The sequence below is a fragment of the Pseudomonas oplopanacis genome, from assembly GCF_057128725.1.
The window spans coordinates 681,256-736,294 of the sequence record NZ_JBSKHV010000002.1 but is presented as its reverse complement, the minus strand read 5'-3'; the positions used below and the strand labels follow the sequence as shown (position 1 = coordinate 736,294).

Genomic DNA, 55,039 nt, shown 5'->3' with positions numbered 1-55,039 from the left:
AGCGACCTCTCTGTTCGCCTCGGGCAAGGGTGCCTCTGTAGGGGTATAGACCATCACGTCGAGAACGTCGGAATGAAACTCCCGGCGATACAACACCAGCACTACGCCGGCACTCATCAGCATGAACAGCCATGGGCTGACGAACCAGGCCAGCATGGTCATGCCGAAATAATAGGACCGCAGGCCGAAGTTGAACTGGTTGGCCGCCATCGAGATGACCCGAGCCGCACGAGCGGCAAAGGCTTTGCGTTCCTGTTCGGAGACGTGGCGCTCACCCACCATCGGCGCCGAGCCCACCAGAATCGCCGCGAAGTTGTACTGGCGCATGCACCAGCTGAACGTGAAGAACGCGTAGACAAACACCAGCGCCAGGCACAGCAACTTGATCTCGGACATGCCCTGGGACGCCTGTTGCACCATCGGAATATCCGCCAGCAACGACACCGCCCTTTCGGACGCACCGAGCACAGTGAGAATGCCGGCCAGGATAATCAAGGTGCTGGAGGCGAAGAACGAGGCGTTGCGCTCCAGGTTGCCGATCACGCTGGCGTCGGCGATGCGGTTGTCGCGCAGTAGCATGCGGCGCATCCAGTCTTCGCGGTACAGATGCAACACACTGGCCAGGCACGCGGTGTCGCGGCCCTTCCACGAGGCGTACCGGGTGTAACCGCCCCAGCAGATGACAAACCAGAGCGCGGCGAGGATGTGGATCAGGTTGGCGTGGATGAACGACATGCAGGTCCTTGTGATGTGTTTAAGAAGCACCGAGACCTGTGGGAGCGAGCCTGCTCGCGAAAGCAATTTATCAATCAACATTGTGTTGTTTGACACTCCGCTTTCGCGAGCAGGCTCGCTCCCACATAAGGTCTTGGCAGTGCTTCGACGTTAGCTCAAGGAAAAAGACACTGCACTGACTCCAAAAAAAATGCCCCGTATCGATTGATACGGGGCATTTCTGTTTCTGCTTGATGGCCCGCTTGTGGCGGGCCGTTCAGCGACTCAAGCCAGCGCTTCTTCGCGCTTGCCAAGCAGACGATCGCAAACCACTGCGACCACCAGGGTCATGACGGACGGCACCAGCCACGCCAGGCCTTGCTCGCTCAGCGGCAGGTGCGACAACTGAGTCGGCATCCAGTCCGCCAGACCTGCGCCCTTGAGCGCGTCGATCAGGCCGAAGATGAACGACACCAGCATCACCGGACCAACGATGCGGCCCTGCTCATGCCAGAAGTCCTTGCAGAAGCTCAGCGCTACCAAGGCGATGCACGGCGGGTAAATCGCGGTCAGTACCGGGATCGAGAACGCAATCAGCTTGGTCAGGCCCAGGTTGGACACAAACAAGGAGAACACCGCCAGGATGATCACCAAGGTCTTGTAGGACAGTGGCAGCACACGGCTGAAGTACTCGGCGCAGGCACAGGTCAGACCTACCGCAGTCACCAGGCAAGCCAGCGAGATCAGCACCGCAAGGAAACCGCTGCCCAAAGAACCGAAGGTGTGTTGAACGTAGGCGTGCAAGACCGCAGCGCCGTTGGTTGCACCGGCGGCCACTTCATGGCTGCCCGAACCGAGGCGGAACAGGCTGATGTAAACCAGTGCCAGACCGACGCCGGCAATCAGCCCGGCAATGATCGCGTAACGAGTGATCAACACCGGCGATTCGACGCCTCGGGAGCGGATCGCGTTGACGATGACGATGCCGAACACCAAGGCGCCCAAGGTATCCATGGTCAGGTAACCATTGATGAAGCCTTGGGAGAATGGTGCCGCTACATATTCAGGCGTGGCCTGGCCAATATCACCGGCCGGCAACGCGAACGCGGCAATGCCGAGTGCTGCCAGGGCGATGATCTTCATCGGTGCGAGGAAACGTCCTACGGTATCCAGCAAACGGCCGGGATACAGCGAGATGAAGAATACCAGCAGGAAGTACACCGAACTGTAGAGGAACAGTGCCAGCGGGCTCTCGCCGGTCAGCGGCGCCAGGCCTACTTCGAACGACACGGTCGCGGTGCGCGGTGTGGCGAACAGCGGGCCGACGGCGAGGTAGCACGCGGCAGCCAGCAAACCACCGGCGATTTTGCCGATCGGGCTGCTCAGGGCATCCATCGCACCACCGACTTTCGCCAGCGCGACAACCGTTATCACCGGCAAACCGACTGCGGTGATCAAAAAGCCCAGCGCCGCCATCCAGACATTAGGCCCGGACTGCAAACCGACGATAGGCGGGAAGATGATGTTGCCAGCCCCGACAAACAGGGCAAACGTCATAAAACCAAGTGCCAGGATGTCCTGGCCTTTCAACACTTTCATTAAGGAAATACCACACTACTGAATCGGAATTTAGAGAGGGATTTCCCTGTGGGGTGAGGGAAATGCTGTCGGTCCGTATAGGACCAACCCTTTAGCGCGTAGCAACCTTGTGGGTCGCGGACGCAAAAATGGCGGCTAGCCTAACGAATTTGGCCTGGAAACGCACTGTTAGAGGGCGAACAATCCGATACGCGACGTTTCTGTGTCGCGTTTTTGCATGTTAATGGTTGTCGCCTGTAAGTCCGCCTTCGCGAGCAGGCTCGCTCCCACAGGAGATCTTCAATGGACACACCATTTGTGAACACCCGAGATCAAATGTGGGAGCGAGCCTGCTCGTGAAGGGGCCGGCGCTAACAACACACATGCCAGAAACGACAAAGGCCACCCGAAGGTGGCCTTTGTTTGGTGAAGCGTGAATTAAGCGCGAGGCTTACTTCATCGCCCAACCGGTCAGCTCGGACAAAGCCTTGCCGATGTCTGCCAGCGAACGCACGGTTTTAACGCCTGCGTCTTCCAGGGCAGCAAACTTCTCGTCTGCAGTGCCCTTGCCGCCAGAGATGATTGCGCCAGCATGGCCCATGCGCTTGCCCGCAGGGGCAGTCACACCAGCGATGTAGGAAACAACCGGCTTGGTCACGTGTGCCTTGATGTAGGCAGCCGCTTCTTCTTCAGCCGAACCGCCGATCTCACCGATCATGACGATCGCTTCGGTCTTCGGGTCTTCCTGGAACAGCTTCAGGATGTCGATGAAGTTCGAACCCGGGATCGGGTCACCGCCGATGCCGACGCAAGTCGACTGACCGAAACCGGCGTCAGTAGTCTGCTTCACAGCTTCGTAGGTCAGGGTGCCGGAACGGGAAACGATACCGACCTTGCCTGGCAAGTGAATGTGACCTGGCATGATGCCGATCTTGCATTCGCCTGGAGTGATCACGCCTGGGCAGTTAGGGCCGATCAGGACTACGCCCAGCTCGTCGCACTTAACTTTAGCGTCCAGCATGTCCAGGGTAGGAATGCCTTCGGTGATGCAAACGATCAGCTTGATGCCGCCGAATGCTGCTTCCAGGATGGAGTCCTTGCAGAAAGGAGCTGGAACGTAGATCACGCTGGCGGTGGCGCCAGTGGCAGCTACAGCGTCTTTCACGGTGTTGAACACTGGCAGACCCAGGTGCTCGGTGCCGCCTTTGCCCGGAGTTACGCCGCCAACCATCTTGGTGCCGTATTCCAGAGCTTGCTGGGTGTGGAAACTACCTTGCGAACCGGTAATACCCTGGCAGATAACTTTGGTGTCTTTATTGATCAGGACGCTCATTATTTGCCCTCCGCAGCTTTAACGACTTGTTGAGCAGCGTCGGTCAGGCTGGTAGCAGCGATGATGTTCAAACCGCTTTCTGCCAGTACTTTAGCGCCCAGCTCAGCGTTGTTGCCTTCAAGGCGAACAACAACCGGGATTTTCACGCCGACTTCTTTCACTGCGCCGATGATGCCTTCGGCAATCATGTCGCAACGAACGATGCCGCCGAAGATGTTGACCAATACTGCAGCGACGTTAGTGTCGGACAGAATGATCTTGAACGCTTCGGTAACGCGTTCTTTGGTAGCACCGCCGCCCACGTCGAGGAAGTTGGCTGGTTTGCCGCCATGCAGGTTGACGATGTCCATGGTACCCATGGCCAGGCCAGCACCGTTGACCATGCAACCGATGTTGCCTTCCAGTGCTACGTAGTTCAGTTCGAACTTGGCAGCGTGCGCTTCGCGCGGATCGTCTTGCGACGGATCGTGGAAAGTCTTCAGCTTAGGCTGACGGTACATGGCGTTGGCGTCGATGTTGATCTTGGCGTCGAGGCAATGCAGATCGCCGTCAGCCTTGATCACCAGCGGGTTCACTTCCAGCAGAGCCAGGTCGTGATCCTTGAACAGCTTGGCCAGACCTACGAAGATCTTGGCGAACTGAGCAACTTGCTTGCCTTCCAGACCCAACTGGAATGCCAGCTCGCGACCCTGGAATGGCTGAGCGCCAACCAGTGGATCGATAGTGGCTTTCAGAATTTTTTCTGGAGTGTCGTGAGCGATTTTCTCGATGTCCACGCCACCTTCGGTGGAAGCCATGAACACGATACGACGGCTCGAACGGTCAACGACAGCGCCCAGGTACAGCTCTTTAGCGATATCAGTGCACGATTCAACCAGGATCTTGGTGACTGGCTGACCATTGGCGTCAGTCTGGTAAGTCACCAGACGCTTGCCCAGCCACTGCTGTGCGAATGCCTTAGCGTCTTCTTTGCTGCGAACCAGCTTGACGCCGCCCGCTTTACCGCGACCACCAGCGTGGACCTGGGCTTTGACAACCCACTCGGTGCCGCCGATTTTGTCGCAAGCTTCTGCTGCTGCTTCCGGGGTGTCTACTGCGTAACCGGTGGAAACTGGCAGGCCGTATTCAGCGAACAGCTGCTTACCCTGATACTCGTGAAGATTCATGCTTATTACCGTCTTCGTTAGGTACTGCGCATTCGGTGCTGCACTTGTTCAAGTGCCGCACCACCTGTGACTGCTGCTTGCGTAGCCTTTCCGGACAACCGGTGCAACTACGCAAGACTGCGTCCAGCGGATATTCCGCGGTGAGTCTTGCATGCAAGGCTCACGACGGGCCATACCGCCGTGGTTTCTTATTGTCTCTTAACGCTTCTTGCGGTTGGCGATGTGAATGGCGCCGCCATTCACTGCCAGAGCAGCTTCGTGCAAGGCTTCAGACAGGGTCGGATGGGAGAAAACCATCATGCCCAGGTCTTCAGCGCTGGTGCCGAATTCCATGCCGATCGCGCCCTGCTGAACCAGTTCTGCAGCGCTCGGGCCAATCACGTGGACGCCCAATACGCGGTCAGTCTTGGCATCGGCGATGACTTTGACGAAACCGCCGGTGTCGTTGGCTGCCATGGCACGGCCACTGGCTGCGAACGGGAAGGTGCCAACGTTAACTTCAACGCCTTCAGCCTTCAAGGCCTGCTCGGTTTTACCCACCCACGCGATTTCCGGGTGAGTATAAATAACCGAAGGGATCAAATCATAGTTCATCTGGGCTTTGTGGCCCTTGATGCGCTCGACGACCATGATGCCCTCTTCCGAGGCCTTGTGTGCCAGCATCATGCCGCGAACCACGTCACCAATGGCGTAGACGCCCGGTACGGTGGTGGCGCAGTGATCATCAACGTGCACGAAACCGCGCTCGTCCAGGGTCACGCCGCAATCAGCGGACAGCAGATCAGTGGTCACCGGACGGCGACCAACGGCTACGATCAGCTTGTCGAAAGTGATGGTCTGTTCGCCGTTGGCATCGGTGTAGTTCACGACAACTTCGTCGCCGTTCACTTTGGAACCGGTCACACGAGCGCCCAGCTTGATGTCCAGACCCTGTTTGGTCAGGGTTTTCAGCGCTTCCTTGGAAACGGCAGCGTCAGCGGCCATCAGGAAGGTGTCCAGCGCTTCGAGAACGGTCACTTCTGCGCCCAGGCGGGACCAGACCGAACCCAGTTCCAGACCGATAACGCCAGCGCCGATCACGCCCAGACGCTTAGGCACGGACTGGAATTCCAGCGCGCCAGTCGAATCGACGATCACATTCTGGTCAACCGGAGCTGGCGGAATGTCGATCGGACGCGAGCCTGGAGCCAGGATCACGTTCTCGGCTTCAATGATTTCTACCGAACCGTCAGGCTTGGTAACTTCGACTTTCTTGCCGGCCAGCAGCTTGCCGTGACCCTCGATGGAGGTCACACCGTTGGCTTTGAACAGGGTGGCAACACCCGAGGTCAGGCCTTTGACGATGTTGGCTTTACGGCCAACCATGGCCGCCACGTCCATGGTCACGCCAGCGTGATTGATACCGTGGATCGCGAAGCCTTCTTTGGCTTCCTTGTATTTCCAGGAGCTGTCCAGCAGCGCCTTGGATGGAATGCAGCCGACGTTCAGGCAAGTACCGCCGAGGGCCAGTTTGCCCTCTTTGTCGGTGTACTTCTCGATGCAGGCGGTGGTGAGACCCAGCTGAGCTGCCTTGATGGCAGCTACGTAGCCGCCAGGGCCCGCGCCGATCACTACTACGTCAAATTTCTGCGACATTCAAAAAATCCTCTTTTTTGCAAGCTTGAAGCCGCAAGCCTCAAGCCAGACTGCCCTTTCGTGCAGACTGGAGCTTGAAACCTGCGGCCGCTTCTATCAGATATCCAGCAACAAACGAGCCGGATCTTCCAGCAGGTTCTTGATGGTAACCAGGAAGGTCACAGCTTCTTTGCCATCGATCAGACGGTGATCGTAGGACAGAGCCAGGTACATCATCGGACGGATAACGACCTGACCGTTGATCGCCATCGGGCGCTGCAGAATGTTGTGCATGCCCAGGATAGCCGCTTGCGGCGGGTTGACGATCGGGGTCGACATCATCGAACCGAAGGTACCACCGTTGGTGATGGTGAACGTGCCGCCGGTCATTTCGTCCATCGACAGTTTGCCGTCACGGGCTTTTTTGCCGAAGGTGGCGATGCCGCCTTCGATTTCAGCCAGGCTCATCAGTTCGGCGTTACGCAGAACCGGTACCACCAGGCCACGGTCGCTGGAAACAGCAACACCAACGTCGGCGTAGCCGTGGTAAACGATGTCAGCACCGTCGATCGAGGCGTTGACAGCCGGGAAGCGTTTCAGCGCTTCGGTGGCCGCTTTCACGAAGAACGACATGAAGCCCAGGCGTACGCCGTTGTGGGACTTCTCGAACAGGTCCTTGTACTTCGAACGCAGGGCCATGACTTCGGTCATGTCGACTTCGTTGAAAGTGGTCAGCATCGCCATGTTCGACTGAGCTTCTACCAGACGCTTGGCCACGGTAGCGCGAACGCGGGTCATCGGAACGCGCTTCTCGATGCGGTCGCCAGCGGCGAACACAGGAGCGGCAGCAGCAGGTGCAGCAGCCTTGGCAGGCGCGGCAGCCGGAGCGGCTTTCTTGGCAGCAACCGCTGCAACCACGTCTTCCTTGGTCACACGACCGCCTTTGCCGGTACCGGCAACGGAAGCGATGTTGATGCCGTTTTCTTCAGCCAGCTTGCGAGCAGCCGGTGCAGCAACAGGATCGTCTTCGCCTTCAGCGGCTGGAGCAGCAGCTTGTGCAGCGGCCGGAGCAGCAGCGGCAGCCGGGGCAGCAGCAGCGCCGCCCGCTTCGATGGAGCCCAGGACTTCGTCGGACAGAACGGTGTCGCCTTCGTTCTTGACGATAGCGCCCAGTACGCCGTCAGCAGTCGCCAACACTTCCAGCACAACCTTGTCGGTTTCGATGTCGACGATCAGGTCGTCACGCTTTACAGCGTCGCCCGGTTGCTTGTGCCAAGTGGCAACGGTGCCATCGGCAACCGATTCCGGGAAGGTGGGGGCTTTGATTTCGATAGCCATTATCTGTGGGTCCTTAAATTCGGTTTCAGGTGCGCGAAGGCGTTAAACAGTAAAGGCGTCTTGCAGCAGTTTTTCCTGCTGCTCAGCGTGCATCGACGCATAACCACAAGCAGGTGCAGCAGAAGCCTCACGACCCGCGTACTCGAGTACGAGAGACTTGTTGAGATTGCTGATGCTACGACGCAAGTGGTGTTGGCTGCAGTACCAGGCACCCTGGTTCATCGGCTCTTCCTGACACCAGACGGCATGTTTGGCGTTGGTGTAAGGAGCCAGGACTTCTTTCAAGTCGTCCTCAGGGAATGGGTACAGCTGCTCGATACGCACGACGGCGATGTCGTCACGACCTTCGGCACGGCGTTTTTCCAGCAGGTCGTAGTAGACCTTGCCGCTACACAGAACAATGCGCTCGACCTTGGACGGGTCTTGGGCATCGATTTCCGGGATCACGGTCTGGAACGAACCTTCGGCCAGATCTTCCAGGGTCGAAATAGCCAGTTTGTGACGCAGCAGCGACTTCGGAGTCAGAACGATCAATGGCTTGCGCAGCGGGCGAATCACCTGACGACGCAGCAAGTGGTAGATCTGAGCCGGCGTGGTCGGTACGGCTACCTGAATGTTGTGCTCGGCGCACAGTTGCAGGTAACGCTCCAGACGCGCCGACGAGTGCTCCGGACCCTGACCTTCATAACCGTGCGGCAGTAGCATGGTCAGACCGCAGAGACGGCCCCACTTGTGCTCGCCACTGGTGATGAACTGGTCGATAACCACCTGGGCACCGTTGGCGAAGTCGCCGAACTGGGCTTCCCAGATCACCAGCGCCTCAGGCGTGGTGGTCGAGTAACCGTATTCGAACGCCAGCACGGCTTCTTCGGACAGGAACGAATCGTAAAGGTCGAAACGTGGCTGGCCCTTGTACAGGTTTTGCAGCGGGACGTAGGTGCCCGCGTCTTTCTGGTTGTGCAAGACAGCGTGACGGTGCGAGAACGTACCGCGACCGATGTCCTGACCCGTCATGCGAATCGGGTGACCTTCGAACGCCAGGGTCGCGTACGCCATGGTTTCGGCGTAACCCCAGTTGATCGGCAGGCCGCCGGCTTGCATTTTCTGACGGTCTTCGTAGATTTTCGCGACCTGGCGCTGAACCACGAAGCCTTCCGGAATTTCCAGCAGCTTGGCGGACAGTTCCTGCAAGGTTTTCAGATCGAAGCGAGTGTCGTGACGTGCGGTCCAGGCGTGGCCCAGATACGGACGCCAGTCCACGAACAACTCTTTGTTCGGCTCTTTGACCAGGCTTTTTACAACATGCAGACCGTTGTCCAGCGCATTGCGGTATTCATCGACTTTCGCCTGAACACGCTCTGCGTCCAGCACGCCGCCCTGAGTCAGACGATCGGCATACAGCTCACGGGTGGTGCGCTGCTTGGTGATCTGCTGATACATGATCGGCTGGGTGCCGCTTGGCTCGTCGGCCTCGTTGTGGCCACGACGACGGTAGCAGACCAGGTCGATCACCACGTCACGCTTGAACTGCATGCGGTAGTCGATGGCCAGCTGGGTCACGAACAATACGGCTTCCGGATCATCACCATTCACATGGAGGATCGGCGCCTGGATCATTTTCGCAACGTCGGTCGCGTACTCGGTGGAGCGCGAGTCCAGCGGGTTGCTGATGGTGAAACCGACCTGGTTGTTGATCACGATGTGAACAGTACCGCCGGTCTTGAAACCGCGGGTCTGCGACATCTGGAAGGTTTCCATGACCACGCCCTGACCTGCGAATGCAGCGTCACCGTGGATGGAGATCGGCAGAACCTTCTCACCGGTAGGGTCGTTACGACGATCCTGACGGGCGCGAACCGAACCTTCGACCACCGGGGAAACGATTTCCAGGTGGGACGGGTTGAACGCCATGGCCAGGTGAACTTCACCGCCGGCGGTCATCACGTTGGACGAGAAGCCCTGGTGATATTTAACGTCACCGGAACCCAGCTCGACCTTCTTCTTGCCTTCGAACTCGTCGAACAGCTCGCGCGGGTTCTTGCCGAAGGTGTTGACCAATACGTTCAGACGACCACGGTGGGCCATGCCGATGACGATTTCCTTGGTGCCGTAGGAACCGGAACGCTGGATGAGCTCGTCGAGCATCGGAATCAGGCTCTCGCCGCCTTCCAGACCGAAACGCTTGGTACCCGGGTATTTGGTGCCCAGGTATTTTTCCAGACCTTCGCCGGCGGTGACGCGCTCGAGCAGGTGGCTCTTGATGTCGGCGGAGTAAGTCGGACGGCCGCGTACGCTTTCCAGACGCTGCTGGAACCACTGGCGCTGCTCGGAATCGGTGATATGCGTAAATTCAGCGCCGATGGTGCGGCAATATGTCTGCTGCAACGCTTCGTGAATTTCGCGTAGGCTCGCCTCCTCTTTGCCGATGAACAGGTCGCCGGCACGGTAGGTCGTATCAAGATCGGCATTGGTCAAGCCGTAATGATTGATTGACAGGTCTGCAGGTGCAGGACGCTGCCACAGCCCCAGCGGATCAAGCTGGGCTGCCTGGTGGCCACGCATACGGTAGGCCTGGATCAATCGCAGCACTTCAACTTGCTTCTTCTCGTGCTCACTGCTCACGCTGCCGGCGGAAACCGGTTGTGCGCGGCGCTGGTTCTTTGCCAGCAAGACGAAATGATCGCGAATTGTGGAGTGCGAAACATCGGTGGCAGTGTTGCCGTCAGCCGGCAACTTCTGAAAGTAGGTGCGCCACTCTTCTGGCACAGCGTTAGGGTCGTGCAGGTAGAGCTCGTAGAGCTCTTCCACATAGGCAGCGTTACTACCGGATAGGTAGGCGCTGTTCCACATGCGCTGCATCACGCTTTCTTGCATGCTTGGTCACCCTCGGTTAGGGGAACACCACCGGCGTCGACACCGAGCAAACTTGCAGAAGTCCGAATGCAGCGACCAAAACAAGCCACTTAGGATCACGCTGATAGTCCGGGTACCAGCCCGGATGCCCCTGCTTGTCTCATTTCTTCAAAATAAGAGCCGCAGCTTTATGGGCTGCTGCTCAGGTTAAGACTACGGCGCCGGTTGAAGCCTGCGCCGTAGCATCTTCGGTACAACGGTCTTGCAGTTACAGCAGCTGAATCACACGCCGCTTTGCAGCAGCATGTTACGTACGTGACCGATGGCCTTAGTCGGGTTCAGGCCTTTCGGACAGACGTTGACGCAGTTCATGATCCCGCGGCAGCGGAATACGCTGAACGGGTCATCCAGCGAAGCCAGACGCTCGGCAGTCTTGGTGTCGCGGCTGTCTGCCAGGAAGCGATACGCTTGCAGCAGAGCAGCTGGACCCAGGAACTTGTCCGGGTTCCACCAGAAGGACGGGCAAGAAGTCGAGCAGCAAGCGCACAGGATGCACTCGTACAGACCGTCAAGCTTTTCACGCTCTTCAGGGGTCTGCAGACGTTCGATGGCCGGAGCCGGCGTGTCGTTCTGCAGGTATGGCTTAACCTTCTCGTATTGCTTGTAGAAGATGCTCATATCGACGACCAGGTCACGGATAACCGGCAAACCTGGCAGCGGACGAACGATCAGCTTGTTACCTTTTACGACAGAAGACAGCGGCGTGACGCAGGCCAGACCGTTTTTGCCGTTGATGTTCATGCCGTCGGAACCGCAAACACCTTCACGGCAAGAGCGACGATAGGAGAAACCTTCGTCCTGCTCTTTGATCAGGGCCAGCACGTCCAGCACCATCAGGTCTTTACCACCGGTATCGACCTGGAATTCCTGCATGAACGGCGCGGCGTCCTGATCAGGGTTGTAGCGATAAACACTGACTTGCAACATGGCGGCCACCCTTAATAAGTCCGAATCTTAGGTTCAAAAGTCGGAACAGTCTTCGGCGAGAAGTTCACAGCACGCTTGGTTACGCGCTTGTCACCCGGGAAGTACAGGGTGTGGCACAGCCAGTTTTCGTCGTCGCGGTCTTCGTAGTCTTCACGGGCGTGAGCGCCGCGGGACTCTTTGCGGATCTCTGCAGCGATGGCAGTGGCTTCGGCCACTTCCAGCAGGTTCTGCAGTTCCAGCGCTTCGATACGAGCGGTGTTGAACGCCTGGCTCTTGTCGTTGATCTTGACGTTGGCGATACGGCCACGCAGGTCAGCGAGCTGGGCGATACCCTTTTGCATGTATTCGCCGGTACGGAACACACCGAAGTAGTTCTGCATGCAGCTTTGCAGTTCTTTACGCAGGGTAGCGACGTCTTCACCTTCGGTACGCGAGTTCAGACCATCGAGACGAGCCAGGGCTGCGTCGATGTCGGACTGGCGAGGGCGAGCGTAGTCGACGCCTTCTTTCAGGGTCTGTTCCAGGAACAGGCCGGCGGCGCGACCGAATACCACCAGGTCGAGCAGCGAGTTGCCGCCCAGACGGTTGGCACCGTGAACCGATACGCACGCCACTTCGCCTACAGCGAACAGGCCAGGAATGATCTGGTCTACGCCTTCGGCGTCCTGGGTGATTGCCTGGCCATGAATGTTGGTGGCAACGCCGCCCATCATATAGTGGCAGGTTGGAACGACCGGAATCGGCGCCACGGCTGGATCGACGTGAGCGAAGGTCTTGGACAGTTCCATGATGCCTGGCAGACGGCTGTGCAGAACTTCTTCACCGAGGTGATCGAGTTTCAGCATTACGTGGTCGCCATCCGGACCGCAACCGTTGCCGGCGATGATTTCCTTAACCATCGAACGGGCAACTACGTCACGACCAGCAAGGTCTTTGGCGTTCGGAGCATAACGCTCCATGAAACGCTCGCCGTGCTTGTTGATCAGGTAACCGCCTTCACCGCGGCAGCCTTCAGTAACCAGTACACCGGCGCCGGCGATGCCGGTTGGGTGGAACTGCCACATTTCGATGTCTTGTACCGGCACGCCAGCACGCAGAGCCATGCCGACGCCGTCACCGGTGTTGATCAGGGCATTGGTGGTGGACGAGTAGATACGACCTGCACCGCCAGTCGCCAGAACGGTGGCGTTAGCGCGGACGTAGGAGGTTTCGCCGGTTTCGATGCAGATGACGATCATGCCGACAAAGGCGCCGTCTTCGTTCTTCACCAGGTCGACGCCGTAGTATTCGTTGAGGAATACGGTGCCGGCCTTCAGGTTGGCCTGGTACAGGGTGTGCAGCAGCGCGTGACCGGTACGGTCGGCAGCAGCGCACGTACGGGCAGCCTGGCCACCTTTACCGAAGTCTTTCGACTGACCGCCGAACGGACGCTGGTAGATGCGGCCCTGTTCGGTACGGGAGAACGGCAAGCCCATGTGCTCGAGCTCGAAGACCGCTTCCGGGCCTACGGAACACATGTATTCGATAGCGTCCTGGTCACCGATGTAGTCGGAACCCTTGACGGTATCGTACATGTGCCAGCGCCAGTCATCGTTCGGATCTGCCGAGGCGATGGCGCAGGTGATGCCACCCTGGGCGGATACAGTGTGCGAACGAGTCGGGAAAACCTTGGTAACTACGGCAGTCTTGTGACCACCTTGTGCCAGCTGCAGCGCAGCGCGCATGCCAGCACCGCCGCCGCCAATGATGATGGCGTCGAACGAAAGCGTATTAACTGTAGTAGACATGAATCAGATACCCCAAAGAATCTGCACACCCCAGACGAAGTACGCGAACATCGCGACGCCGCATACTGCCTGGAAGAGGAAACGTATTGCAGTCGCGGACTTGCCGAACGCCATTGGCGTCAGGTAGTCGGTCGCGATGGTCCACATGCCGACCCAGGCGTGAGCGCCGAGGGCAACGAGAGCCAGGAGACTGAAAATACGCATCCAGTTGCTTGCGAACAGTTCATGCCATTGGGCGTAGCCGATGCCAGGATGGGCAACGACGTATCCGATCAGGAAAATGAAATAAGCCGCGAGAACGACCGCAGACACACGTTGTGCCATCCAGTCATAGAGGCCCGAACGCGACAGGTTCGTGACGTTAGTTACCATATCCAAACTCCTGCCAGAACGATTACCACCACGGAAACGGCGATAACGATTTTCGAGCCCAGTTTGCCGCCTTCAAGCGACTCGCCGATGCCCATGTCCATGATCAAATGGCGCACACCGGCTACCAGGTGATACAGCAAGGCGGACAGGATTCCCCAAATCACTAGCTTGGCTAGCGGACTGGTCAGACACGCTTTCACCTGACCGAAGCCTTCCTCGGAGCTCAGCGACTTGTCCAATGCATAAAGCATGATGGCCAGGCTGACAAAGAGGATGACACCGGAGATTCGGTGAAGAATGGACGTGTAAGCAGTGACTGGGAGTTTGATGGTCCTTAGGTCTAGGTTTACAGGTCGTTGGCTATTCACGGCTTTTTTTCACACTGAAGAGCCCCTAACAATCAGGGCAAAGTTGTTGGGGAGTGCACTGGTCAGGTACCCACCACCCAGGGAGTGCGACCCCCAATAAAGCAGGCCCAAAAGCCCCTGGCGGTCGGAGGCCGAGTATAGACAGTTAGGCTACTAATGACAACGCGTTCACCTTCCCCTAATAGCTGATTGCACAAGTTGGATAAAAGGCGTAAATGGCAGTCAATTTCGAGGAAAAAGTCCGGTTAAAGCCTTCTGGAGCAAGACTTTAGGCAAATTGACATTCGAATTTATCTCACTATAGTGGTGCGGGCCCTGCGTGGGGGGTCTGTCTGATGATTTCAAGCATAAATAGGAGGCCACATGGCTGACAAAAAAGCGCAGTTGATCATCGAGGGCGCAGCCCCCGTCGAGCTGCCCATTTTAACCGGCACCGTTGGTCCCGATGTTATCGATGTTCGGGGCCTGACGGCCACGGGCCGTTTCACCTTTGACCCTGGTTTCATGTCGACAGCTTCCTGCGAGTCGAAGATCACCTATATCGACGGCGACAACGGCATTCTGTTGCACCGCGGCTACCCGATCGAACAGCTGGCTGAAAAGTCGGACTACCTGGAAACCTGCTATCTGCTGCTCAACGGCGAATTGCCGACCGCAGAACAGAAGGCCCAGTTCGTCAGCACCGTGAAGAACCACACCATGGTTCACGAGCAGCTGAAGACCTTCTTCAACGGCTTCCGTCGCGACGCCCACCCGATGGCCGTCATGTGCGGTGTAGTCGGCGCCCTCTCGGCCTTCTACCACGACTCCCTCGACATCAATAACCCGCAGCATCGCGAAATCTCCGCGATCCGCCTGGTTGCCAAGATGCCGACCCTGGCAGCGATGGTTTACAAGTACTCCATGGGCCAACCCATGATGTACCCGCGCAACGACCTGACGTACGCGGAAAACTTCCTGCACATGATGTTCAACACCCCGTGCGAGATCAAACCGATCAGCCCGGTGCTCGCCAAGGCCATGGACCGGATCTTCATCCTCCATGCCGACCACGAGCAGAACGCATCGACGTCTACCGTTCGTCTGGCCGGCTCTTCGGGTGCCAACCCGTTCGCCTGTATCGCCGCCGGTATCGCTGCACTGTGGGGCCCTGCCCACGGCGGTGCGAACGAAGCCGTTCTGACCATGCTCGATGAAATTGGCGATGTCTCGAACATCGACAAGTACATCGCCAAGGCCAAGGACAAGAACGATCCGTTCAAACTAATGGGCTTCGGTCACAGGGTTTACAAAAACCGCGACCCACGCGCTACCGTCATGAAGCAGACCTGCGACGAAGTACTGAAAGAACTGGGCATCAACAACGATCCGCAACTCGAACTGGCCATGCGCCTGGAAGAGATCGCCCTGACCGACCCGTACTTCATCGAGCGCTCGCTGTACCCGAACGTCGACTTCTACTCGGGGATCATCCTCAAGGCGATCGGCATTCCAACCAGCATGTTCACCGTGATCTTCGCCCTGGCGCGGACTGTCGGCTGGATCTCCCACTGGAAAGAAATGCTCTCCAGCCCGTACAAGATTGGCCGCCCGCGCCAGCTGTACACCGGCTACGAGTCGCGTGACATCACCAAGCTGGAAGACCGCAAATAAGACCTGTCTTGCGATAACGTCTTAGCTGCACCGGAAACGGCCTCTATTTATATAGAGGCCGTTTTTGTTTGTGCCTGCACTATCGTCATCGCGAGCAGGCTCACTCCTACAGGGGCCAGGCGTCGCACACATAACCCCTGTAGGAGCGAGCCTGCTCGCGAAGGCGTCAGCCCCGGCAACACATACCTAACCAGCAGACAAACAAAAATGCCCCGATCTCTCGACCGGGGCATTTCTGTTTAACGCAACTTACACAACCAAACCTGAAGCCTTAGTGGGAAACCGCCCCACTCGACCCCAACCCTGTCTGCGAACGCACAAACTGAGGGAAGAACAGTGCGCGCTCGTTATCTGCCGCAGTCGACTTGTCAGTGATCGAGAAGAACCAGATACCGACAAAGGCAATCGCCATCGAGAACAACGCCGGGTATTCATACGGGAAGATCGCCTTCTCGTGATGCAGGATCTGCACCCAGATGGTTGGCCCAAGGATCATCAAGCCAACAGCACTGATCAGCCCCAACCAGCCGCCAATCATCGCACCGCGCGTGGTCAGCTTCTTCCAGTACATGGAAAGCAGCAGCACCGGGAAGTTACAGCTCGCCGCGATGGAGAACGCCAGGCCCACCATGAATGCGATGTTCTGGCTTTCGAACAGAATGCCCAGGCCGATCGCCAACACGCCCAGGGCGATGGTGGTGATCTTCGAGACGCGGATTTCATCCTTGTCGTTGGCCTTGCCCTTCTTGACCACGCTGGCGTACAGGTCGTGAGACACCGCCGTAGCACCCGCCAGCGTCAGCCCAGCCACTACCGCCAGGATGGTTGCAAATGCGACCGCCGAGATGAAGCCCAGGAAAATACTGCCACCCACCGCGTTGGCCAGGTGCACCGCCGCCATGTTGTTACCGCCCAACAGCGCGCCAGCCGCATCTTTGAAGTCTGGGTTGGTGCTGACCAGCAGAATCGCGCCGAAGCCGATGATGAAGGTCAGGATGTAGAAGTAACCAATGAAGCCGGTTGCATACAGCACGCTCTTGCGCGCTTCTTTTGCGTCACTCACGGTGAAGAAGCGCATCAGAATGTGCGGCAGGCCAGCGGTACCGAACATCAGTGCCAGGCCTAAGGAGAACGCCGAGATCGGGTCTTTCACCAGACCGCCGGGGCTCATGATCGCTTCACCTTTAGGGTGAACCTTGATCGCCTCGGAGAACAGCATGTTGAAGTCGAAGTTAACGTGCTTCATCACCATCAGCGCCATGAACGAGGCACCGGACAGCAACAGCACAGCCTTGATGATCTGCACCCAAGTGGTCGCCAGCATGCCGCCGAACAACACATACATGCACATCAGGATACCGACCAGGATCACCGCAACGTAGTAGTCGAGACCGAACAGCAGCTGGATCAGCTTGCCGGCACCGACCATTTGCGCGATCAGGTAGAACGCCACCACCACCAGCGAACCACAAGCGGACAGCGTGCGGATCTGGGTTTGCCCGAGGCGGTAGGACGCCACGTCGGCAAAAGTGTATTTGCCCAGGTTACGCAGGCGCTCGGCGATCAGGAACAGAATGATCGGCCAGCCCACCAGGAAGCCGATCGAGTAGATCAGGCCATCGTAGCCAGAGGTGAACACCAGAGCGGAAATACCCAGGAAGGACGCCGCGGACATATAGTCACCGGCAATCGCCAGACCGTTCTGGAAACCGGTGATCTTGCCGCCCGCCGCATAGTAGTCAGCGGCCGAGTTGTTGCGTTTGGAAGCCCAGTAAGTGATGCACAGGGTCAAACCGACAAACGCCACGAACATCAGGATCGCGGAAACGTTGAGCGGTTGTTTATGCACTTCACCCGTCAGGGCTTCAGCCGCCCACGCACCCGGCGCAAAAGCCGCAATGCTCAATAGAGCCATCAGACGCCGGATCATTGCTGAGCCTCCTTGAGAATCGCATTGTTCAGGTCGTCGAATTCGCCATTGGCGCGTCGTACGTAGATTGCAGTCAGGATAAAGGCCGAGAGAATCAGCCCGACACCAATCGGTATCCCCCAGGTAATCGAAGACTCAGGGCCGATTTTCGCCCCCAGTACATGCGGCCCGTAAGCAATCAAAAGGATGAATCCGGAGTAAAGCCCAAGCATGATCGCCGAAAGAATCCAGGCGAACTTTTCTCGCTTGCTAACCAGCTCCTTGAAGCGCGGGCTGTTTTGAATCGAGAGGTAAATGCTGTCGTTCATTGTTTTTATCCTCGCAGCACAGATTAAAGTTGGAACGTTATCCACTCTATGCGGCTGCGGAACAGGTTCCAGACGACCTTAGTATTAGAACGACATGACAGAATCGCCATTTTCCAGCAGTCACTTCCATCAGGAAACGCAAAAGGCCGCTTGGCGGTTATGCCAAGCGGCCTTCAGAGGTGCTGACCAGACGCGTCAGCTTAAATTATTTGGTCCACTCGGCCACACGCTCCGGATGTTTGGCCACCCAATCTTTCGCTGCAGCTTCCGGCTTGGCGCCGTCCTGGATCGCCAACATGACTTCGCCGATTTCGTCTTTCGACGCCCACTGGAAGTTCTTCAGGAACTTGGCCACTTCCGGTGCCTTGGTGGCGAGTTCTTTACTGCCGATGCTGTTTACAGTTTCAGCAGCGCCATAAACGCCTTTTGGATCGTCCAGGAAACGCAGTTTCCACTTCGCGAACATCCAGTGCGGTACCCAACCGGTCACGGCAATGGATTCGTTTTTCTTCTCGGCACGGGTCAGCTCGGCAATCATGCCGGCGCCGGAACTGGCCTTGAGTTGATACCCGGTCAGATCGTAGTCCTTGATTGCCTGTTCGGTCTTGAGCATCACGCCTGAACCGGCGTCGATGCCGACGATGCGGTTTTTGAAGCTGTCATCGGTTTTCAGATCGCCGACGGTTTTGGCCTTGACGTACTCCGGCACGATCAAACCGATTTTTGCATCTTTGAAGTTCGGACCGTAATCGACGACCTGGTCCTTGTTCTTGGCCCAGTAATCACCGTGCGTCACTGGCAGCCAGGCCGACAGCATGGCGTCGAGTTTGCCGGTGGCCACGCCTTGCCACATGATCCCGGTGGCGACGGCTTGCAGCTTCACGTCATAACCGAGTTTCTGTTTGATCACTTCGGCCGCTACGTGCGTGGTCGCGACGCTGTCGGACCAACCGTCAACGTAACCGATGCTCAGGGTCTTGCTCTCGGCGCTGGCCATTGTGGAGCCAATCGCAAGCACCAGAGCGGCACCTGCACCTAAAAGTCGTCGCATCTTCATCGTTACTTCCCCGAAAGTGCTGCGCTCGACGGATGCCGAGTCGCGTCAACGTATTGTTATGGTGCACAGCGCCCCCATCACGCCCACCGCAAACTCGTTCGACCATCAGCGTGATTTATCTATGGGTGCACTGATGCGTCGATAATCAACCTGACGACAACCGCGACCTGCTCTGTCAGCGACCTCAAGGCATCGAGAAACGACATCAGAACGCCATTAATCTCGAGCGGCGCAAACGCCCCCACCAGTCCGCCCGAACTTTGCATATCAAAATTATGCAGGCCTCCTGACCCGGGGCAAATGCAGGTAACATGCGCGGCTTTGCTCCCAGACGGCCTGACCATGCCCGCGACATCACGCTTTCCTTTTTTTGCTTATCTATTCGCCTGTCTTCTCGGGCTGTTTGCCTTCGGCGGCTTCTGGTACGGCCTCGGCAAACCGGTGATCCTGCCGGACGTGGCCAGCGCGACGCACAAGCTGCAATGCGCCTCCTACACCCCGTTCGACAAGGACCAATCGCCGTTCGATCAACCGTTCAAATTGCGCCCGGAGCGCATGGACGCCGACCTCGCGTTGCTGGCCAAAAGTTTCGAATGCATCCGTACCTACTCCATGACCGGCCTTGAGGCACTGCCGGATCTGGCGCGCAAGCATGGCCTGAAGTTGATGATCGGTGCCTGGGTCAACAGCAACCCGGTCGATACCGAGAAAGAGGTCGACCTGCTGATCGCCTCGGCGAATGCCAACGCCGACGTGGTGACCTCGGTCATCGTCGGTAACGAGACCCTGCTGCGTAAAGAGGTCACGGGCGCGCAACTGGCCAAGCTTATTAACAAGGTCAAAAGCCAGGTCAAACAGCCTGTCACTTACGCCGACGTCTGGGAGTTCTGGCTCAAGCACCCGGAAATCGCCCCGGCAGTGGATTTCCTGACCATCCATTTGTTGCCGTACTGGGAAGATGATCCCTCGAACATCGACGCGGCCCTGCAACATGTGGCGGAAGTGCGTCAGGTGTTCGGCAACAAATTCGCGCCCAAGGACGTAATGATTGGCGAAACCGGCTGGCCGAGCGAAGGCCGTCAACGTGAAACCGCCCTGCCGAGCCGGGTCAATGAAGCCAAGTTTATTCGTTCTTTTGTGATCATGGCCGAGCAACAAGGCTGGCACTACAACCTGATCGAAGCGTTCGACCAACCGTGGAAGCGTGCCAGCGAAGGTGCTGTCGGCGGGTACTGGGGGCTGTTTGACGCGGATCGTCAGGACAAAGGCGTGCTGGCAGGACCGGTGTCGAACGTACCTTACTGGTCGCAATGGCTGGCCGTGGGCGGCGTGATCTTTCTTGCGACGCTGATGCTCGGCGGCCGCGTTCGCAGCACTCGCGCGGCGCTGGTGCTGCCACTGCTCGGCGCATTGGCGGCGTGCTCGATTGGTGCTTGGGGTGATCTGGCTCGCGTCACCACGCGGTTTGCCAGCGAATGGTTGTGGGTGGCGCTGCTGACGGCGTTGAACCTGTTGGTGCTGGCCCACGCCGCGCTGACGTTGAGCGCTCGCACCGGTTGGCGTGAACGGGCATTCAATGTGCTGGAACGTCGGGCGGGCTGGTTGCTCGCGACGGCGGGGTTTGCCGCGGCGGTGATGATGCTGGAACTGGTGTTCGATCCGCGTTATCGCAGCTTCCCGAGCATGGCATTCATCCTGCCGGCACTGGTTTACCTGTGCCGTCCGGTGAGCGTGCCGCGTCGGGAGATTGCGTTGCTGACCTTCATCATTGGTGCAGGCATTGCGCCGCAGCTGTTCCGTGAAGGTTTGCAGAACCAGCAGGCCTGGGGCTGGGCGCTGGTGAGTGTGCTGATGGTTGCTGCGTTGTGGCGCAGTTTGCGGGTTCGCAAGGGCTGATCTTTAGCGAACCTGCCGGCCTCTTCGCGAGCAGGCTCGCTCCCACTTTGAATCTTTGTATTACACAGACTTTGTGTTCACTGAAGATCTACTGTGGGAGCGAGCCTGCTCGCGAAGGCGATTTATCAGGCGCTACGAGACGCCCGGACCAACCGAAGCCCCGCAATCACCACCGCAAACACCGCCAAAGTCGTGTTGTACAACGCCAACGCCGGAAACCCGAACACCAGCGCCAGCACCGCCAGCCACCACCCTGCCCGGCCCGGCAGGACAAAGCCGATCACCGCTGCTGCGATCGCCGCCCAACCCAACACGGCAAAGTGAATCATCAGGCCCAGGTTCGAGCGCACCCCACATTCCCAACGGCTCGCCTCGTCCACGCAGAGGCCGACCCACTGCGCATCCTCCATGAAGCCATAACGCGCGCCGTAACTGGCGGCCAACCATAAAGGCAGCAAAACGAGCAGTAAAATCACGGGCAGACGGCGGGACATGAAACACTCCAATAGGCGAAAACGGCGGCCAGCTTAATCCCCTGCCAGCGGGATGCAAACGCGGGTAACAGAAAACTGGTCAGGAAATCGCTGCAAAGTGTATCGTCCAGCTACTATTACCCGGAAATAAGCCTCTTTGGTGCCGATGCGTGGCACTTTGGCGCAACACCGATGGTCATAGCCTGCGAACTTCATTCGGCACCTTCTTCTAAGGGATCTAGTCATGCTCCGTTCCTTGCGCTTCGCCGCCCTCTTTGGCGGCCTTATATTGAGTGCGTCCGCACTGGCGGTCGATATCGACGCCGCCAGTTATGGCTACCCCTTGACCAACCCGTTCGAGGCGACCATCGCCACGACTCCTCCGGACCTGCGTCCGAAGTTGCCGCTGGACGAGGACATCAATCAGGACGACCGCAGCATCACGCTGCGCCCGGAACGTGCATTCGAATTGCCAGACAACTTCTGGCCCGTGAAGAAGCTCACCTACCGCATCGCCACCCAAGACAAAGCCGCCCCGCTGATTTTCCTGATTGCCGGTACCGGCGCGCGCTATGACAGCAGCCTCAACGAGTACCTGAAAAAGCTCTACTACCAGGCCGGCTACCACGTGGTGCAACTGTCGTCGCCGACCAGCTTCGACTTCATCAGCGCCGCGTCACGCTTCGCCACACCGGGCATCACCAAGGAAGACGCCGAAGACATGTACCGGGTGATGCAGGCCGTGCGGGCACAAAACCCGAAAGTGCCGGTCACCGACTACTACCTGACCGGCTACAGCCTTGGCGCACTGGACGCAGCCTTCGTCGCGCACCTGGACGAGACCCGCCGCAGCTTCAACTTCAAGAAAGTCCTGCTGCTCAACCCGCCGGTCAACCTGTACACCTCGATCACCAACCTGGACAAGCTGGTCCAGACCGAGGTCAAGGGCATCACCAGCAGCACCACGTTCTATGAGCTGGTGTTGAACAAACTGACCCGCTACTTCCAGCAGAAAGGCTACATCGACCTCAACGATGCCCTGCTTTATGACTTCCAGCAGTCCAAGCAACACCTGACCAACGAACAGATGGCCATGCTGATCGGCACCTCGTTCCGCTTCTCGGCGGCCGACATTGCCTTCACCTCGGACCTGATCAACCGTCGCGGCCTGATAACCCCACCGAAATTCCCGATCACCGAAGGCACCAGCCTTACGCCGTTCCTCAAGCGTGCGCTGCAGTGCGACTTCGACTGCTACATCACCGAACAGGTCATCCCGATGTGGCGCGCCCGCACCGACGGTGGCAGCCTGCTGCAACTGATCGACCAGGTCAGTCTTTATGCACTCAAGGACTACCTGCACGACAGCCCGAAAATCGCTGTGATGCACAACGCCGACGACGTGATCCTGGGCCCTGGCGACCTCGGTTTCCTGCGCAAGACCTTCGGCGATCGCTTGACCGTTTATCCACTCGGCGGCCATTGCGGCAACCTTAACTACCGCGTCAACAGCGACGCCATGCTGGAGTTCTTCCGTGGCTAAATATCTCCTGCTTATCGCTGCGTTACTCTGTGCAGGCGTCGCCAATGCCGACAACAGCAAGGCCAACGCCCCTGTCGTAATCGACAATGACGGCTTCAAGGAGCCGCTGAGCAAACTCAAGTTCAACCCGGGGCTGGACCAGCGCGAGTTCGAACGCTCGACGCTCAACGCGCTGGCCGTCTATGACCCGCTGGAAGAGTGGAACCGCCGGGTCTATCACTTCAACTACCGCTTCGACCAGTGGGTGTTCCTGCCCGTAGTCGACGGCTATCGCTACGTCACGCCAAGCTTCCTGCGCACCGGCGTGAGCAACTTCTTCAACAACCTCGGCGACGTGCCGAACCTGGTGAACAGCCTGCTGCAGCTCAAGGGCAAGCGTTCGATGGAAACCTCTGCGCGCCTGCTGCTCAACACCACCATCGGCATCGCCGGCCTGTGGGACCCCGCCACCGCCATGGGCCTGCCGCGCCAGAGCGAAGACTTCGGTCAAACCCTGGGCTTCTACGGCGTACCCGGCGGCGCCTACTTCGTCCTGCCGATCCTCGGCCCGTCGAACATCCGCGACACCGGCGGCCTGGCGGTCGATTTCACCGTCGAGTCGGCAATCAACTACCTGAACGTCGCTGAAGTCAGCTCCAACCATCCGGAAGTCTGGATCCTGCGCGGCATCGACAAACGCAACCAGACCAACTTCCGTTATGGCCAGCTGAACTCGCCATTCGAGTACGAGAAAGTGCGGTTCGTGTACACCGAAGCACGCAAGTTGCAGATCGCCGAGTAAATCCGGCGGCAACAAAAAAAGGCCATTCGATGCGAGTCGAATGGCCTTTTTCATGAGTGTCGAAGTTCAAATGTGGGAGCGGGCTTGCTCGCGAAGAGGCCATTACATTCAACATTGATGTCGACTGTTTCACCGCCTTCGCGAGCAAGCCCGCTCCCACATTTGGACAGCGTTTGGCTTTAGCCTTTCAGCGCTTTCCAGATCTTGCTGGCAACCATCACACCCGCCAACACCACCGCACCCGCGACAATCCCCGCCACCGCGTTCAGCAATGTCGGCACGATAAACCCGGCACCGCCCGCGCCGGCGCTGACGCTTTCGATCCAGTGATGAACCACCGGCACGCCGTGAGTGAGAATCCCGCCACCGACCAGGAACATCGCTGCCGTACCGATCACCGACAGGCTTTTCATCATGTAAGGCGCGGCTCGCAAAATGCCGCCACCGATGCTTTTCGCCATCTGCCCAGGCTTTTGGGTCAGCCACAAGCCGAGGTCGTCGAGTTTGACGATGCCCGCCACCAGGCCATACACACCGATGGTCATGACGATGGCAATGCCCGAGAGCACGATCACTTGCTGGGTCAGCGAGGCATCTGCCACGGTGCCGAGGGTGATGGCGATGATTTCTGCCGACAGGATGAAGTCGGTGCGGACCGCGCCCTTGATCTTGTCCTGTTCGAAAGCCACCAGGTCGACCGCTGGATCGGCAACAGCCTCGACCAGTTCCGCGTGTTCGGCCTGGTCTTCAGCCTTGCTGTGCAGGAATTTGTGCGCGAGTTTCTCGAAACCTTCGAAACACAGGTAAGCACCGCCGATCATCAACAACGGCGTCACCAGCCACGGAATGAACGCGCTGATGGCCAGGGCCGACGGCACCAGGATCAGTTTGTTGCGAAACGAGCCCTTGGCCACGGCCCAGACCACCGGGATTTCCCGCTCGGCCCGCACACCGCTGACCTGCTGGGCATTGAGCGCCAGATCGTCGCCGAGCACGCCGGCGGTCTTCTTGGCGGCCATTTTGGTCATCAATGCCACATCGTCGAGCACAGCGGCGATGTCATCGATCAGCACCAGCAAACTGCTTCCTGCCATGAATCAGGTTTCCTTCTTGAATGAATGCTGCGCAGCATAGCGCGGCCGAGTGCCACACGGGGCATTCTTGAGCGTCGCGCGAGCCCGGTGATACCATGCGCAACCGCCAGAACAGGCAAGGAACCCCCTGGTTTATGAGCACTATCCGCGAGCGCAACAAAGAACTGATCCTGCGTGCCGCCAGTGAAGAATTTGCCGACAAGGGCTTCGCTGCGACCAAAACCAGTGACATCGCAGCCAAGGCGGGATTGCCCAAGCCCAACGTCTACTACTATTTCAAATCCAAGGAAAACCTCTACCGCGAGGTCCTGGAAAGTATCATCGAGCCGATTCTGCAGGCCTCGACCCCGTTCAACCCTGAAGGTGAACCCAGCGAAGTGCTGAGCGGCTACATCCGCTCGAAAATCCGCATCTCCCGCGACCTGCCGTTCGCTTCCAAGGTGTTCGCCAGTGAAATCATGCACGGCGCTCCGCACCTGAGCGCCGACCTGGTCGAACAACTCAACAGCCAGGCCAAGCACAACATCGACTGCATCCAGACCTGGATCGACCGCGGCCAGATCGCCGCCATCGACCCCAACCACCTGATGTTCAGCATCTGGGCCGCGACCCAGACCTATGCCGACTTTGACTGGCAGATCACGGCGATTACTGGCAAAGCCAAGCTGGATGAGGCCGATTATGAAGCGGCGGCGCAGACGATTATCCGGTTGGTGCTTAAAGGGTGTGAGCCGGATCGGTAGACCGTGGTGCGCCCTTCGCGAGCAGGCTCGCTCCCACAGTGGATCTTCAGCGATCACTAAATCTGCGTTTAACGCGAACCCCTGTGGGAGCGAGCCTGCTCGCGAAAGGGGCAACCTGATTTCAGATCAAACCCAGATCGCATCCCACAGCGGATAGTCGCCAAGCCGCTCTACCAACCCGGCCCGCAATGGGTTGGCCACGATGTACCGAGCTAACTTCACCAAATCCTCCTCACGGCGCAGCGCTCGATCATGAAAGCCTTGCTGCCAAAGGCTGACCTTACGACCAGTGCAAAGGTTTACCGATTTAGTACTTAATGATTTAGTCCGCTGCATCAGCCCACTCAGCGACCCGCGCTGCAACTCGATCAACCAATGAAAATGGTCTGGCATGACGACCCAGGCCAATGAGTTGGCACAACCTTGATCTTGAGCGGCGCGAAACTGCGCTACGACCAATCTGCCCAAGGCGACATCGTTGAAGACAGGTTTTCTTCCAAGTGTGTTGGTGGTCAGCAGATAAATTCGGTTGGGCTCGTCAAAACGACCAAGGCGTAAGCGATGTGAAGCGGATAGATCAGGCATTCCTTTGCCTCTCTCAAGCTGATGGCATCAGAAGGCTAGACCTTTAAATGCCAGAGGGAGTGGCAGACTTTTAGCTGGATGTGTCGGATAGATTGGCTTCGCGAGCAGGCTCGCTCCCACAGTGGATCTGCGTCGTACACCAATCCACTGTGGGAGCGAGCCTGCTCGCGAAAGCGGTCTGTTAATCACCCATCAATCAAGCCGTTACCCCAGCATCCGCGGTCAACCCCAGCGCCTCGATCGCAGTGATCGCACACTGCTCATCCACATCCGACAGATCCCCGCTGATGCCCACCGCTCCCAGCACATTGCCGGCCTGATCCCGAATCAGCACACCACCCGGTGCCGGCACCACACTGCCCTGCCCGAGGCTATTAAGGGCGGCGATAAACGCCGGGCGCTGTTGCGCGTCCAGCGCCAGCAGGCGTGAGCCTTTGCCCAGGGCGATTGCGCCCCAGGCTTTGCCGATGGCGACCTGCGGGCGTAGCAGGCTGGCGCCGTCTTCGCGTTGCAGGGTGATCAGGTGACCGCCGGCATCCAGTACCGCAACGGTCAATGGAGCCGCGGAGATTGCACGCCCTGCGGAAATGGCCTGGTTGATCAGGTTGACTGCAACTTTCAAGGTTAAAGCGCTCATGGTGCCGTCCTCATTTTGTTTTTCGGAAAGGCGTTGGGCTGCGCCGTTGTGCCGCAGTCCGATGCAACAAATAGAACACAATGACTTATTTTTTTGTATACAATAATTCTCGAAAAGCGCCACATGCGACGAAAAGCCACACTAGATAAGGCTTTCGACGAATGAAACGGTCGCTTGAGAAAATGGATTGACCTGCGCCGTCCGCCGTGAATACACTCTGCGCAAAGCCACTTGTATACAATTACAAAACGTAAGAGGCACAAAACAATGAGCAAAATGAGAGCAATCGAAGCCGCCGTTCTGGTGATGCGCCGTGAAGGGGTTGATACCGCTTTTGGCATCCCGGGCGCCGCGATCAACCCGCTGTACTCCGCCTTGCAGAAGGTCGGTGGCATCGATCACGTCCTCGCTCGCCACGTTGAAGGCGCCTCGCACATGGCCGAGGGTTATACCCGCACCAAGGCCGGCAACATCGGCGTGTGCATCGGTACTTCCGGCCCTGCCGGTACGGACATGGTCACCGGGCTCTACAGCGCCTCGGCCGACTCGATCCCGATCCTGTGCATTACCGGCCAGGCCCCCCGCGCCCGTATGCACAAGGAAGACTTCCAGGCGGTCGACATCACCGCCATCGTCAAGCCAGTGACCAAGTGGGCTACCACCGTCATGGAACCGGGCCAGGTGCCTTACGCGTTCCAGAAAGCCTTCTACGAAATGCGCTCCGGCCGTCCAGGCCCAGTGCTGATCGACCTGCCGTTCGACGTGCAGATGGCGGAAATCGAATTCGACATCGACGCTTACCAACCGCTGCCGCTGGCCAAGCCCACCGCTAACCGCGTGCAAATCGAGAAGGCCCTGGCCATGCTCGATCAGGCTGAACGTCCTTTGCTGGTGGCCGGTGGCGGCATCATCAATGCCGACGCCAGCGACTTGCTGGTCGAGTTCGCCGAGCTGACCGGCATCCCCGTCATCCCGACCCTGATGGGCTGGGGCACCATTCCGGACGATCACCCGTTGATGGTCGGCATGGTTGGCCTGCAGACCTCGCACCGCTACGGCAACGCGACAATGCTCAAATCCGATGTGGTGTTGGGCGTGGGTAACCGTTGGGCCAACCGCCACACCGGCTCGATCGACGTCTACACCGAAGGCCGCAAGTTCATTCACGTCGACATCGAACCGACCCAGATCGGCCGCGTGTTCAACCCGGACCTGGGCATCGTTTCCGACGCCGCTGCCGCACTGACCGTGTTCATCGAAGTCGCCCGTGAATGGCAAGCCGCCGGCAAGCTGAAAAACCGCAGCGCCTGGCTGCAAGACTGCCAGCAGCGCAAAGCCAGCCTGCAGCGCAAGACGCACTTCGACAACGTGCCGGTCAAGCCGCAACGCGTTTACGAAGAAATGAACCAGGTGTTCGGCAAAGACACCTGCTACGTCAGCACCATCGGTCTGTCGCAGATTGCCGGCGCGCAGTTCCTGCACGTCTACAAGCCGCGTCACTGGATCAACTGCGGCCAGGCCGGCCCGTTGGGCTGGACCATTCCGGCGGCACTGGGTGTGGTCAAGGCTGATCCGACCCGCAAGGTCGTGGCGCTGTCGGGCGACTATGATTTCCAGTTCATGATCGAAGAGTTGGCGGTAGGCGCGCAGTTCAAGCTGCCGTACATCCACGTTGTGGTAAACAATTCGTACCTGGGGCTGATCCGTCAGGCTCAGCGCGGTTTCGACATGGACTACTGCGTGCAGCTGTCCTTCGATAACCTGAACGCTCCGGAACTCAACGGTTACGGTGTCGATCACGTCGCGGTCGCCGAAGGCCTCGGCTGCAAGGCACTGCGTGTGTTTGAACCGGGTCAGATCCAGCCTGCCCTGCGCAAGGCTCAGGAGCTGATCGAAGAGTTCAAGGTGCCGGTGATCGTCGAGATTATCCTGGAGCGCGTGACCAACATTTCCATGGGCACCGAGATCAACGCCGTCAACGAATTCGAAGACCTGGCGCTGGTCGGCAACGACGCACCAACGGCGATTTCGTTGCTTGATTAACGATTGATTGCGCCCCAGTAGGAGCCGGCTTGCTGGCTCCTACTGGGGGGCCTGCACATATTTACGGGAGACCACCATGCCGCGTTTCGCAGCCAACCTGTCCATGCTGTTCACTGAGCAGGATTTTCTTGCCCGTTTTGAAGCGGCCGCCAAGGCCGGTTTCAGTGGTGTCGAGTACCTGTTCCCTTACGACTTCAGCTCCGCCGAAATCAAGGCCAAGCTCGATGCCAACGGTCTGACCCAAGTGCTGTTCAACCTGCCGGCCGGTGACTGGGCCAAGGGCGAACGCGGCATCGCGTGCCTGCCGGACCGCGTCGAAGAATTCCGCGCTGGTGTGACCCTGGCCATCGCCTACGCACAAGTGCTGGGCAACACCCAGGTCAACTGCCTGGCCGGTATCCGTCCACAAGGCGTCGACGATGACACCGTGGAAAAAACCTTCGTCGCCAACCTCAAGTACGCGGCCGACAAGCTGCAAGCGGCGGGCATCAAGCTGGTGATGGAAGCGATCAACACCCGCGACATCCCGGGCTTCTACCTGAACAACACGGCGCAGGCCCTGTCGATCCGCGAACAAGTGGGCAGCGCCAACCTGTTCCTGCAATACGACATCTACCACATGCAAATCATGGAGGGCGACCTGGCCCGCACGATGCAATCGCACCTGGGCGAGATCAACCACATCCAGTTGGCCGACAACCCAGGGCGCAACGAACCGGGCACCGGTGAAATCAACTACCGCTTCCTGTTCGAACACCTGGACCGGATTGGTTATCAGGGTTGGGTTGGCTGCGAATACAAGCCGCTGACCACCACCGAAGCGGGCCTGGGCTGGTTGAAAACCCATAACGCGATCTGAGATAGAACCAGTTCTTGTGGCGAGGGAGCTTGCTCCCGCTCGGCTGCGAAGCAGTCGTAAAACCTGCAGACCGGATTTACCTGATGTACCGCGCTGGCTGATTTGGGGCCGCTTCGCGCCCCAGCGGGAGCAAGCTCCCTCGCCACAGGTGTATCGCGCACATTATTGAGCAACACAAAAACAAGAGGATTTTCTCATGGCTAAAATCGGATTTATCGGCACCGGCATCATGGGCCACCCAATGGCGTTGAACCTGCAGAAAGCCGGTCACAGCCTGTTCCTGTCGGCGCACCACGACGCCGCGCCTGCTGACCTGATTGCCGCCGGCGCCATCGCCCTGGCCAACCCGAAAGAAGTTGCGCAAGAAGCCGAATTCATCATCGTCATGGTGCCGGATACCCCACAGGTAGACGACGTGCTGTTCCGCGCTGACGGTATCGCGGCCGGTGTCGGTAAAGGCAAAATCGTCATCGACATGAGCTCGATCTCGCCGACCGCCACCAAAGCATTCGCGGCCAAAATCAATGAAAAAGGCGCCCAGTACCTCGACGCGCCAGTGTCTGGCGGTGAAGTCGGCGCCAAGGCAGCGAGCCTGAGCATCATGGTCGGCGGCGACGCCGATGCCTTCGAACGCGCCCTGCCGCTGTTCCAGGCCATGGGCAAGAACATCACCCTGGTCGGTGGTAACGGCGACGGTCAAACCGCGAAAGTGGCGAACCAGATCATCGTTGCACTGAACATCCAGGCGGTCGCCGAAGCCCTGCTGTTCGCCTCGAAAAACGGCGCCGATCCAGCCAAGGTTCGTGAAGCACTGATGGGCGGTTTCGCTTCGTCGAAGATCCTCGAAGTACACGGCGAGCGCATGATCAAAGGCACTTTCGATCCAGGCTTCCGCATCAGCCTGCACCAGAAAGACCTGAACCTGGCCCTGCAAGGTGCCAAGGAACTTGGCATCAACCTGCCGAACACCGCCAACACCCAGCAAGTGTTCAGCACCTGCGCGGCCATCGGTGGCAGCAACTGGGACCACTCGGCGCTGATCAAGGGCCTGGAACACATGGCGAATTTCTCGATTCGCGATAAGTAAGCTCTGCACAAAACCCTGTGGGAGTGGGCCTGTGGCGAGGGGGCTTGTCGGAACGCCGCATCGCCCCGTTTGAGTGCGAAGCACTCACAAGATCGTTGTCGCATCACAGATTTTGGGGCTGCTTCGCAGCCCAACGGGGGCAAGCCCCCTCGCCACAGGTCGCTCCCACAGGTAACCGAGCCGCCCCTCCAATAACAAGAATTCCGGGAGCCCGCCATGTCGGTCGATCCGCAACAATTCCTGCGCGAGCTGTTCGCCACAGCCATCGACGCCGCCCATCCGCAGCAAGTCCTCGAAGCCCATTTGCCCAAAGATCGCAGCGGTCGGGTGATCGTCATCGGCGCCGGCAAAGCCGCGGCCGCCATGGCGCAAGTGGTCGAGCGTTGCTGGCAGGGTGAAGTCTGCGGGCTGGTGGTGACGCGTTACGGCCACGGCGCCCCGTGCGAAAAAATCGAAGTGGTCGAAGCGGCGCATCCGGTGCCGGACGCTGCCGGTCAGGCCGTCGCCAAGCGGGTCTTTGAACTGGTCAGCAACCTGACCGAAGACGACCGCGTGATCTTCCTCCTTTCTGGCGGCGGCTCTGCCCTGCTCGCATTGCCCGCAGCCGGTATCACCCTCGCCGACAAGCAATCGATCAACAAAGCCCTGCTCAAATCCGGCGCGACCATCGGCGAGATGAACTGCGTGCGCAAACACCTCTCGGCGATCAAGGGCGGCCGTCTCGGCAAAGCCTGTTGGCCGGCCACTGTGTATACCTACGCGATTTCCGATGTGCCGGGCGACCTCGCCACGGTCATCGCCTCCGGCCCGACCGTGGCCGACCCAAGCACCTCCGCCGAAGCACTGGCGATCCTCAAGCGCTACGGCATCGACGCTCCGGCCTCGGTGCGTAACTGGCTGCAAAGCGCGGAATCGGAGACGGTCAAACCCGGCGATCCGAGCCTCGCGCGCAGTCATTTCCAGTTGATCGCCCGTCCACAGCAGTCGCTGGAAGCGGCCGCCGTGAAAGCGCGGCAGGCCGGTTTCAGCCCGCTGATCCTCGGCGATCTGGAAGGCGAATCCCGCGAAGTGGCCAAGGTCCACGCCGGCATCGCCCGGCAGGTCGTGCTGCACGGTCAGCCATTGGCGACGCCCTGCGTGATTCTCTCGGGCGGTGAAACCACCGTGACCGTGCGCGGCAATGGTCGTGGCGGGCGCAACGCCGAATTTCTGCTGAGCCTGACCGACAGCCTCAAAGGCCTGCCGGGCGTCTACGCCCTGGCCGGTGACACCGATGGCATTGACGGCTCTGAAGACAACGCCGGCGCGATCATGACCCCGGACAGCTACGCCCGTGCCGCCGCCCTCGGTTTGAGCGCCAGCGACGAACTCGACAACAACAATGGCTACGGCTATTTCGAGGCGCTGGACGCACTGATCGTCACCGAGCCGACCCGCACCAACGTCAACGACTTCCGCGCCATTTTGATTCTCGAGAGCCCTAAACATGACGCCTGACAAGAAGGTTAAGATCCTCGCCACCCTCGGCCCTGCCATCGACGGGATCGACGACATCCGCGAACTGGTGCAGGCCGGGGTCAACATTTTCCGCCTGAACTTCAGCCACGGTGACCACGCCGACCACGCTCAGCGCTACCAGTGGATTCGTGAAGTCGAGCGCCAGCTGAATTACCCGCTGGGCATTCTGATGGACCTGCAAGGCCCGAAACTGCGGGTCGGCAAGTTCGCCGAAGGCAAGGTGCAACTGCATCGCGGTCAGGCCTTGCGCCTGGATCTGGACCCGACGCCGGGTGACGAGCGCCGCGTCAACCTGCCTCACCCGGAAATCATCGCCGCGCTCGAGCCGGGCATGGACCTGCTGCTGGACGACGGCAAGCTGCGCCTTCGTGTGGTGACCAAGTACTCCGACGCCATCGACACCACCGTGCTCAATGGCGGCGAACTGTCAGACCGCAAAGGCGTGAACGTGCCGCAAGCGGTGCTGGAACTGAGCCCGCTGACCGCCAAGGATCGCCGTGATTTGAGCTTCGGCCTGGAGTTGGGTGTGGACTGGGTCGCGCTGTCGTTTGTGCAGCGTCCGGAAGACATCCGCGAAGCTCGCGAGTTGATCGGCGACAAAGCGTTCTTGATGGCCAAGATCGAGAAACCATCGGCGGTGACTCAGCTGCGGGAAATCGCTGAATTGAGCGACGCGATCATGGTCGCTCGCGGCGATCTGGGCGTGGAAGTGCCGGCAGAAAGCGTGCCGCAGATTCAGAAAAACATCATCACCCTCTGCCGTGAGCTCGGCAAACCGGTGGTGGTGGCGACGCAGATGCTCGAGTCGATGCGCTTCTCCCCGGCCCCGACCCGCGCCGAGGTCACCGACGTGGCCAACGCCGTGGCTGAAGGTGCGGATGCGGTGATGCTGTCGGCGGAAACCGCCTCCGGCGAATACCCGCTGGAAGCCGTGCAGATGATGAGCAAGATCATCCGCCAAGTGGAAAACGGTCCGGACTATCAGGCGCAACTGGACGTGAGCAGGCCGAAAGCCGAGGCGACGGTGTCTGACGCGATCAGCTGTGCGATTCGTCGGATCAGCAATGTGCTGCCGGTGGCGGTGCTGGTGAACTACAGCGAGTCCGGCACCTCGAGTTTGCGCGCGGCGCGGGAACGGCCGACGGTGCCGATCCTCAACCTGACGCCGAACCTGCAGACCGCTCGCCGCCTGACCGTGGCGTGGGGCGTGCACTCGGTGGTCAATGATCGGCTGCGGCAGGTGGATGAAGTGTGTTCGACGGCGCTGGAAATTGCCCAGGCCCAGGGCATGGCTCAGCGCGGCGACACGTTATTGATCACTGCGGGTGTGCCGTTTGGGCAGCCGGGGTCGACTAACTCATTGCGCATCGAAACCCTGATCTAGAGCGCACATACCGGCCACTTCGCGAGCAGGCTCGCTCCCACATTGGTTTTGTGTCGTTTACAGAGCCAAGACTGAACAAAGATTCAGTGTGGGAGCGAGCCTGCTCGCGAAGCAGGCAACTCGGTCCCACTGACACACTGAACTAAAATGCCTGCCAATCACTTCAACACCCACTGCCCCGACTGGGCGACTGCCCTGCTCAACGGTTTCAGTCAGATCTTCCTCCAGCGAAATCCGCTGTGCGGCCTGCTGTGCCTGTTGGCGATTCTGTTTACCGCGCCCACCCTGCTCGGCGGTGCGCTGCTGGGCGGTGTCGCCGGGTTGCTTACCGCGCAACGTCGCAACTACGCCAAGGAAGATCGTCAGGCCGGATTGTTCAGCTACAACGGTGTCTTGCTCGGCGTGCTGCTGAGCCTTTATTTCCCATGGTCGGCCATGCTGCCGCTGATGATCATTGCCTGCGGTGGCCTGAGCGCGATGCTGACTCAACAGTGGCTCAAACGCTCCCGGGTCAGCCAATACCTGCCCGCCTACACCGCGCCCTTCGTCGGATTGGGCTGGTTACTGCTGTGCTTCGCCACGCCATCGACCCAGGCGCACTTGATCGAAATCAACACCCTGAACATGCTCACCGCCCCCCTCAAAAGCCTCGGGCAGGTGATGTTCCTCGGTCATCCGCTGGCCGGCGCTTTGATTGCCGCTGGATTACTGATCGCTGACCGTCGCGCTTTCTGCTGGGCGATGTTGGCGTCTGTCGCGGGCATGGGCTGGAGCCTGCTGAATCACGACTTCTACACCGCCCTGCTCGGCCTCGGTGGTTATAACGCCGTGCTCGCCGCCCTCGCCTTCAGCTCGCAACGCCAACAACCGTGGCTGCCACCGCTCGCTATTGCACTCGCGCTGCTGCTGACACCCGTGTTTGCCGCTATCGGCCTGCCCACGCTGACCGCGCCGTTCATCCTCGGTTGCTGGCTGATCCGTACGATCGTTCAAGTGCTCGGCAAAGCCACGAGGACCACTGCGCCTTGCGCTCCTGGGGAGAATCAACCTAGGCTGCGCTGATCATTGGTTCAGGCGGTATCCATGGACAGCAGCAAAAACTGGCGTGAAGAACTTTACGTCATGGTTTTCCAGAGCGACACCAAGGCGGGGCGGCGCTTCGACGGCATCCTGCTGTTGATCATCCTTGCCAGCATCGTCATCGTGATGCTCGACAGCATCGACGCGATTCACCAGAACTACGCCGATCTGCTGGCGTATATCGAGTGGGGCTTCACTTTCGTTTTCGCCGTCGAATACATCCTGCGGCTGTATTGCTCACCCAAACCGTTGCGCTACGCGTTCAGCTTCTATGGGCTGGTGGATTTGCTGGCCATCGTGCCCGGCATCCTCGCGCTGTATTACGCCGATGCGCAGTACCTGCTGATCATCCGGATCATTCGGATGCTGCGGATTTTCCGCGTACTCAAGCTCAGTCCTTATCTGAAGCAAGCCAACTATTTGATGTCGGCGCTGCGCGGCAGCAAGCAGAAGATCGTGGTGTTTCTGGTCAGCGTCTGCACCCTGGTGACGGTGTTCGGCACCTTGATGTACGTGATCGAGGGTCCGGAACACGGCTTCACCAGCATTCCCAAAGGCATCTATTGGGCGATCGTTACGCTGACCACCGTGGGCTTCGGCGACATCGTGCCGAAGACGCCACTGGGCCAGGTGATTTCGTCGCTGGTGATGATCACCGGTTACTCGATCATTGCCGTACCCACCGGGATTTTCACCGCCGAACTGGCCAACGCGATGCGTGGCGAACAGTTGCAACACGACTGCCCGGTGTGCAAGAAAAACAGCCACGAACACGGCGCGGCATTCTGCTCGCGATGCGGTAATGCGTTGTTTAAGAAACTGGAATAAGCAAAGAGCTTTTTAATCTTTAAAGGCCTATGCGAGCCCGGCTATAGTCGCTGGCAAATTGCCTCACTTTTAAATTAGAACAAGGACTGCGCAGTGAAAAAACTCTTTGGCGCCTCACTTCTGGCCGCTGGCCTGGCATTGACCAGCATGGCTCAGGCCGCCCCGACCCTGCTTAACGTTTCCTATGACGTGATGCGCGATTTCTACAAGGACTACAACACTGCCTTCCAGAAACACTGGCAAGCCGAGCACAACGAAAACATCACCCTGCAGATGTCCTTCGGCGGCTCCAGCAAACAGGCACGTTCGGTGATCGACGGTCTGCCGGCTGATGTCATCACCATGAACATGGCGACCGATATCAACGCCCTGGCGGACAACGGCAAACTGGTGCCGGACAACTGGGTCACGCGCTTGCCGAACAACAGTGCGCCGTTCACTTCCGCCACCGTATTCATCGTCCGTAAAGGCAACCCGAAAGCCCTGAAAGACTGGCCGGACCTGCTCAAGGATGGCGTCCAGGTGATCGTGCCGAACCCGAAAACCTCGGGTAATGGTCGCTATACCTACCTGTCGGCCTGGGGCTATGTGCTGAAGAATGGCGGTGACGAGAACAAGGCCAAGGAGTTCGTCGGCAAACTGTTCAAGCAGGCTCCAGTGCTCGACACCGGCGGCCGCGCAGCCACCACTACCTTCATGACCAACCAGATCGGCGACGTGCTGGTGACCTTCGAAAACGAAGCGGAAATGATTGCCCGCGAGTTTGGTCGTGACCAGTTTGAAGTGATCTACCCAAGCGTTTCTGCCGAAGCCGAGCCGCCGGTGACGGTGGTCGACAAAGTTGTCGACAAGAAAGGCACGCGCGCGGCGGCCGAGGAATATCTGAAGTACCTGTGGTCACCGGAAGGTCAGGAGATTGCAGCAGCGAACTACCTGCGCCCACGTGACCCGGCGGTATTGGCCAAGTACACCGATCGGTTCCCGAAAGTGGACTTCCTGTCGGTTGAGAAGACCTTTGGTGACTGGCGCACAGTGCAGAAGACTCACTTCAACGATGGCGGGATCTTTGATCAGATTTACACCGGTCAGTAATTCCTGAGCGGCAATGAAAAAGGCGACCTGAACAGGTCGCCTTTTTTGTGCCTGATCACAAACCCCAAGCTCACCAAAAATCCCCCTGTGGGGTTGTGACTTGCCTTCACATGGGCGGTGTCACGCCATCTTTACCCGCCGAGATCGATTGCGCCGTCAGCGTCCCGTCCGCACTCTGCGTCACAAACGTCACGATCTTCACCCCCACCTTGAGCAAACTGCGATCCCCCGGCATCAGGTTTACAATCGGCACGTCCATCGGCACCAGAATCTTCTGCTGCCCGCCCTTGTAGTTAACCGTCAACACTCGGCCATTGCTGACCACCAGGTCGCCGACGCTGCCATTGGTCATGCTGCTGCCCTTGACCAGGTCAAACGGCCGATGCCCGTCGCCACTGCCGGCCAGTTCCGGCGGGAAGACGTGGACTTCCAGCGCCTTGAGCGTGCCATCATCCTGCGGAATCGCCGCCGAGCCGATGTAGCTGCCGGGTTTGATGTCTTCGATGTTGGCCAGGGTGACGGCACGGATCTTGGTGTCATTGGTCAGGTTGATGACCACGTTTTCGCCGCTGTTGACGTGGACTTTCAACGCGTCGGGGCTGACCCCGGTGATCTCTCCGCGAACACCAATGCGCAAGCCCGGTGCATCGGCCGCCTGGGTCAGGCCAGTGGTAAACAGGGTCATCAGTGTCAGGGCTGAAGCGCCGCGAATCAGGTGGCGAATCATCGCATTCATGGCAGTGCCTTCCGGTTATGAAACGTGAGAGAGAACATAAGCACGCTATCGAACAGGATGTAAGTGAATGTATCATCGGGCCTCACATTTTTTGGACGCAAGGTGCATCGGCAAACAGCACATGGCCGGCGTCACTCATTCCGCAATGGAATGATTGCTATCACTTCAACCTCTCTTCCGGCGTTTGAGCTTGCCGCTTAGCCTTCGCGCATTCCCTTTTGTCCAGCGAGACCCGTTATGAAACCAACGACCCAGGCGCCCCACGGTGCCGCGACAATGACCAAAGGCATGGTGCTGCTCTTCGCCTTCTGCTGCGGCGCCATCGTGGCCAATATTTACTATGCCCAGCCGATCATTGGCCTGATCGCACCGGACATCGGCCTGACCAACACCATGGCCAGCCTGATCGTTTCGCTGACGCAAATTGGCTATGCGCTTGGGTTGTTCTTCCTCGTGCCGCTGGGCGATCTGCTGGAAAACCGCCGATTGATGATCATCACCACCGTGGTGGCGATTGCCAGTTTGCTGGGCGCTGCGTTTACCGATCAGCCCAATGTGTTTTTGCTGATCTCGTTGTTGGTGGGCTTCAGCTCGGTGTCGGTGCAGATCCTGATTCCACTGGCCGCACACCTCGCACCGGAAGAATCTCGCGGCCGTGTGGTCGGCGGGATCATGGGCGGTTTGCTGCTGGGTATTCTGCTGGCACGACCGGTGTCCAGCGTGGTGGCTGACCACTTCGGCTGGCGCGCAATGTTCATGATTGCGGCCGCGTTGATGGCGGCGATCAGCATCGTGCTCGCACTGACCATTCCCAAGCGCCAGCCGGATCACAGTGCTTCTTATGGGCAGTTGCTCGGCTCGCTGTGGACGCTGTTGCGTCAACAACCGGTGTTGCGTCAGCGCGCGTTTTACCAGGGGTGCATGTTCGCCACGTTCAGCCTGTTCTGGACCGCCGTGCCGCTGGAACTGGCGCGCAATCATGGCCTGTCGCAAACCCAGATCGCGATCTTCGCCCTGGTCGGTGCCATCGGCGCTATCGCCGCGCCCATCGCCGGTCGCCTGGCCGATGCCGGCCACACCCGCATGGCGTCCTTGCTGGCCCTGATATTCGCCAGCCTGAGCTTCCTGCCGGCGTTCATCCATCCGGTGTACAGCGTCATCGGCCTGGCCGTGACCGGCGTGGTACTCGACTTCTGCGTTCAGATGAACATGGTCCTTGGCCAACGCGCGGTCTACGCCCTCGACGCCAAAAGCCGCAGCCGCCTGAACGCGCTGTACATGACCAGCATCTTCATCGGCGGCGCGTTCGGTTCGTCGGTGGCCAGTGCGGTGTATGAACACGGCGGCTGGTTGTGGATCGTGATTGTGGGCAGTGCGTTTCCGCTGCTGGCGTTGCTGCGGTTTTTGAGTGCTTCGCAGAAGGCTTCGTTGGCGACGGCTTAAGCTTTTCAAAGCATCGCGAGCTCGCTCCCACAGGTAATCGCCAATCCTGTGGAGGCGAGCTTGCTCGCGATGCGATATGACGGCAATCGCCTTATTCAAACTTTCAACATCCCCCATCCTCTTCCCGCGAATTCCGGATTATCCCGATGCGTGCTCACTGACGTCGGCGTCGGAACAACCAACCCCTCCTCCTCCTTTTTTTGCAGCAGGATCTGTGCGACTTCAATGGCTGCGTTGTACGCCTCCTCAAACGTATCCCCTGCGGTCACCGCGCCAGGGATGTCAGGTATTTGAATACCAATTGCCGCTCTGTCGTCTCCCCACTCGATAATGATTGGATAGTGCACAGTCGTTCCTCCAGCAAAACATCACGTAAATGAACCGTCACTGGACCATAGAATCCAGACAGGGTCTGTTCACGTTGTTTTTCAGGATGTGAAAGCTCTCATTCCCCCCAAGAATGAATCCTATGCCCCCCACCTGCGTTCCACCCTCCCCGTGCCAAGGTCACTATCGATCCAAGCCAACCGGCCTCCTCACCCAGGATTACGATCATGCCCCTGCAAGCAAAACTCGATGCGTTCAAAGCTGACTTCAAAGCGGGTAAACCGCCCTACAACGCGCCCGCTGAAATCCACCCGATCATGGAGCGTGCCACCGCGGAACTGTTTGCCTCAGGCGCGGCAAGCAAGGCGTTGAAGGTGGGCGACAAGGCGCCGTTGTTCACGCTCAAGGACCCCGACGGCCATCCGGTGTCATCCGCCGATCTACTGGCCAAAGGTCCGTTGGTGCTGACGTTCTACCGTGGCGTGTGGTGCCCTTACTGCAACATGGAGCTGCAAGCATTACAGGATTTTCTGCCGTCGTTGCAGGAGGCTGGCGCCAGCCTGCTGGCGATTTCTCCGCAAATTGCTGCCAACAACCGCAAGTCTGTGCGCACCAATGGCCTTGAATTCCCGATCCTCAGCGATACTCACAATGAGGTGGCGCACGCCTTTGGTTTGCGCTTTGAGTTGCCGGATTACCTGATCGAGCTGTACAAGAATCTGCGCAATGATTTGCCGACTTTCAATGATGATCCGTCGTGGACGCTGCCGATGCCGGCACGTTATGTGATTGGTCAGGATGGCGTGATTCGTTACGCCGAGGTCAACCCGGATTACACTCAGCGTCCTGAGCCTGAAGCAATGCTGGATGCGATTCGCGGCTGACCCTTTCACTGCCGCCCACCCCGGCGGCAGGTTCTTTTCAAGGAGTGTGAAATGACCCGTCGTACTTTTCTCATCACTGGCGCGAGCAAAGGCATTGGCCGTGCGGTGGCCGAGCATCTGGATCGTGCTGGGCACCGGGTGGTCGGGATTGCCCGGACACCTGACCTGACGTTCCCCGGCATTCTGTTTCCGCTGGATTTGAGCGACCGGACGCTGACTCAGGAAGTCCTGGCGGATCTGGCCAGGACGTACGAGTTTGATGGGCTGGTGAACAACGTCGGTCTGGTACGCCCGCAAGTGTTGGGTGAAATCGATCTGGATACGTTCGACGATGTGATGCGGGTCAACCTCCATTCGGCGTTGCAGGCCACCCAGGCACTGCTGCCGAACATGCGCGCCAAGGGTTGGGGTCGGGTGGTGAATATTTCCAGTCTGACCGTGCTCGGGATTACCCAACGCACGGCGTATGCGGCCGCCAAAGCGGCGCTGATCAGCTTCACACGCTCGTGGGCGCTGGAGCTGGCGAAAACTGGCGTGACGGTTAACGCCGTGGCACCGGGGCCGACGGAAACCGAATTGTTCCGCACCAACAATCCGCCGGGCAGTGAAGGTGAAGCGCGGTATCTGGCAGGTGTGCCGATGGGGCGATTGGGGCAACCGCAGGAGATCGCAGCGGCGATTGCGTTTCTGTTGTCCGAGCAGAGCGGGTTTATCACCGGGCAAACGCTGTTTGTCGACGGCGGCTCCTCTATCGGCAAAGCCGCGTTCTAACTGAACACAACAATCCCACAGGGGATTTCCTAAAGGCATCAGACTGCACAAGGGCTTCGAATGGATCGCCTCGCCGCAATGGAAACCTTCGTCTACGTCGTGGAAACCGGCTCGTTTTCCGCTGCCGCCCGGCGCCTGAATATCGGCCAGCCCGCCGTGTCGAAAGCCATTGCGCAACTCGAATCACGCCTGGCCGTGCGACTGCTGTTGCGCTCGACCCGAGGCCTGACGCCCACCGAGGCCGGCCTGGCGTTTTTCGAACGCGCCAAGCGTGCCATCGAAGAATCCGACGAGGCCGACAATGCCGCGCGCGGTGCCGCCAGCGGGCTCACCGGCAACCTGCGCATCTGCGCCGCCGTGACCTTCGGCCGAATCCATATCGTGCCGCACCTCGGGCCGTTCCTCGATCAGAACCCGGACCTGAACATCGACCTGCTGCTCGACGACCGCAACCTCAATCTGGTCGAAGAAGGCGTCGACATCGCCCTGCGCATGGGCGCCCTGAGCGACTCCGGCCTCACCGCCCGCAAGATCGCCGAGTGCCGACGTGTAGTACTCGGCACGCCGGCCTATTTCGACAAACACGGCGAACCCACCTGCCCGGCTGACCTGTGCAAACACCAGGCTGTGGTCTACGCCTTGGGCGGCGGCGCCAACTGGCAATTTCGCAACGGGAGCGAAGAACAGTCCGTGATCATCAACGGCCGCATTCGCGTCAGTGCCGCCGAAGGATTGCGCGAAGCGGTCCTCGCCAATCTCGGGCTGACCATGGCCTCCGAATGGATGTTTGCCCCGGAACTGGCCAGTGGTGCCGTCAGGGCAGTGATGACGGATTGGACCCTGCCGAAACAGGATTTGTGGGCGGTATTTCCCACCGGAAGAATGGCCAGCGCGAAGGCTCGGGCGTTTTTGGAGTATGTGGAGGGGTTACTGACAAAAGAGAACTGACACAAACCACAAATGCCTTCTGCCCTACAACACGCAACCATCAAAAGCCACCGTAACCCTGGGCGGCAACTCCCCCCCATGCTCCAGCAACCACGCATCCAGCGTATGCCCGACATGCGTCAACACCGCAGACACCGGTTGCAAGTCTTCAATACAGCGCAACGCCAGCGTCAGGTCATTGTGGTTACGTGGCGCCTGAGGTTGTGGCGGCATTGAGCAGTCGAGGACCAGCAGGTCCAGCGGTGCTCGTTGCAGCCATTCAGCTGTCGCCGGGGGCAAGCCCACGGTGTCGGTCAGGTAGGCGATCCTTCGCCCCTCGCCTTCCAGCACATAACCGAGGGTCGGCTTGGAGTGCTGCAGCGGTAACGCCGTGACGCTGAGACCGCCAAACTGGCGGGTTTCAAACGGGTTGAACGGTTGGCTGAAATCGAGGATGCCGGGGTGTTTGTAGAGGTCGGCCAAGCCTTCCGGGTCCACTGGGCCGTGCACCGGGATCACCAGTCCCTGGCCCCAGCGTAAATGCAGCAGGCCTTGGGCGTGATCGGCGTGGTAGTGGGTCTGGAAAATGCCGTTGAAGCTGCGAGGCGGGAAGCGTTCGGTCAGGTCGGGCAAGCCGCTGTCGATCAGCCAGCGCTGATCACCGCATTCGATCAGCGCGCTGCACGGTCGACGCCTGAGTCGTTCATCGTTGCGGGCATTAATGCAGGCCACGCATTCGCAGCCGTAGACCGGCACCTGCCGCGCGTCACCGGTGCCCAGTAATGTCAGGCGCATACGCAATGCTCGTCGATGCAGGCCAGCAGGCGTTCGACCGTGCGCTCCAGCGCCCCAGAGTTATCCAGCAGGTGCACTGCCGGACCGTGATCGGTCAGCAGGCGTTCACTGAAACGCGCATTGCGCGCCAGTCGCTGATCGATCTCGGTCACCGATTCACGCCCCCGCGCCAGCAGTCGCTGGCGCAATACGGTTTGATCGACGGTCAACAACAGCACCAACGCGTCTGGATATCGCTGCCGGGTTGGCGGCAGATGCGCGCGTGAACCATTGACCAACACGTCCTGCCCCGCCGCCAGCCAGTCGTCAATCTCCCGAGGAATGCCATAGGACAAACCATTGGCGTGCCAGCTCAGGGCAAACGCACCCTGAGCCTCCAGCTCGGCGAACTGTTCGACGCTGACGCCGTGCGCCGCCTCGCCCACCGCTTCCGCCGAGCGCGTAATGACCCGCCGTACGATGCGACAGCCACGTTCAGCCAACGGTGTGCGTGCGGCATCCAGCAGGCTGTCCTTGCCCGAACCTGAAGGTCCGATGAGATAGATCAACCTGCCGGCCATCAAAACACCCTCTTCGCTTCGCGCCACACTTGTTGCACCACCGGCAGCCCGTCGCGGCTTCTGGCTTGCACCAGGTCCGCGCGCAGTCCGACGGCGATTTCGCCGCGATCATTCAAACCCGCCGCCCGGGCCGGGGCCAGGCTGACCATGCGCACGGCGTGGGCCAGATCACACGCGTTGTCCTGGGCGGCCAGCGCAAACGCCGCTTGCAGCAGGCTGGCCGGGTAGTAATCGCTGGAAAGGATATCCAGCAACCCTTCGGCAGCCAGGTCGGCGGCGGCGACGTTACCCGAGTGCGAACCGCCGCGCACGATGTTCGGTGCGCCCATCAGCACTTTCATGCCTTGCTGCTGGCTGCCGCGCGCCGCCTCAACGGTGGTCGGGAATTCGGCGATGGTCATGCCGTAGCGCGCCGACTCTTCGACATGCGCGAGCGTCGCGTCGTCATGGCTGGCCACCGACAGGCCGCGCGCCAGGCAATGCTCGACAATCGCCGCACGATAGCGGTCGCTGTACTGCCGGGAGTTGGCCACCTGCAAGGTGATGAATTCATCCATCTGCGCCGTGGTCAGGTGGTACTTGCCCATGTAGTACTCACGGTATTTGGACTCCAGCACAAATTGACGCTGACCCGGCGAGTGGTCCATCACCGACACCAGTTGCACCAGTGGGTGTTCCACCAGGTCGCGGAACACGCTCAGGGTATCCGGGTGGCACAACTCGCAACGCAGGTGCAGACGGTGTTCGGCGCGGGTCAGCCCGGCGTCGGAGGCACTGGAGATCGCTTCCAGCATCGCCGGCAATTTCTGCATGCGATTGCCCTTGGGGTTTACGTCACCGATGGAAACAGCATCGAACACCGTGGTGATGCCGGCCGCGATGATCTGCGCGTCGTGGCTGAGCACCGCCGAAATCGACGGCCAGTCCACGCCGGGACGCGGGGTCATGTGGCGTTCGAGGTTGTCGGTGTGCAATTCCACCAGCCCCGGCAACAGGAAATCACCGTTGAGGTCCTGGGCGTGAGGCAACCGGCTCAGGCCTTCGCTGACGTCGGCGATCAAGCCGTCGCGCAACAGCACGCTGCCAAGGAACACGCGGTCAGCGGTGACCAGTCGGGCATTGCTGAGGATCTGTTCAACGGGCATCGGCGTATTCCTCTTGGTTCACAGCGGCGGGAGTCATATCGAGATGGCGGTCGGCAACCGCCTCGCGGGCGGTGCGGTCGTGGAAGATGCCAATCAGTGCGGCACCGGCGGTTTTCGCTTCGTTCATCAGCTCCAGCACCACCTGGCGATTGATCTCGTCGAGGGACGCGGTCGGTTCGTCGAGCAACATCACCGGCCACGCCACCATGAAGCCGCGTGCGATGTTGACCCGTTGCTGCTCGCCACCCGAGAACGTGCCGGGTGCCAATTGCCACAGACGCTGCGGAATGTTCAGGCGGCTGAGCAGCAATTCGGCCCGCGTCTGCGCCCGTTCTTTCGACCAGCCACGGGCCAGGGCCGGCTCCATCACCACATCCAGGCAGGCCACACGCGGAATCACCCGCAAGAACTGACTGACATAACCCAGGGTGCGCTGACGCACCTGCAGAATGTCGCGCGGTTCGGCGCCCACCAGCTCCAGCCACTGGCCGTCGTGCTGCACGCGAATGCTGCCGCCGGCCGGCAGGTAGTTGCCGTACACGGTGCGCAGCAAGGTACTTTTGCCGGCGCCGGACTGACCGTGCAGCACCAGGCACTCCCCCGCCGCCACGCTGAAATCGACCCCGTGCAGCACGTTCAGGACCACGCCGTGTTGCTGATGCAGGGTGAAGGTTTTCGAGAGGTCACGGACCTCGATCAAGGTATTCATCGCTCGGTTTCCACAGTTGAACGGGGCTTCACGGCTGCAACACCGAAGACACCAGCAGTTGCGAATAAGGGTGCTGCGGATCGTCGAGAACCTGATCGGTCAGCCCGGTTTCCACCACCCGCGAGCGGCGCATCACCATCAGTCGATCGGCCAGCAAACGGGCCACCGCCAGGTCGTGAGTGACGATCACCACCGCCAGGTCCAGTTCACGCACCAGGCCACGGAGCAAATCGAGCAAGCGCGCTTGCACCGACACATCGAGGCCGCCAGTCGGCTCGTCCATGAAAACGAGGCGCGGGCTCGACACCAGGTTGCGAGCAATTTGCAGCCGCTGTTGCATGCCGCCCGAGAATGTTCGCGGTAAGTCGTCGATGCGCTGTGGGTCGATTTCCACCTGGCTCAGCCAGTCGATGCCTGCCCCGCGCAATTGCTGGTAATTGCGCACGCCTTGGGCCATCAGGCGTTCGCCGATGTTGGCGCCGGCCGACACGCCCATGCGCAAGCCGTCGCGCGGGTTCTGTTCGACGAAGCCCCATTCGGTGCGCAGCAAGGTCCGGCGCTCGGCTTCGCTGGCGCTGTACAGGTCCAGCCATTGGCCCTGTTTGTCGCGGTAACCGATGCTGCCGCGCTGCGGTGGCAAGCGTCCGCTGAGCAGCGACAGCAAAGTCGATTTACCCGAGCCAGACTCGCCGACAATCCCCAGCACTTCACCGGGATACAGGTCGAAGCTGACGTCCTGGCAGCCCTTTTCCGGCCCATACAGCAGCGACAGATTACGCACCTGCAACAGCGGCTCGGCCGTGGTCACCGACAGATCATTTTTCAGTGCCTGGTTCATTGGTCCTGCTCCTGCTGGCTGACGCGCTGGGCGCAGTAATAGGTGTCGGAACAGACGAAGCTCTGGGTGCCGGCGTCGTCGAGAATCAACTCATCGAGGAAAGAGTCAGCGCTGCCGCAAATGGCGCAGCACGCCTCCCACTTCTGCGCTTCAAAGGGGTGATCCTCGAAGTCGAGGCTGGTGACTTTGGTGAATGGCGGCACCGCGTACAGGCGCTTTTCCCGGCCGGCACCGAACAGCATCAGCGCCGGGCTCATGTCGAGTTTCGGGTTGTCGAATTTGGGGATCGGCGACGGGTCCATCACGTAGCGTTCATCCACCATCACGGGGTAGGCGTAAGCGGTGGCGATGTGCCCGAAGGTGGCGATGTCCTCGTACAGCTTGACGTGCATGACCCCGTAATCATTGAGGGCGTGCATGGTCCGGGTCTCGGTTTCCGACGGTTCGATAAAGCGCAGCGGCTCCGGAATCGGTACCTGGTAGACCATGATCTGATCGGCGTGCAGCGGGGTTTCCGGGATGCGGTGACGAGTCTGGATCACCGTCGCATCCGGCGTGCTTTCAGTCGTCGCGACGCCAGCGGTGCGGGCGAAGAAGCGGCGGATCGACACGGCGTTGGTGGTGTCGTCCGCGCCTTGGTCGATGACTTTGAGCACGTCATCGGCACCGAGAATCGCGGCGGTCAATTGCATGCCGCCGGTGCCCCAGCCGTAAGGCAGCGGCATCTCGCGGCCACCGAACGGCACCTGATAACCGGGGACCGCCACAGCCTTGAGCAAGGCGCGGCGGATCATGCGTTTGGTCTGTTCGTCGAGGTAGGCGAAGTTGTATGCCGCGTCGCGAGTTTGCGCCCTGTCCTTGATGGCGTTGCTCAGATCATTCATGGCTGTGGCCCTCGGCCGGCTTGCGCAGTTTGCGGATCAGTTCCAGTTCGGCCTGGAAGTCCACGTAGTGAGGTAATTTGAGGTGCGACACGAAACCGGCGGCCTCGACGTTGTCGCAATGCATCAGCACGAATTCCTCTTGCTGCGCCGGTGACACAATCTCTTCGTTGAACTCGCCAGCGCGCAGTGCGCGGTCGACCAGCGCCATGCCCATGGCCTTGCGCTCGGCATGTCCGAAGGCCAGACCGTAGCCGCGCGTGAACTGCGCCAGCTCGGTGGCCGAGCCGACAAACTGGTTGACCATCTCGCACTCGGTGACTTCGATGCTGCCCAGATTGATCGGGAAACCCAGCTCTTCGGGATCGATCCAGACTTCCACGTCACCGATGCGAATTTCCCCGGCAAACGGGTGGTTGCGGCCATAACCGCGTTGCGTGGAATAGCCCAGCGCCAACAGAAAACCTTCATCGCCACGGGCCAGTGCCTGCAAGCGTTCGGCGCGGCTGGCCGGCAGTTCCAGCGGGTCGCGGGTGATGTCGGCGACGCTGTCGTTGTTGTCGGACTCGCTCTTGATCAAGCCTTCCTTGGCCAGCAAACCGAGTACTCGCGGGCACGGTTCGAGGCTGGCTTTTGGCGTGAGCTGCGGCCCCGGATACTCGCCCTCGGCGAGCAAGGCAAAGTCCAGCAAGCGATGGGTGTAATCGAAGGTCGGGCCCAGCAATTGCCCGCCCGGCACATCCTTGAAGGTCGCGGACAGGCGCCGGCTGAGCTGCATGTCGGCCGTATCGATCGGCAGGCTCGGGCTGAAACGCGGCAACGTGGTGCGGTAGGCGCGCAGCAGAAAGATCGCCTCCACCAGGTCGCCCGCCGCTTGCTTGATCGCCAGTGCGGCGAGTTCTTCGTCGTACAGCGAGCCCTCGCTCATCACCCGCGCCACGGCCAGCGGCAGTTGCTGGCGGATTTGCTCGACGCTCAGTTCCGTGACCGAGGTATCGCCCCGGCGTTTTTTCGCCAGCAGACGATGGGCATTGTCGATGGCCTGTTCGCCACCCTTGACGGCTACGTACATCAGGCACGCTCCTGTGCTGCGTGGGCGACCCGCGTGCTGCGCGGCAGGCCGATAAGGTCATGGCCGGCGGCGAAAAACAGATCCAGCCCACGGGGGAATTCGTTGCGTTGCTCGCGCTCGCGCCAGACGCGGGCGGGCAGCGGCAGGCTGACCAGGTGCTCGGTCTCGATCCCCGGTCCGCGCCAGGCCAGTCCTTCCCCGCCGTCGAGCAATGGCAGTTGAACCAGCAAGGTGCAGGACTGATCCGGGTAGCGATCATTGCCACTGTCGAAGCCACTGAGGTCGAGCACGTCGGCGTCGGCGAGCAAGGCAAACCGTGCGTTCTGCCGATCTGCGGTCAGCGGGCAACCGCAATGGAATGCCAGGTTGGCGCGGATCAGCGGTGTGTCGAAGGACGGCGCCAGCCACAACGGCGTGTCGACATCCAACAGCGCCAGGCACAACGCGTAGGTGGCCGGCGCCAGCCCTTCGATGCCTGGAATGTCGTGCAATGTCTGGATCAATCCGGGGCCGGCCAGCGCCTTGAGCGCCGCGCGAAAACCGCGCTGGGCATCCAGCACCGGGTCGGTGAAGGCCGGTTGCAACAGCTGTGCGCTCATCAGTTTTCTCCTCGCACGAGGGTGAAGAATTCGACTTTGGTGGCGGCGGTTTCGGCCGCTTTCTGCGCCCGACGTTCGGCCTGGGCCGCCGCCAACGGCGTGATCATTTCCGCCAGCCAGTGACGCTGTTGCACGCCCTGCAAATGCGCGTCGGCCAGCGCCGCCAATTCGGCGTGGACCTTGTCGCGCCCCGCCAGGTAGCTGAAACCGGTACGACCGTCGGCCAGGCGCACCACGCAGCGGGTCACGCTCATTTCGCCGACGTTGAACGGCGCACCGTTGCCGCCCATGCGCCCGCGCACCAGGGTCATGCCGATTTCCGGCGCGCGGATCAGTTGGTATTCGACGTCGCGCAGCGCCGCTTCATGGGGCTGCAATTCACTGCGTCGGGCGCGGGCCAGCACGCCGATCCAGTGTTGCCGTTCGGTGTGAGGAACTGGGTTATCCATTGAGTTCTCCATCAGGTGACGACCTGGTACTGGAAGCGATCCGAACGGCTGGTGGACTGGGCCAGCTCCACCGGGTGGCCGTCGCGGTCGCGGGAAAGGGTGAACACACTCAGCGCCGGCAAATGCCGGGGCATCATCAGCAGCGCGGCTTCGTCGCGGCTGGGCAAACGGGCGCCAATCAGGCTCAAGGTGCGGGTCAGCGGCATGTCGCGTTCGCTGAGGTATTGGCGCAATGAACCGCCGGTGTAGTCCGCCAGCAACGGCGCGTGACTGGCGCAGTAGCGATGACGGATCAGGCTGACCGGCTGGTGATCGAGCTTGCGCAGGGTCTGCAATTCGATCATCGGCGCCATCTCGGCGATGCCCAGGTGCTGCGCTTCTTCACGGCTGGCGAAGCAGTAGCGGCGCTTGAGCAAAACCGCCTCAACGCCATGCCCTTGTGCGGACAACGACTGGCTGTAAGCGCTGTCGGCGGCCATCGGATAAATCAGCGGCCGCTCCAGCACTTGCGTGCCTTTGCCCTGGCGGCGCAACAGGCTGCCTTCGAACACCAGCTCATCGATGGCGCGGCGCAAGGTATGGCGGTTGACGCCGAAACGTTCCGCCAGCTGGACCTCGGCCGGCAGAAAGTCCCCGGCCGAATAATCCGCCAGTTCACGGCGCAGGATGTCGGCCAACTCGCGGTACACCGGCTCATCTTGTCTAGACAACTGCATGCTTAAAAAAAAGCGCCCAGGGGCACCCCTCCGAAATTCAGATGAACTGCTTGCGCAGGCGTTGCGACAGGATGTCGATCAGGCTCACGACGACGATGATCACCAGCAAGACCGCGCAGGTCTGAACAAACTGAAAGGCGCGGATGTTCTCCCAGAGAATCACCCCAATGCCGCCAGCGCCGACCATTCCCACGACTGTCGCGGAGCGCACGTTGGCTTCGAAGCGATACAGCGCGTAGGACACCCACAGCGGCATCACTTGCGGAATCACCCCGTAGATCACCTCTTGCAAGGCACTGGCTCCGGTGGCGCGAACCCCTTCGACCGGGCCCGGATCAATCGCTTCCACGGCTTCGGCGAACAGCTTGGCGAGTACCCCGGTGGTGCTGATCCACAGCGCCAGGACACCGGCAAACGGCCCCAGCCCGACCGCCACGACGAACAACATGGCGAAGACCATTTCGTTGATCGAACGGAAGGCGTCCATGACCCGACGCAGTGGTTGGTGAATCCACCACGGCGTGATGTTTTCGGAACAGAGAATGCCCAGCGGCACCGAGCAGACAATCGCCAGCACCGTGCCCCAGAGGGCGATTTGTACGGTGACGATCATTTCCTTGAGGTACGCGCGCCATTCGTGGAAGTCCGGCGGGAAGAAATCCGCGGCGAAGGTCGCCATGTTTCCCGAGTCGCGGTACAGCGCCATCGGGTTCATCTCGGCGCCATGCCAGGCCCAGGCCAGCATGATCAGGAACAGGCCCCAACCGAGGTACTGCGGCCAGGTGCGCTTGCCGACAGCTTCTGCGTGAAGAGTGGTCATGAGGGTTCTCTTAAAAAGTGATGCCTGGTGCAAAACCTGTGGGAGCGAGCCGGCTCGCGAAAGCGGTGGATCAGTCGCCATCGACGGTGAATGTCAGTCCGCATTCGCGAGCAGGCTCGCTCCCACATTGGAATCAACCGGCGTTGGCTGCGCTCTTCTCGGTGTTGGTTTTTTCGAGCAAGGTCAGGCGCTCTTGCAGCTTGGCCAATTCCGCATCGATCTCAGCCAGGCGCTTGGCCTTGTCCGCCGCTTCAAGCTTGGTGTCGGCATTGACCGTGGTGCGCTGCTTGAACAGTTCGAGCTGACGGATCGGCAGCAACTGATCGTCGCTGGACTTCAGGAACTTGCCCAGCTGCATCCCGGCGAGCACGGCTTTCTCGGACTCGGTGTCGCCGTAGCTGAAGATGAAATCGCGGATCTTGGTTTTCTCGCTGTCGCTCAAGGCCTTGCTCCACACCAGCGGATCGGCAGGGATCAGCGGCGACTTCCAGATCACTTTGAGCAGCGCAGCCTTGTCCGGTTGGGTGACGGCCAGGCGATCCCAGCTTTCAGTGTTGAAGGTCGCGACATCCAGTTGCCCCTTGGCCACGCTCAAGGCGTTGACCTCATGGCTGGAGTTGAGGGTGCGTTTGAACGCGGTGGCGGCATCGACGTTGTTCTTGGCGAACACGTAGTAGCCCGGCACCAGATAGCCAGAAGTGGAGTTAGGGTCGCCGTTGCCGAAGGTCAGGTTTTTCGCGTTTTTAAGCATGTCGTCGACCGAGTTGATCGGGCTGTCCTTGCGCACGATCAACACGCTCCAGTAGCCGGCGGCGCCGCTGGCAGCTGCGGTCTGGGCGAAGATTTCGCCGTTGGAACGGTCCACGGCTTCGATGGCGGCCTTGTTGCCCAGCCAGGCCACGTCGACCTTGTTGAAGCGCATGCCCTGAATCAGGCCGGCATAGTCAGAAGCAAACGTGGCGTTGATTTTCAGGCCGGTCTTCTTCTGCATGTCATCCAGAAACGGTTGCCAGATGCTCTTGAGGTTCTGCGAAGACTCGGTGGACATGATGCCGAAGTTGATGGCTTTTTCTTCAGCCTGGGCGGTGCCCAGCACACAGCTGGCGAGTAGCGCGGCGCCAGCAAAAACGCGACCGATACGGTTCAACATGGAATGGATTCCTTGGAGTGCGTCGTTGGAAAAAGAAGTGGGTTCAACCGCGCGCCAGTACCAGCCGGGGCGCAGGTTCGGGACGGCGGGCCTGATCGGAGAACATCAGGCTGGTGTCGATGTCGGCACCGTACAAATCGTTGAGGAACTGGCTGCTCAGGTCGGCGGCGAGGCCATCGAAATGAATCCGTCCGGCCTTGAGGGCCACGGCACGCGGGCAATAACGGGTGGCGTAATCCACTTGATGCAAAGTGACCACCACGGTTTTGCCGTCGCGGCGGTTGATGTCCGCGAGGATTTCCATGACCTTGCGCGCCGACTCCGGGTCGAGGGAGGCAATCGGCTCATCGGCCAGAATCACTTCGGCACGCTGGGTCAGGGCTCGGGCAATCGCCACGCGCTGCTGTTGGCCGCCGGACAAGGTCGAGGCACGCTGAGCCGCCAGATCGGCCAGGCCGACGCGGTCCAGGGATTCGAGGGCGAATTGCTTTTCCTGGGCATTGAACAGGCTCAGGTTGCCGCGCCAACGTGGCATCCGGCCCAGGCAACCGAGCAGCACGTTATCGAGCACGCTGAGGCGGTTGACCAGGTTGAACTGCTGGAAGATGTAGCCGATGTCGGCACGCAAGCGACGCACCTTGCCATTCAGCCGTCCGGACGCCTGCACTTCCCGCCCCAGCACTTTGACGCTGCCGCCATTGCTGCGATCGCAACAGGCCAGGCCCGCGAGGTGCCGCAACAAGGTGGACTTGCCGGAGCCGGAAGCGCCAATCAGCGCGACCATCTCACCGGTGGCAATGGTGAGTTCGAGGTCGACCAGTGCGGTCTTGCGCGCAAAGGTCTTGTTCAGATGATCGACATGGATAGCTGCGTTCATGGGCTTCTCTGTCTGGTTGAACAGCCGTCCATGGCCGTTTTGAAGTTCAACCGACTTTAGGCGCGGGCTGTGTCAGCCCTATGACTTGCACATGTCGCTGGGTGGGCCATTTGATGAAGGTTTTGTGAAAGGTTGAGTGCTGAAAAACACCGACCCCCTGTGGGAGCGAGCCTGCTCGCGAAAGCGGTAGATCAGTCAACTGATCTGTTGAGTGTCACACCGCATTCGCGAGCAGGCTCGCTCCCACGGGGGGTTTGGGGTGAATTGAGAGTTTTCAGCGGGCACAAAAAAGGCGACCCGAAGGTCGCCTTAGCTTACTGCCCGAATTGCCGTCCCAACCCGCCCGGCACGCCGTGGATATCCGTGTCTTCCCACGGCCCATCGGGGCTGATCGAGCGGCTCCAGCCGTTGTTCCAGCGGTAGTAGGTGCGCTGGCGGTAGAAGGTGTTGGTCTGATCGTCCAGCACATAGACGCCCAACTTGGCATCCCAATGGCTGTTGCCACCCGGCGGCGGTGCGAAGCTGGCGGAGGTGCGCGGCATCGGTTTGGCCGGCTTGGCGGGGATGCCCGGTTTGCCCGGCGAGGGTGTCGTGGACGGTGTAGGCCTCGGCTGCGACGGCGGGATCGGTGGCGGTGTCGTCGGCTCTGGCCGCTGGACCGCACATGCACTCAACCCCAAAACCAGACTGAGCAGGGTGATACGAGCAATAGCGGTCATGGCGGTGCTTCCTGTTATTTGTCCGGGCTGTCGATGGTCAGTGTCTGCGTCGCGGTGGTGCTGCTGGCCAGAGGCTGGCTGCGACCGACCCATTCACCGGCAGTCGGCTGGCCGGCACGGGAGACGCGCGCAACCAGTTGGACTTCAGGGAAGTTCGACAGTTTCAACTGCGGCATCATTGCGTCGGCATCACCCAGTTCGACGGTCACCGGCAAGTCAGCCACGGTCAGGCGTTTGGCCGCCAACGGTGCGGGTGGGCCTGCGGTGGCGCGGGCGAAGATGAAGACGCTGTCACCCGGCTGGACCTTGGCTTTAAGCGCCGGCGCCAGGTCTACGGTGACTCTCAGCACTGCTGCCGCCTTCGCTGCAGGTGCTTGGGCAACCTTGCCGCCGCTGGCTTCGAGCTTCTCGGTGGCCCGGGTGATACCGCCTTGCAGGGCGGCGCGGGAGCTGTCCTCGGGCGGCAACTGCGCCAGCAGGCGATTCCAGTAGTCGATGGCGTCCTGGTAACGCTGGGCCTCGAAAGCCGCGATACCCAGCAGGCCAAGGCTGGTGACTTCTTTCGGATCGGCTTTCAGCGCTTCATCAGTCAGTGCCTGAATCTTCTCCGACCACTTCTTGCCATCGGCAAAGTATTGAGCCTGAGCCCATTGGCCGAGCAGTTCTGGTTGACGACCGGCCACATTCACCGTGCGTTCGAAGATCTTCGCTGCATCGCCAGGACGGTCCTGGGCCATGTAGGTGCGACCGAGGAAATACAGGCCCTCAGCGGACTCCGGCTGAGCAGCGACGGCGCGTTCCAGGCGACGGGTCATCTCTTCCATCGACTGCGGCGCCTGGGCAAATTCGCGGGTCAGTTCGACTTTGTCGCTGGCGCCGAAATGCAGGTACAACCCCAGGCCGAGTACCGGGACCAGCACCGCCGCCAGCAATGGCAACGGCTTGCCCAGGCGACCCACGCGAGGCGCCGCAACGCCTTCGGTATCGGCGAGCAGCTCACGGGCCGCTTCGGCACGGCCGGCGTTCATTTGCCCGGCGTCGAGCACGCCCTCTTCCTGCTGAGTCTGCAACTCAGCCACGCGCTCTTGGTACAGCGCGACGTTCAGGGCGGTACGATCCTCTTCAAGTTGAGCGCGACGACCGCGCAAAACCGGGATCAACAGAAAACTCAGGGCAACCAGAAGTAGCAGACCTGCAGCGAGCCAGAAATCAATCATTCTTGGTTTTTATCCAACAGGTGGTCGAGGCGCTCACGCTCCTCGGCAGAAAGCGCGTCCGGGGTGTCGGCGCGTTGCACGCGACGACGGCGGACGATCACGGCGATGATCACGAAACCGCCCAGCAACAGGCCGGCCGGGCCGAACCAGAGCAGTGCAGTCTTGGCGTTGAGAGCCGGTTTGTAACGGACGAAGTCACCGTAGCGGTCGACCATGAAGTCGATGATCTGCTGGTTGTCCTTGCCCTCGCCGAGCATGCGGAAAATCTCTTTGCGCAGGTCGGCGGCAATCGGTGCGTTGGAATCGGCGATGTCCTGATTCTGGCACTTGGGGCAACGCAGTTCCTTGGTCAGCTCGCGAAAACGCTCGCGATCACCTTCTTTGGCGAACTCGTAGGTATCGATGGCGGCGTGCGCCACGCTGGCCATGCTCAAGCCCAGTACCACTGCCGCTATCCAGCGCTTCATGGCTTCGCCTCATCGACCAGTGCCTGATACTTGGCGGCCAGTTTTTCGCGCCAGACCTGCTCGTCGATCACGCCGACGAACTTGTCGCGGATGATGCCCTTGGCGTCGACGAAAAAGGTTTCCGGCGCGCCGTACACACCGAGGTTCAGGCCCAAGGTGCCGGCGTCGTCACGAATGTCCAGTTGATACGGGTTGTGGAATTCCACCAGCCACTTCAAGGCGTCGGCGTTGACGTC

General features: G+C 59.9%; 53 protein-coding genes and 1 pseudogene (2 of these 54 running past the window's edge). 17 read left to right on the top strand and 37 right to left on the bottom strand.

The window, feature by feature from the left end; translation table 11 throughout:
• The 11 genes from ACWKV5_RS07770 to sdhC form a co-directional block, all read right to left on the bottom strand.
• Positions 1-735, bottom strand: the 5' portion of a protein-coding gene (locus ACWKV5_RS07770) for a DUF599 domain-containing protein (RefSeq protein WP_483840814.1). 3 nt of this gene lie to the left of the window's left edge; the window shows 735 of its 738 coding nt (coding positions 1-735); the start codon lies at positions 733-735; the stop codon falls past the left edge of the window.
• 264 nt (positions 736-999) lie between these two features.
• Positions 1,000-2,313 (bottom strand): branched-chain amino acid transport system II carrier protein, encoded by a 1,314-nt coding sequence (gene brnQ, locus ACWKV5_RS07765; protein WP_483840813.1) that lies wholly within the window; start codon positions 2,311-2,313, stop codon positions 1,000-1,002.
• Between the two features lie 430 nt (positions 2,314-2,743).
• Positions 2,744-3,625 (bottom strand): succinate--CoA ligase subunit alpha, encoded by an 882-nt coding sequence (sucD, locus tag ACWKV5_RS07760; protein ID WP_027922418.1) that lies wholly within the window; start codon positions 3,623-3,625, stop codon positions 2,744-2,746.
• Positions 3,625-4,791 (bottom strand): ADP-forming succinate--CoA ligase subunit beta, encoded by a 1,167-nt coding sequence (gene sucC / locus ACWKV5_RS07755; RefSeq protein ID WP_007898980.1) that lies wholly within the window; start codon positions 4,789-4,791, stop codon positions 3,625-3,627. Before sucC ends, sucD begins: the two co-directional genes overlap by 1 nt.
• Positions 4,792-4,989: 198 nt before the next feature.
• A complete protein-coding gene (lpdA, locus tag ACWKV5_RS07750; protein WP_483840812.1) occupies positions 4,990-6,426 on the bottom strand; it encodes a dihydrolipoyl dehydrogenase in 1,437 nt (478 codons plus the stop codon).
• 96 nt (positions 6,427-6,522) lie between these two features.
• Positions 6,523-7,743, bottom strand: coding sequence for a 2-oxoglutarate dehydrogenase complex dihydrolipoyllysine-residue succinyltransferase (gene odhB / locus ACWKV5_RS07745; protein WP_033056077.1), 1,221 nt, complete (start codon positions 7,741-7,743; stop codon positions 6,523-6,525).
• Positions 7,744-7,785: 42 nt separating this feature from the next.
• Positions 7,786-10,617 (bottom strand): 2-oxoglutarate dehydrogenase E1 component, encoded by a 2,832-nt coding sequence (locus tag ACWKV5_RS07740; RefSeq protein ID WP_483840811.1) that lies wholly within the window; start codon positions 10,615-10,617, stop codon positions 7,786-7,788.
• Between the two features lie 261 nt (positions 10,618-10,878).
• The gene (locus tag ACWKV5_RS07735; RefSeq protein WP_010456852.1) at positions 10,879-11,583 is read right to left on the bottom strand and encodes a succinate dehydrogenase iron-sulfur subunit; all 705 of its coding nucleotides are present in this window, start codon (positions 11,581-11,583) and stop codon (positions 10,879-10,881) included.
• A gap of 11 nt (positions 11,584-11,594) precedes the next feature.
• Positions 11,595-13,370 (bottom strand): succinate dehydrogenase flavoprotein subunit, encoded by a 1,776-nt coding sequence (gene sdhA / locus ACWKV5_RS07730; protein WP_007945135.1) that lies wholly within the window; start codon positions 13,368-13,370, stop codon positions 11,595-11,597.
• Between the two features lie 3 nt (positions 13,371-13,373).
• The gene (sdhD, locus tag ACWKV5_RS07725; protein WP_027922414.1) at positions 13,374-13,742 is read right to left on the bottom strand and encodes a succinate dehydrogenase, hydrophobic membrane anchor protein; all 369 of its coding nucleotides are present in this window, start codon (positions 13,740-13,742) and stop codon (positions 13,374-13,376) included.
• Positions 13,736-14,110: a succinate dehydrogenase, cytochrome b556 subunit gene (gene sdhC / locus ACWKV5_RS07720; protein WP_027922413.1), complete on the bottom strand. Its 375-nt coding sequence runs from the start codon at positions 14,108-14,110 to the stop codon at positions 13,736-13,738. Before sdhC ends, sdhD begins: the two co-directional genes overlap by 7 nt.
• A 363-nt stretch (positions 14,111-14,473) precedes the next feature.
• Between sdhC and gltA the strand changes: the two genes are divergently transcribed.
• Complete coding sequence (gltA, locus tag ACWKV5_RS07715) at positions 14,474-15,763, top strand: citrate synthase (RefSeq protein ID WP_017337241.1); 1,290 nt, start codon at positions 14,474-14,476, stop codon at positions 15,761-15,763.
• Between the two features lie 271 nt (positions 15,764-16,034).
• Here the strand turns inward: gltA and ACWKV5_RS07710 are convergent, their stop codons facing one another.
• The 3 genes from ACWKV5_RS07710 to ACWKV5_RS07700 all read right to left on the bottom strand — a co-directional run bounded on the left by ACWKV5_RS07710 (position 16,035) and on the right by ACWKV5_RS07700 (position 19,058).
• On the bottom strand, positions 16,035-17,693 hold the full coding sequence (locus tag ACWKV5_RS07710) for a cation acetate symporter (RefSeq protein WP_483840810.1): 1,659 nt from the start codon (positions 17,691-17,693) through the stop codon (positions 16,035-16,037).
• The gene (locus ACWKV5_RS07705; RefSeq protein ID WP_027922411.1) at positions 17,690-18,001 is read right to left on the bottom strand and encodes a DUF485 domain-containing protein; all 312 of its coding nucleotides are present in this window, start codon (positions 17,999-18,001) and stop codon (positions 17,690-17,692) included. The genes ACWKV5_RS07710 and ACWKV5_RS07705 overlap by 4 nt, the downstream gene beginning before the upstream one ends.
• A 205-nt stretch (positions 18,002-18,206) precedes the next feature.
• The gene (locus ACWKV5_RS07700; protein ID WP_483840809.1) at positions 18,207-19,058 is read right to left on the bottom strand and encodes a glycine betaine ABC transporter substrate-binding protein; all 852 of its coding nucleotides are present in this window, start codon (positions 19,056-19,058) and stop codon (positions 18,207-18,209) included.
• A gap of 300 nt (positions 19,059-19,358) precedes the next feature.
• On the opposite strand from ACWKV5_RS07700, the gene ACWKV5_RS07695 reads away from it, so the two are divergent.
• On the top strand, positions 19,359-20,954 hold the full coding sequence (locus ACWKV5_RS07695; RefSeq protein ID WP_483840808.1) for a glycoside hydrolase family 17 protein: 1,596 nt from the start codon (positions 19,359-19,361) through the stop codon (positions 20,952-20,954).
• Between the two features lie 125 nt (positions 20,955-21,079).
• Here the strand turns inward: ACWKV5_RS07695 and ACWKV5_RS07690 are convergent, their stop codons facing one another.
• Positions 21,080-21,448 carry a hypothetical protein gene (locus ACWKV5_RS07690; protein WP_483840807.1) on the bottom strand — a complete coding sequence of 123 codons (369 nt, stop codon included), beginning with the start codon at positions 21,446-21,448 and terminating at the stop codon, positions 21,080-21,082.
• A gap of 223 nt (positions 21,449-21,671) precedes the next feature.
• Here ACWKV5_RS07690 and ACWKV5_RS07685 point away from each other — a divergent pair, with 223 nt between their 5' ends.
• Complete coding sequence (locus tag ACWKV5_RS07685) at positions 21,672-22,970, top strand: serine/threonine protein kinase (RefSeq protein WP_483840806.1); 1,299 nt, start codon at positions 21,672-21,674, stop codon at positions 22,968-22,970.
• Complete coding sequence (locus ACWKV5_RS07680) at positions 22,963-23,751, top strand: MlaA family lipoprotein (RefSeq protein ID WP_123434082.1); 789 nt, start codon at positions 22,963-22,965, stop codon at positions 23,749-23,751. The genes ACWKV5_RS07685 and ACWKV5_RS07680 overlap by 8 nt, the downstream gene beginning before the upstream one ends.
• 179 nt (positions 23,752-23,930) lie before the next feature.
• Here the strand turns inward: ACWKV5_RS07680 and ACWKV5_RS07675 are convergent, their stop codons facing one another.
• Positions 23,931-24,845, bottom strand: coding sequence for a DUF808 domain-containing protein (locus tag ACWKV5_RS07675; RefSeq protein WP_483840805.1), 915 nt, complete (start codon positions 24,843-24,845; stop codon positions 23,931-23,933).
• 134 nt (positions 24,846-24,979) lie between these two features.
• On the opposite strand from ACWKV5_RS07675, the gene ACWKV5_RS07670 reads away from it, so the two are divergent.
• Positions 24,980-25,588 carry a TetR/AcrR family transcriptional regulator gene (locus ACWKV5_RS07670; protein ID WP_123434080.1) on the top strand — a complete coding sequence of 203 codons (609 nt, stop codon included), beginning with the start codon at positions 24,980-24,982 and terminating at the stop codon, positions 25,586-25,588.
• 126 nt (positions 25,589-25,714) lie between these two features.
• Here the strand turns inward: ACWKV5_RS07670 and ACWKV5_RS07665 are convergent, their stop codons facing one another.
• A complete protein-coding gene (locus tag ACWKV5_RS07665) occupies positions 25,715-26,173 on the bottom strand; it encodes an REP-associated tyrosine transposase (RefSeq protein WP_483840804.1) in 459 nt (152 codons plus the stop codon).
• 196 nt (positions 26,174-26,369) lie between these two features.
• The gene (locus ACWKV5_RS07660) at positions 26,370-26,810 is read right to left on the bottom strand and encodes a GlcG/HbpS family heme-binding protein (RefSeq protein ID WP_483840803.1); all 441 of its coding nucleotides are present in this window, start codon (positions 26,808-26,810) and stop codon (positions 26,370-26,372) included.
• A gap of 267 nt (positions 26,811-27,077) precedes the next feature.
• On the opposite strand from ACWKV5_RS07660, the gene gcl reads away from it, so the two are divergent.
• The 8 genes from gcl (at position 27,078) to ACWKV5_RS07620 (ending at position 36,701) form a co-directional block, all read left to right on the top strand.
• The gene (gene gcl / locus ACWKV5_RS07655) at positions 27,078-28,853 is read left to right on the top strand and encodes a glyoxylate carboligase (protein WP_123434077.1); all 1,776 of its coding nucleotides are present in this window, start codon (positions 27,078-27,080) and stop codon (positions 28,851-28,853) included.
• Positions 28,854-28,929: 76 nt separating this feature from the next.
• On the top strand, positions 28,930-29,712 hold the full coding sequence (gene hyi / locus ACWKV5_RS07650) for a hydroxypyruvate isomerase (RefSeq protein ID WP_483840802.1): 783 nt from the start codon (positions 28,930-28,932) through the stop codon (positions 29,710-29,712).
• Between the two features lie 196 nt (positions 29,713-29,908).
• Positions 29,909-30,799, top strand: a complete 891-nt coding sequence (locus ACWKV5_RS07645; protein ID WP_483840801.1) for a 2-hydroxy-3-oxopropionate reductase — start codon at positions 29,909-29,911, stop codon at positions 30,797-30,799.
• A gap of 216 nt (positions 30,800-31,015) precedes the next feature.
• Positions 31,016-32,296 (top strand): glycerate kinase type-2 family protein, encoded by a 1,281-nt coding sequence (locus tag ACWKV5_RS07640; protein ID WP_483840800.1) that lies wholly within the window; start codon positions 31,016-31,018, stop codon positions 32,294-32,296.
• Positions 32,286-33,701, top strand: coding sequence for a pyruvate kinase (gene pyk, locus ACWKV5_RS07635; RefSeq protein ID WP_123434072.1), 1,416 nt, complete (start codon positions 32,286-32,288; stop codon positions 33,699-33,701). Before ACWKV5_RS07640 ends, pyk begins: the two co-directional genes overlap by 11 nt.
• 147 nt (positions 33,702-33,848) lie before the next feature.
• The gene (locus tag ACWKV5_RS07630; protein WP_483840799.1) at positions 33,849-34,763 is read left to right on the top strand and encodes an urea transporter; all 915 of its coding nucleotides are present in this window, start codon (positions 33,849-33,851) and stop codon (positions 34,761-34,763) included.
• A 21-nt stretch (positions 34,764-34,784) separates the two neighbouring features.
• Positions 34,785-35,609: an ion transporter gene (locus ACWKV5_RS07625; RefSeq protein ID WP_483840798.1), complete on the top strand. Its 825-nt coding sequence runs from the start codon at positions 34,785-34,787 to the stop codon at positions 35,607-35,609.
• Between the two features lie 93 nt (positions 35,610-35,702).
• Positions 35,703-36,701, top strand: a complete 999-nt coding sequence (locus ACWKV5_RS07620; RefSeq protein WP_483840797.1) for a sulfate ABC transporter substrate-binding protein — start codon at positions 35,703-35,705, stop codon at positions 36,699-36,701.
• Positions 36,702-36,807: 106 nt separating this feature from the next.
• Here the strand turns inward: ACWKV5_RS07620 and ACWKV5_RS07615 are convergent, their stop codons facing one another.
• The gene (locus ACWKV5_RS07615; RefSeq protein WP_483840796.1) at positions 36,808-37,437 is read right to left on the bottom strand and encodes a hypothetical protein; all 630 of its coding nucleotides are present in this window, start codon (positions 37,435-37,437) and stop codon (positions 36,808-36,810) included.
• 237 nt (positions 37,438-37,674) lie between these two features.
• Here ACWKV5_RS07615 and ACWKV5_RS07610 point away from each other — a divergent pair, with 237 nt between their 5' ends.
• Positions 37,675-38,880 carry an MFS transporter gene (locus ACWKV5_RS07610; RefSeq protein WP_483840795.1) on the top strand — a complete coding sequence of 402 codons (1,206 nt, stop codon included), beginning with the start codon at positions 37,675-37,677 and terminating at the stop codon, positions 38,878-38,880.
• A gap of 98 nt (positions 38,881-38,978) precedes the next feature.
• Here the strand turns inward: ACWKV5_RS07610 and ACWKV5_RS07605 are convergent.
• Positions 38,979-39,227: pseudogene (locus ACWKV5_RS07605) on the bottom strand (type II toxin-antitoxin system HicB family antitoxin); the annotation flags it as partial.
• Between the two features lie 207 nt (positions 39,228-39,434).
• On the opposite strand from ACWKV5_RS07605, the gene ACWKV5_RS07600 reads away from it, so the two are divergent.
• Genes ACWKV5_RS07600 through ACWKV5_RS07590 form a run of 3 tightly spaced genes read left to right on the top strand, consistent with a single transcriptional unit; the run spans position 39,435 to position 41,810 of the window.
• Positions 39,435-40,091 carry a peroxiredoxin-like family protein gene (locus ACWKV5_RS07600; protein WP_483840794.1) on the top strand — a complete coding sequence of 219 codons (657 nt, stop codon included), beginning with the start codon at positions 39,435-39,437 and terminating at the stop codon, positions 40,089-40,091.
• A 51-nt stretch (positions 40,092-40,142) separates the two neighbouring features.
• Positions 40,143-40,862: an SDR family oxidoreductase gene (locus ACWKV5_RS07595; RefSeq protein WP_483840793.1), complete on the top strand. Its 720-nt coding sequence runs from the start codon at positions 40,143-40,145 to the stop codon at positions 40,860-40,862.
• Positions 40,863-40,922: 60 nt separating this feature from the next.
• Positions 40,923-41,810, top strand: a complete 888-nt coding sequence (locus ACWKV5_RS07590; protein WP_483840792.1) for a LysR family transcriptional regulator — start codon at positions 40,923-40,925, stop codon at positions 41,808-41,810.
• A 24-nt stretch (positions 41,811-41,834) separates the two neighbouring features.
• On the opposite strand, the gene phnP is transcribed toward ACWKV5_RS07590, so the two are convergent.
• From phnP to ACWKV5_RS07505, 17 genes are all read right to left on the bottom strand, one after another.
• Positions 41,835-42,584 (bottom strand): phosphonate metabolism protein PhnP, encoded by a 750-nt coding sequence (phnP, locus tag ACWKV5_RS07585; protein WP_483840791.1) that lies wholly within the window; start codon positions 42,582-42,584, stop codon positions 41,835-41,837.
• Positions 42,575-43,144: a phosphonate metabolism protein/1,5-bisphosphokinase (PRPP-forming) PhnN gene (gene phnN, locus ACWKV5_RS07580; protein ID WP_483840790.1), complete on the bottom strand. Its 570-nt coding sequence runs from the start codon at positions 43,142-43,144 to the stop codon at positions 42,575-42,577. Before phnN ends, phnP begins: the two co-directional genes overlap by 10 nt.
• The gene (locus ACWKV5_RS07575) at positions 43,144-44,289 is read right to left on the bottom strand and encodes an alpha-D-ribose 1-methylphosphonate 5-triphosphate diphosphatase (RefSeq protein WP_483840789.1); all 1,146 of its coding nucleotides are present in this window, start codon (positions 44,287-44,289) and stop codon (positions 43,144-43,146) included. Before ACWKV5_RS07575 ends, phnN begins: the two co-directional genes overlap by 1 nt.
• Entirely contained in the window at positions 44,279-44,998 is a 720-nt protein-coding gene (phnL, locus tag ACWKV5_RS07570; protein ID WP_483840788.1) for a phosphonate C-P lyase system protein PhnL, read from the bottom strand. The genes ACWKV5_RS07575 and phnL overlap by 11 nt, the downstream gene beginning before the upstream one ends.
• Positions 44,999-45,026: 28 nt before the next feature.
• Positions 45,027-45,836, bottom strand: a complete 810-nt coding sequence (phnK, locus tag ACWKV5_RS07565; RefSeq protein ID WP_452627637.1) for a phosphonate C-P lyase system protein PhnK — start codon at positions 45,834-45,836, stop codon at positions 45,027-45,029.
• Positions 45,833-46,720 (bottom strand): alpha-D-ribose 1-methylphosphonate 5-phosphate C-P-lyase PhnJ, encoded by an 888-nt coding sequence (locus ACWKV5_RS07560; protein WP_483840787.1) that lies wholly within the window; start codon positions 46,718-46,720, stop codon positions 45,833-45,835. The genes phnK and ACWKV5_RS07560 overlap by 4 nt, the downstream gene beginning before the upstream one ends.
• Positions 46,713-47,789, bottom strand: coding sequence for a carbon-phosphorus lyase complex subunit (locus ACWKV5_RS07555; RefSeq protein WP_483840786.1), 1,077 nt, complete (start codon positions 47,787-47,789; stop codon positions 46,713-46,715). Before ACWKV5_RS07555 ends, ACWKV5_RS07560 begins: the two co-directional genes overlap by 8 nt.
• Positions 47,789-48,388 carry a phosphonate C-P lyase system protein PhnH gene (gene phnH, locus ACWKV5_RS07550; RefSeq protein WP_483840785.1) on the bottom strand — a complete coding sequence of 200 codons (600 nt, stop codon included), beginning with the start codon at positions 48,386-48,388 and terminating at the stop codon, positions 47,789-47,791. Before phnH ends, ACWKV5_RS07555 begins: the two co-directional genes overlap by 1 nt.
• Positions 48,388-48,837, bottom strand: coding sequence for a phosphonate C-P lyase system protein PhnG (gene phnG, locus ACWKV5_RS07545; RefSeq protein WP_483840784.1), 450 nt, complete (start codon positions 48,835-48,837; stop codon positions 48,388-48,390). Before phnG ends, phnH begins: the two co-directional genes overlap by 1 nt.
• A gap of 11 nt (positions 48,838-48,848) precedes the next feature.
• Positions 48,849-49,553: a phosphonate metabolism transcriptional regulator PhnF gene (gene phnF / locus ACWKV5_RS07540; RefSeq protein WP_483840783.1), complete on the bottom strand. Its 705-nt coding sequence runs from the start codon at positions 49,551-49,553 to the stop codon at positions 48,849-48,851.
• Positions 49,554-49,590: 37 nt separating this feature from the next.
• On the bottom strand, positions 49,591-50,373 hold the full coding sequence (phnE, locus tag ACWKV5_RS07535) for a phosphonate ABC transporter, permease protein PhnE (RefSeq protein WP_483840782.1): 783 nt from the start codon (positions 50,371-50,373) through the stop codon (positions 49,591-49,593).
• Between the two features lie 133 nt (positions 50,374-50,506).
• Positions 50,507-51,523: a phosphonate ABC transporter substrate-binding protein gene (phnD, locus tag ACWKV5_RS07530; protein ID WP_483840781.1), complete on the bottom strand. Its 1,017-nt coding sequence runs from the start codon at positions 51,521-51,523 to the stop codon at positions 50,507-50,509.
• Positions 51,524-51,566: 43 nt separating this feature from the next.
• On the bottom strand, positions 51,567-52,400 hold the full coding sequence (phnC, locus tag ACWKV5_RS07525; RefSeq protein WP_483840780.1) for a phosphonate ABC transporter ATP-binding protein: 834 nt from the start codon (positions 52,398-52,400) through the stop codon (positions 51,567-51,569).
• A gap of 314 nt (positions 52,401-52,714) precedes the next feature.
• Complete coding sequence (locus tag ACWKV5_RS07520) at positions 52,715-53,119, bottom strand: hypothetical protein (RefSeq protein ID WP_483840779.1); 405 nt, start codon at positions 53,117-53,119, stop codon at positions 52,715-52,717.
• A 14-nt stretch (positions 53,120-53,133) separates the two neighbouring features.
• Entirely contained in the window at positions 53,134-54,336 is a 1,203-nt protein-coding gene (ccmI, locus tag ACWKV5_RS07515) for a c-type cytochrome biogenesis protein CcmI (protein WP_483840778.1), read from the bottom strand.
• Positions 54,333-54,803, bottom strand: a complete 471-nt coding sequence (locus tag ACWKV5_RS07510) for a cytochrome c-type biogenesis protein (RefSeq protein WP_483840777.1) — start codon at positions 54,801-54,803, stop codon at positions 54,333-54,335. The genes ccmI and ACWKV5_RS07510 overlap by 4 nt, the downstream gene beginning before the upstream one ends.
• Positions 54,800-55,039 carry the 3' end of a DsbE family thiol:disulfide interchange protein gene (locus ACWKV5_RS07505; protein WP_483840776.1) on the bottom strand. Its footprint extends 297 nt past the window's final position, so only the last 240 of its 537 coding nucleotides appear in the window; its start codon lies beyond the right edge, outside the window; it ends in the stop codon at positions 54,800-54,802. Before ACWKV5_RS07505 ends, ACWKV5_RS07510 begins: the two co-directional genes overlap by 4 nt.

What these genes read in the sequence shown, in the direction of transcription:
- brnQ (WP_483840813.1), bottom strand. Translation starts at nt 2,313, where the DNA reads ATGAAAGTGTTGAAAGGCCAGGACATCCTGGCACTTGGTTTTATGACG.
- sucD (WP_027922418.1), bottom strand. Translation starts at nt 3,625, where the DNA reads ATGAGCGTCCTGATCAATAAAGACACCAAAGTTATCTGCCAGGGTATT.
- sucC (WP_007898980.1), bottom strand. Translation starts at nt 4,791, where the DNA reads ATGAATCTTCACGAGTATCAGGGTAAGCAGCTGTTCGCTGAATACGGC.
- lpdA (WP_483840812.1), bottom strand. Translation starts at nt 6,426, where the DNA reads ATGTCGCAGAAATTTGACGTAGTAGTGATCGGCGCGGGCCCTGGCGGC.
- odhB (WP_033056077.1), bottom strand. Translation starts at nt 7,743, where the DNA reads ATGGCTATCGAAATCAAAGCCCCCACCTTCCCGGAATCGGTTGCCGAT.
- ACWKV5_RS07740 (WP_483840811.1), bottom strand. Translation starts at nt 10,617, where the DNA reads ATGCAAGAAAGCGTGATGCAGCGCATGTGGAACAGCGCCTACCTATCC.
- ACWKV5_RS07735 (WP_010456852.1), bottom strand. Translation starts at nt 11,583, where the DNA reads ATGTTGCAAGTCAGTGTTTATCGCTACAACCCTGATCAGGACGCCGCG.
- sdhA (WP_007945135.1), bottom strand. Translation starts at nt 13,370, where the DNA reads ATGTCTACTACAGTTAATACGCTTTCGTTCGACGCCATCATCATTGGC.
- sdhD (WP_027922414.1), bottom strand. Translation starts at nt 13,742, where the DNA reads ATGGTAACTAACGTCACGAACCTGTCGCGTTCGGGCCTCTATGACTGG.
- gltA (WP_017337241.1), top strand. Translation starts at nt 14,474, where the DNA reads ATGGCTGACAAAAAAGCGCAGTTGATCATCGAGGGCGCAGCCCCCGTC.
- ACWKV5_RS07710 (WP_483840810.1), bottom strand. Translation starts at nt 17,693, where the DNA reads ATGATCCGGCGTCTGATGGCTCTATTGAGCATTGCGGCTTTTGCGCCG.
- ACWKV5_RS07705 (WP_027922411.1), bottom strand. Translation starts at nt 18,001, where the DNA reads ATGAACGACAGCATTTACCTCTCGATTCAAAACAGCCCGCGCTTCAAG.
- ACWKV5_RS07700 (WP_483840809.1), bottom strand. Translation starts at nt 19,058, where the DNA reads ATGAAGATGCGACGACTTTTAGGTGCAGGTGCCGCTCTGGTGCTTGCG.
- ACWKV5_RS07695 (WP_483840808.1), top strand. Translation starts at nt 19,359, where the DNA reads ATGCAGGTAACATGCGCGGCTTTGCTCCCAGACGGCCTGACCATGCCC.
- ACWKV5_RS07690 (WP_483840807.1), bottom strand. Translation starts at nt 21,448, where the DNA reads ATGTCCCGCCGTCTGCCCGTGATTTTACTGCTCGTTTTGCTGCCTTTA.
- ACWKV5_RS07685 (WP_483840806.1), top strand. Translation starts at nt 21,672, where the DNA reads ATGCTCCGTTCCTTGCGCTTCGCCGCCCTCTTTGGCGGCCTTATATTG.
- ACWKV5_RS07675 (WP_483840805.1), bottom strand. Translation starts at nt 24,845, where the DNA reads ATGGCAGGAAGCAGTTTGCTGGTGCTGATCGATGACATCGCCGCTGTG.
- ACWKV5_RS07670 (WP_123434080.1), top strand. Translation starts at nt 24,980, where the DNA reads ATGAGCACTATCCGCGAGCGCAACAAAGAACTGATCCTGCGTGCCGCC.
- ACWKV5_RS07665 (WP_483840804.1), bottom strand. Translation starts at nt 26,173, where the DNA reads ATGCCTGATCTATCCGCTTCACATCGCTTACGCCTTGGTCGTTTTGAC.
- ACWKV5_RS07660 (WP_483840803.1), bottom strand. Translation starts at nt 26,810, where the DNA reads ATGAGCGCTTTAACCTTGAAAGTTGCAGTCAACCTGATCAACCAGGCC.
- gcl (WP_123434077.1), top strand. Translation starts at nt 27,078, where the DNA reads ATGAGCAAAATGAGAGCAATCGAAGCCGCCGTTCTGGTGATGCGCCGT.
- hyi (WP_483840802.1), top strand. Translation starts at nt 28,930, where the DNA reads ATGCCGCGTTTCGCAGCCAACCTGTCCATGCTGTTCACTGAGCAGGAT.
- ACWKV5_RS07645 (WP_483840801.1), top strand. Translation starts at nt 29,909, where the DNA reads ATGGCTAAAATCGGATTTATCGGCACCGGCATCATGGGCCACCCAATG.
- ACWKV5_RS07640 (WP_483840800.1), top strand. Translation starts at nt 31,016, where the DNA reads ATGTCGGTCGATCCGCAACAATTCCTGCGCGAGCTGTTCGCCACAGCC.
- pyk (WP_123434072.1), top strand. Translation starts at nt 32,286, where the DNA reads ATGACGCCTGACAAGAAGGTTAAGATCCTCGCCACCCTCGGCCCTGCC.
- ACWKV5_RS07630 (WP_483840799.1), top strand. Translation starts at nt 33,849, where the DNA reads ATGCCTGCCAATCACTTCAACACCCACTGCCCCGACTGGGCGACTGCC.
- ACWKV5_RS07625 (WP_483840798.1), top strand. Translation starts at nt 34,785, where the DNA reads ATGGACAGCAGCAAAAACTGGCGTGAAGAACTTTACGTCATGGTTTTC.
- ACWKV5_RS07615 (WP_483840796.1), bottom strand. Translation starts at nt 37,437, where the DNA reads ATGAATGCGATGATTCGCCACCTGATTCGCGGCGCTTCAGCCCTGACA.
- ACWKV5_RS07610 (WP_483840795.1), top strand. Translation starts at nt 37,675, where the DNA reads ATGAAACCAACGACCCAGGCGCCCCACGGTGCCGCGACAATGACCAAA.
- ACWKV5_RS07600 (WP_483840794.1), top strand. Translation starts at nt 39,435, where the DNA reads ATGCCCCTGCAAGCAAAACTCGATGCGTTCAAAGCTGACTTCAAAGCG.
- ACWKV5_RS07595 (WP_483840793.1), top strand. Translation starts at nt 40,143, where the DNA reads ATGACCCGTCGTACTTTTCTCATCACTGGCGCGAGCAAAGGCATTGGC.
- ACWKV5_RS07590 (WP_483840792.1), top strand. Translation starts at nt 40,923, where the DNA reads ATGGATCGCCTCGCCGCAATGGAAACCTTCGTCTACGTCGTGGAAACC.
- phnP (WP_483840791.1), bottom strand. Translation starts at nt 42,584, where the DNA reads ATGCGCCTGACATTACTGGGCACCGGTGACGCGCGGCAGGTGCCGGTC.
- phnN (WP_483840790.1), bottom strand. Translation starts at nt 43,144, where the DNA reads ATGGCCGGCAGGTTGATCTATCTCATCGGACCTTCAGGTTCGGGCAAG.
- ACWKV5_RS07575 (WP_483840789.1), bottom strand. Translation starts at nt 44,289, where the DNA reads ATGCCCGTTGAACAGATCCTCAGCAATGCCCGACTGGTCACCGCTGAC.
- phnL (WP_483840788.1), bottom strand. Translation starts at nt 44,998, where the DNA reads ATGAATACCTTGATCGAGGTCCGTGACCTCTCGAAAACCTTCACCCTG.
- phnK (WP_452627637.1), bottom strand. Translation starts at nt 45,836, where the DNA reads ATGAACCAGGCACTGAAAAATGATCTGTCGGTGACCACGGCCGAGCCG.
- ACWKV5_RS07560 (WP_483840787.1), bottom strand. Translation starts at nt 46,720, where the DNA reads ATGAATGATCTGAGCAACGCCATCAAGGACAGGGCGCAAACTCGCGAC.
- ACWKV5_RS07555 (WP_483840786.1), bottom strand. Translation starts at nt 47,789, where the DNA reads ATGTACGTAGCCGTCAAGGGTGGCGAACAGGCCATCGACAATGCCCAT.
- phnH (WP_483840785.1), bottom strand. Translation starts at nt 48,388, where the DNA reads ATGAGCGCACAGCTGTTGCAACCGGCCTTCACCGACCCGGTGCTGGAT.
- phnG (WP_483840784.1), bottom strand. Translation starts at nt 48,837, where the DNA reads ATGGATAACCCAGTTCCTCACACCGAACGGCAACACTGGATCGGCGTG.
- phnF (WP_483840783.1), bottom strand. Translation starts at nt 49,553, where the DNA reads ATGCAGTTGTCTAGACAAGATGAGCCGGTGTACCGCGAGTTGGCCGAC.
- phnE (WP_483840782.1), bottom strand. Translation starts at nt 50,373, where the DNA reads ATGACCACTCTTCACGCAGAAGCTGTCGGCAAGCGCACCTGGCCGCAG.
- phnD (WP_483840781.1), bottom strand. Translation starts at nt 51,523, where the DNA reads ATGTTGAACCGTATCGGTCGCGTTTTTGCTGGCGCCGCGCTACTCGCC.
- phnC (WP_483840780.1), bottom strand. Translation starts at nt 52,400, where the DNA reads ATGAACGCAGCTATCCATGTCGATCATCTGAACAAGACCTTTGCGCGC.
- ACWKV5_RS07520 (WP_483840779.1), bottom strand. Translation starts at nt 53,119, where the DNA reads ATGACCGCTATTGCTCGTATCACCCTGCTCAGTCTGGTTTTGGGGTTG.
- ccmI (WP_483840778.1), bottom strand. Translation starts at nt 54,336, where the DNA reads ATGATTGATTTCTGGCTCGCTGCAGGTCTGCTACTTCTGGTTGCCCTG.
- ACWKV5_RS07510 (WP_483840777.1), bottom strand. Translation starts at nt 54,803, where the DNA reads ATGAAGCGCTGGATAGCGGCAGTGGTACTGGGCTTGAGCATGGCCAGC.